This window comes from Aeromonas sp. S12(2024) (assembly GCF_041402305.1).
Classification (GTDB): Bacteria; Pseudomonadota; Gammaproteobacteria; order Enterobacterales; family Aeromonadaceae; genus Aeromonas; species Aeromonas veronii.
In genome coordinates, this window is record NZ_JBGLRB010000024.1 from 1 (window position 1) to 56164 (window position 56164).

A 56164-nucleotide genomic window follows, 5' to 3' on the forward strand; every position below is an offset into this window, starting at 1 on the left:
CTGCTTCCTGCTTCCTGCTTCCTGCTTCCTGCTTCCTGCTTCCTGCTTCCTGCTTCCTGCTTCCTGCTTCCTGCTTCCTGCTTCCTGCTTCCTGCTTCCTGCTTCCTGCTTCCTGCTTATCTCTTTGACGGGGAGGGCACTGCTCTCCTCTACGCCATACAGCCATTGCTCGCAGCAGCTTGGCTTGACCGTGAGAATCTGGCAGCTCGGTGCTATTTGCGCGGATTGTGCGGATATTGAGGGGCATACTTGGTGGATGTGATGCGGCGCAGGGAGAGTGGATTGTGAGGCCAATCAGCGGTAGGTACTTGATGTGTCGCTGCTTGCGACTGAGTTAGCGTTGAAATCGGTAATAAACAAAAAAGGGAAGGTGCCTGAGTATCTTCCCTTTTTGGTGATATGAGCGGTGACTGCTTTTGCAGGATCAGCCGTGTTGGCGGCGGTCGTTGGCCTGGGCCAGTAGCATCCGGCTTTCACGCAGGAACTGGTCGGCGTGTTCGCCGAAGAAACCGGAGACTTGCGAGAAGGCCTCGATGAAACCGTCCCTGTCCCCCCGCTCCAGCAGCCCCAGCGCTTCGCCGAAGTTTTGGTAGTAGCGGCGGATCATCGCCAGATTCTGCGGTGACGACAAAATGATGTCGGCATAGAGGTGGGGATCCTGAGCGAACAGCCGCCCCACCATGGCGAGCTCCAGCCGGTAGATGGGGGAGCTTAGCGCCAGCAGGCGATCCAGATTGGCCTGCTCCCGGGAGAGGTGCCAGCCATAGGCAAAGGTGGCGAAGTGACGCAGTGCCTGAATGAGGGTCATCGCCTCATCGTGGGCCTTGGCTTCCACCTGTTGCAAGCGGGCGCCCCAGATGGTCATCTGCTCCAGCAGCCATTGGCTGGCGGCGGGGTCACGACCCTGGCAGCAGACGATCACCTGCTTGGCTAGACTCGCCACATCCGGCCCGAACATGGGGTGCAGTCCCAGTACCGGCCCTTGGTGCACCGCCAGCATATGTTCGAGCGGTGCCGCTTTCACGCTGGTGACATCCACCAGCAGGCAGTGGGCGGGCAGGTTGCCGAGGCGGTCGATGATCTGGCAGGTGATATCGATGGGCACCGCCACCATCACCAGACCGGCTCCGGCGAGGATCTCGTCAGCGCGCGGCCAGTCGGCTTGTTCCAGCGTCTCGACCCGATAGCCTGAGAGGCTGAACATATGACCGAACAGCCGACCAAGCTGGCCCTGACCACCGATGATGATCACTTTGCCAAGATCCGGCTTTATGCATTTGAAGCCTGTATCTTTCTCGCTGGCATAAGATTCACGCATCACCCGGCGCAGCACGTCTTCGATGAGATCGCCGGGAACCCCCAACTGCTCAGCCTCGGCGCGGCGGCGGGCCAGCATGCTCGCTTCCCGATCCGGTGCATAGATGGGCAGGCCGTGGCGGCTCTTTACCTCACCCACTTCTCCCACCAGGGCCAGACGGGCTGCCAGCAGATCGATCAGCTGCTTGTCCACCGCATCTATCTTGTCCCTGAGTACATTCAACTCTTCAGCCATATTCAGTCCCTGCTGGCGCCGCAGCGGCGGCGCCCTGAAAATCAAGATGCAACAAGGTATCACGGCATGAGCGGCCAGATGCCACCTGCGGTGATACCCAGATTGTTCAATAGGTTACGACAAGATACCACGGCTTACCGTGCTGTTCTGCCCTTGAGGGGGTCAGCCAGCTGGTTGTGGCAGCGGGCGAGCAGGGTAGCGGTGGTGTCCCAGTCGATGCAGGCATCTGTGATGGAGACCCCGTAGCGCATCTGCTCCTTGGGCTGCTCGCTGGACTGGTTACCCTCAAACAGGTTGGATTCGAGCATCACCCCGATGATGGAGCGGTTGCCCTCCTGGATCTGGTGGATGACGTTGTCGGCCACCTTGGGCTGCAAACGGTGATCCTTGCTGGAGTTGCCGTGGCTGCAATCCACCACAAGGCTCGGCAGCAGGCCCGCTTTCTCCAGCGCCTCTTCCGCCAGCGACACGTTGACCGAGTCATAGTTGGGATGTTTGCCGCCGCGCAGGATCACGTGGCCATCCGGGTTGCCCTGGGTCTGCAGCAGCGAAACCTGGCCCTGCTGGTTGATCCCCATAAAGGCGTGAGGGGAGGAGGCCGCCTGCAGAGCATTGATGGCAGTCCCCAGGTTGCCGTCGGTGCCGTTCTTGAAGCCGACCGGCATGGAGAGGCCGGACGCCATCTCCCTGTGGGTCTGGGATTCGGTGGTACGGGCGCCGATGGCTGACCAGGAGAAGAGCTCTGCCAGGTATTGCGGGCTGATGGGGTCGAGCGCTTCGGTGGCCAGCGGCAACTCCAGCTCCGCCAGCCAGCAGAGCAGCTCGCGGGCACGGTGCAGCCCCAGCTCCACATCGAAGGTGCCATCCAGATTGGGGTCGTTGATAAAGCCTTTCCAGCCGACCGTGGTGCGCGGTTTCTCAAAGTAGACCCGCATGACAATGTAGAGAGCGTCCTGATAGGCATCATGCAGCGCTTTGAGTCTGGTTGCGTACTCTTTGGCGGCGTCCATATCGTGGATGGAGCAGGGACCACAGATCACCAACAGGCGGTGATCGCGGCGGTGAATGATGTCGGCGATGGTATTGCGGGCCCCTTGCACGAATGCCAGCGCCTTGTCGGAGATGGGTAACTTCTCCTTGAGCTGGGCAGGCGTGATCATCACTTGTTCGGACTGGATATGGATGTTGTTCAGGGGGTCTCTTTGCATGATTTCATTCTCTCTACTGTATTAAGCCAAAAGCGGTTGTACCTATATATTTACACTGGTACCTACTTTGTTACGCAACCGTCATCACCTTACCAAGGAAAAACAAACAATCAAGTGAAACTAGTGGGTTTACCACTAAAAAGTCAGATAAAGGAGCTGCTATATAGCGCGAACAGGAATAATACAGAGGGTTTTTCGGAGGGTTAATGGTTTTTGTGTAATTTAATGTTTACAACTTGGGGCGTGAAGGCTGCGTTGCCCAGCTGTTTACCCACAGTAAATGGTATCTCTGGGAGGCTGCAACGCGATGGCAATGATGGTGTGAGGTGGCTATCTGGTCAGCCATAGAAAGAGGGAGCCATCATGGCTCCCTTTGCGGTAGGAAGGGGGATCCCGTCTGGCTGCGGATCAGCGCTTTTGTTTTCCCTGCAGCTCTTTGTTCAGGCGAGTGAGCATCCCCTGGGTGACCAGCACTATGCCCTGCTCGGAGCGGTGGAAGCGACGTGCATCTTCATCGGCGTTTTCACCGATCACCGTGCCTTCCGGCAGTTTGCACCCCTTGTCGATCACCACCCGGCGCAGTCGGCAACCGGCACCTATCTCCACACCCGGGAAGATAACGGCCTGATCCAGGGTGCAGAAGGAGTCGACCCGCACATTGGTAAAGAGCACCGAACTCAGGATGAAAGAGCCACTGACGATGGTGCCCCCGGCAAACATGGAGTTGATGGTCATGCCGTGCTGGCCGTTTCGGTCCTGCACGAACTTGGCGGGAGGAGTCATGTTCTGACTGGTCCAGATGGGCCAGTCCTGATCGTAGATATCGAGCTCAGGCGTGACGGAAGCGAGATCCATATTGGCCTCCCAGAAGGAGTCCACGGTGCCCACATCGCGCCAGTAGGGGCGGCGATCCGGACAGCAGCCGACACAGGACATGCCAAACGGGTGAGCGAATGCGGTGCCCTCTTTCACCACGCGGGGGATCACGTCCATGCCGAAATCGTGATGGGACTGCTCGTTGGCAATGTCCTCTTCCAGCAGCTGATAGAGATACTCCGCATCGAAGATATAGACGCCCATGGAGGCCAGTGCGGTGTCGGCCTTGCCCGGCATGGCGGGCGGGTTGGCAGGCTTTTCGACGAAGGCATTGATCTTGCGATCATCATCCACCGCCATTACCCCGAAGGCGCTTGCTTCACTGCGTGGCACCTCGATGCAGGCAACGGTCACCTTGGCACCCATATTGACGTGGTCGAGCAGCATGGCGGCGTAATCCATCTTGTAGATGTGATCGCCTGCCAGCACCACCACATATTTGGGGACGTGATCGCGGATGATATCCAGATTCTGGTAGACCGCATCTGCGGTACCCCGATACCAGTTCACCTCATCCACCCGCTGCTGGGCAGGGAGCAGATCGATAAACTCGTTCATCTGGTAGCGCAGGAAAGACCAGCCCGATTGGAGATGGCGCAACAGGCTGTGGGATTTGTACTGGGTCACGACACCGACCCGACGGATGCCGGAGTTGATGCAGTTGGAGAGCACGAAATCGATGATGCGGAATTTGCCGCCGAAATGAACGGCAGGTTTTGCACGGTTGTCGGTTAACTGTTTGAGGCGACTACCCCGCCCTCCTGCGAGTACCAAAGCCATGGTCTCGTTCAGCAACTGTCTGGATTTTGCTGTATTGGCAGGTTGTAACAACATCTCATATCCCTTTGTAGATAAATCACTACAATGTTGCCTCCTTTGAGCCCTCAAGAAAGTGCTTTCAGTCACATTTTATGGTTTCCGACGTAATAAAATGACCTTTTTGTTATTAAAAATGACGGGTTGATCCGTCATCGCTTTCAATATGGTCAGTTGTCAATTGAGGCGAGCCGAGCAACAAAAGGGGCGGTGAGAGACCGAGAGGAGGAATGGGAAAAAGCCCCTGCCAATGGTTGGCAGGAGCCCGGTTTGTTGAGGCCCGGTGAGCCGGGCCTGGTTAACAAGGTTCAGGCTGCGTTGGCCAGTGGCTCCTCGCTCTTCTTCTGGTAGGCCTGCGGGGTGAGGCCCAGCAGCTCCTGCACGGTCGAGGCGACGGTGATGGAGGAGACGGTGCCCACCAGGATCCCGGCAAACAGGGTGAAGGAGAAGCCGTAGAGGGCGTCACCGCCAAACAGCAACAGAGCGCCCACGGTAAACAGGGTGGTGCCCGAAGTGATCATGGTGCGACTGAAGGTCGCCTTGATGGCCACATCGGAGCATTCGTGGATGCCCATCTGGGTACGCGAGCTCAGCAGATCCCGCAACCTGTCCGAGATGACGATGCTGTCGTTGAGGGAGTAGCCGATCACCGCCATCAAGCCGGCGATGATGTTCAGATCGAATTCGATCTGAAAGAGTGACAGCAGCCCCAGCGCCACGATGGCGTCATGGACCACCGAGAGCAGGATGCCGATGGCCTGACGCCACTCGAAGCGAAACGCCAGATAGGCCGACATCGCCAGCGAAGCGACCAGCACGGCCAGCATACCCTGCTGGAACAGTTCGGCACCCACCTGAGGGCCGACGATGGTGGTGCGCAGCAACTCGACCGGCATCCCCAACTGCTGGGTCAGCATGGTGGCGAGATCCGCCGCGGGCCAGGGCAGTTCGTGGGGGGGCAGCTTGATCAGCCACTCGCCGGGAATACCGGCCGAGCTCAGCTCAACGGCTCCCGCCAGCGGGGAGACCAGCATGGCATTGAGCTCATGGGCCTCTTTCAGGGTCTGGATATGAAACTCCAGCAGGATCCCGCCGGTAAAATCGAGCCCCAGTATCAGGCCGTTCACCAGCAAGATGGCGGCGCTGGCCACGGTCAGCAGGATGGAAGCCCACAGGCCGATATAGCGCCAACGGGTCAGCCCCATGGCAACGATCATTCTCAACATAATTCTCTCCTTGGCCCGCCAGCCTCAGGCTGTTGGCCCATCACGACGTGTCGCGACACGCCGGGAAATAGTGTTCTGCTTTGGCCACTCCGGCCATATCCATGGCCGATGGCGCAGCCAAAGCCGCTCATCAGAGGGACTGCTGTCCCGTTACACCTTCAGCGTGCGCTCGCTGCTGCGTCCCCATAGGGGGTTGATGATGGCGCGTGTCCCCCAGATCCCGGTGATCATGCTGGAGAGCAGACCCAGAATGAGGGTGATGGAGAAGCCCTGCAGCGGCCCGGAGCCGATGGAGTAGAGCACCACGGCGCAGATGAGCGTAGTGATGTTGGCATCGAAAATGGTGTGGAAGGCGGAGCGATAGCCAAAGTCGATGGCGTTGGCCAGTGAGCCCCCTTCTCGCAGCCGGTCCCTGATCCGCTCGAAGATCAGCACATGGGTATCCACCGCCATGCCCACCGTCAGTACCAGACCGGCGATCCCCGGCAGGGTCAGCACGGCGCCCGGCAGCACTGCCAGCATGCCGACCTGCATCAACAGGTTGGCGACCAGCGCCGTGATGGCAACCCAGCCGAACTTGCGATACCAGGCCATCATAAACAGCATCATGCCCGCCATACCGAAGGCCAGCGCGGTGAAGCCCGCCTCGATATTCTGCATCCCCAGCGTCGGGCCAATACTGCGTTCTTCCAGGATCTTGAGAGGGGCGGTGAGGGCGCCGGCACGCAGCAGCATGGCCAGCTCCTGAGCTTCCGGCAGACTGCCAATGCCGGTGATGCGGAACTGGTTGCCAAGGGCAGTCTGGATGGTGGCGACGTTGATCACCTCGCTCTGGGCGCGCAGTTTGCCCTGGGCGTTGGTTTTGTACTCGGTGAAGACGGTCGCCATCGGCTTGCCCACATGCTGGCGGCTGAACTGGTTCATCTTGCTGCCGCCCAGGGTGTCGAGCACGATATTGACCTGGGGTTGACCCATCTCGCCCATGTTGGCGCGGGCATCGACGATGTGCTCGCCGGTGAGTACCGGCTTGCGCGCCATGCCGACGGCCTGGCCGTTGCGATCGGCGATATAGAAGTGGCTGTCGGCTTTGGCCTCGTAGAAGGCCAGCGAGGCGGTGGCGCCGATCACCTCTTTCGCCTGCTTGGGGTTATGTACCCCGGGCAGTTCGATACGGATGCCATCTTGGCCCTGACGCACCACCGATGCCTCGACGATGCCGAGCTCGTTGATCCGTTTTTTCAGGATCGACAGGTTCTGGGTCACGGTGTTGTTGACCAGCAGGGTACGCTCAGCATCGCTCAGCACCAGTTTCAGATCATTACCGGAGCGGGTCAGCTTCCACTGATCCTGACGGGTACCGGCACTCTCCTTGATGATGGCGAGCCAGCTCTCCTGTTCGGCGACCTCCGGCAGGGTGACGGCTACGGCGCCCTGTGCGCTGCGTGTGACGCTGGCGCCGCGCAGATTGGCTTCACGGAAGCGGGTGCGCAGGGTATCCACCAGATTCTTGGTCTGATTGTCGATGACAAAGTCCACGTCCACCCCGATCAGCAGCTGGGAGCCGCCACGCAGGTCGAGCCCCAGCTTGATGGGGTCGGCGCCGAGGCGGGTGATCCAGGCCGGCGCGTTGGAGTGAAACTCCAGGGTCAGGGCGGCACTGTCGACCCCTTGCAGCTCCAGCAACTGCTTGGCGCGCTGCTGATCGCCCTGACTGGCAAAGACCAGCTCGACCCGCTCAGGTTGCTCAATGACCTTGATCGGGGTCAGGTGTTTGTCGCTCAGCAACATCTGCTGCTGAGCCGTCAGGCGCTGCTGTCCGTGCAGGCCGAGGGAGGGCTGCTCACCGAAAAAGGTGGGCAGGGAGTAAAAGGTAAAGGTCAACAGCATCAACAGCAGCAGTGCGTACTGCCACTTGCTCATGCGGTTGAGAACGGTGCGATTGCTCTTTCTCATGGCAAACAAGCCTCTGTCAGGAGAATGGTGCCCGGGCCGATAGCAACAAGGCTCGGCAAGGCGCAAAAAATGGGATGCATCAAATGCGGATCAGGCAGCCGCCGGATCCGTCAGGAAGAGGAGATGAGCAAACAGTTGATGTGCCAGCCCCTCCGGGGTCAGGCGCTCAGATAGCTCTGGGTGAAGCGATATTGCAGATGTTGGCGCTGTAGATGGCGCCGGTGGATCGCGCCAAAGCGCTCGCGAAAACTCTGTTTGTGATAGAGCTCGGGTGCCAGCATCAGCCAGCCGAGCAGCAACAGCAGGATGGCCTGGGCCGACCAGCTCTGGATCAGCTCGTAGACCACACTCTTGGGCTGGTTGTCACTGCGCAGGGATTGTTCGAGACGCAGCAGGTGATTCTGATGGCTGCCGACAAACTTGATGATGCCATCATCGCTGTCGCTAAGCTGATTGAACACCTGAGTCTGCTGCTGTTCACTCTGGGGAGATGCGGGTAGCAGCGGGCCTTCCATTCGGGCGATGGAACAAAGCAGGGTGAGGGCGATAACCAGAGTTACCAGCACCAGTTTTACTTTGTCGATAAGGCGCAAAAGTTAATTCCCGATAAATAGAAAGGGCAAACTACCACACGCGCCCGGTTTGAACAAGGTTGCCCCGGGCACATGGCACCATTCGGTGCCGCTCGTCAGCTGCCGCTCATCTGCTTGAAGTCGCGGGCATACCCCTTGAGCAGGGAGTAGAGATGGGCCCGCTGGGAGATATCCAGCGACTGGCTCATGGCGCTCAGCCAGTTGACGGTACGCTGGCGTGACTGCTCGGTATAGCCGGTAAAGCGGCCATCCATCAGCCCATCCCCCTCGGCCAGCAGGTCAGTCAGCTCGCGGGTAAAGTCGGGACTCTGGCGCTGCTTCATCAGCCTGTCCAGCTCCTGGGTCCAGGACTCCTGAAACTCGAGCCAGGGGGGCATCAGCTCGTATTGCCATTCGGCCCACTGGGCCACCAGTGGCGCCTGTGCCGGTTTCACCTCGCCAATCCAGAACTCGAGCCGCTTGTTCATCTTGTCGCGAAACTCCGCCAGCATCTGCTCTTTGGGCTCAGTGGCAAAGTCCTTTTGTCGTTCCTGTTGCCGCTTGACCCGATCGGTCATAAAGCGGGCCACCTGCTCGTCGGTCAGGGTGCGCGCCAGCCTGACCGCGCGGGGGATAGTGTTTTCCAGCGTGCGGGTCAGGCTCTGCTGCACCGCATCGAGATTGGTCGAGATCTGCTCCGGCGTCATGGGGCTGGCCACCGCCTTGGCCAGTGCATCGAGATCCTTGGCGTAGCGCGGCAGCTCGTGCTGGCGGTGCCAGGCCATCAGCCCCTTCACTTCGCGGCTGAGCAGATCCTTCTGCGAATAGGAGAGGGCAAAGTAGTCATCCAGCTGCCAGATGATGGCGGTATCGAGCCAGTAGTAGATCACCCGGGTGGAGCAGCCGGTCAGCAGCAGGCCGATCAGCAGCAGACCCCAGGTTTTCGGCTTGTGCCAGCGCACCTTGTTTATCATCTGTTACTCCAGTCGTTGCCGGTTGATGGCGATCAGGGTGTCATAGTCGAGTGAGGGCTGTTGCTCTGCCATCAGCAGGGCCCAGAGCAGGCCGATATAGTCGACCCAGGGTAAAAATGCCTCGCTCTGAAAATCGGGCCACTGGTGGCGCGGCACGGCCTGCAGATAGTGTGCTTCCAGCTCGTCACGCCGCTCGGCGGGCCACTCATGGGTGCGCTGGATGCTGGCGAGCTCAAAGCCGGGGTGACCTGCCGCGCCATACTCCCAGTCGATGACCCAGGGTTTGCTTCCCAACAAGTTAGCCGGATTGAGATCATGGTGGCAAGGGCGCCAGCAATCATTTGGCTCACTGCTGGCGAGCAAGCCCCGCTCCAGGGCGGGCAGCCAGGAGGGAATGTGGGCCAGTCGGGCGCGATAGCCTGCGGCGTGGGCTCGCACCGCCATCACCACCGCAGGCAGCGGCAGGCGATGGAGCTTGCGCAGCACCTCAGCCAGCAGACGGGGCTGATCGGCTTCCGGTGGCGCCGCGTGTACCCAGTTTGGCTCATCGCACCATTCGAGCAGCATCAGACCGCTGGCGGGATCGCCATAGTGGCAGGGCAGTGCCAACCCTTCGCCCATCGCCCCCTGATAAAGTTGCCACTCGGTGGGACGGTCGATGCCAAGGCGCACCGGGTCGGGGTGGCCCTGACGCAAAAAGTAACTGCGCCCCGAGGGGAGGCGCAGTCGATAGTTGCAGTTGGTCAGGCCTAACCCGAGTGGTTCCAGCTGCCCCTCCCGCCAGGGGGCGGGCAGGCTGGCCAGTAGCGAATCACAGTTGCCTGTCACCAGGAGCCTGTTACCAGCCAAAGGTGGATTTCTTCGCCTGTTTGCGGATCTCTTTCTGATCGGCCCACAGCAGTTCGCCGTTTTGCAGATCCATCAGGTTCATGGTCATCTGGTAGTAGACATCCTTCACCTTGCCATTGTCTTTGACGATGCTGGCGAGGTTGCCATAGACCATGTAGCGGGCACCGGTCTGCTTGCCCAGACGTACCATGGAGGCAGGATCCACCATGCCGCTGCTCTGCTGGTATTCGAGCTGCTGCTTGACGGCGGCCACCTTGCTCATGTCGACGAAGCGGAACTTGCCGGCCCGCAGCAACTTGGTGCGGATGGTGTCGGTGATGGCTTCGGTATCGATGTGCTCGGAGGTCTTGTTGCGGATAGAGTCCATAAACATCACCGGACGACCGCCTGCGGTGATCTCGCTGGTGGCAGGGGAGGCGAGCATGGAGTCCGCCATCTTGTCGGCGATGGCCTGCAGGTCGCTTGAGCCGTAATCGACGGTGACGGTTTCAGTTTCAGTGGGATCGCCATAGCTGACGGTAGTGCTGGAGCAGCCGCCCAAGAGCAATGCAGAGGTCAATATCAGCAGGGCATGATTCATTTTCATCAGTAGGATTCCTCAATCACTTCGCGTACGTAAATCCGGTAACCCTGCGCCGCCGGGCTGGGCGCCAGGGCCGAGAGGGTGCGGGTCTGATAGCCATGCAGCTTGATGGGGGTCCAGCCGCGGCCATCGCTGGCGACCTCCTGACCGGCCTCATCATACCAATAGAAGATATATTGCAGCTTGTTATCGCCGCGCTGGGTGCTGGCGGCGGCCACATTGACCTGCAGCAGGCCATTTTGCTGGCGGCGGCTCAGCTCGGTCAGGGTGACGTTGACGTTTTGATGCTGCTCTAGCGTGGGAGCACCGCCCGCCGGGCCATAGAGCGCCACGCCTGAGGTGTTGGTGGCGCAGCCGGTCAGCAGCAGCGCGAGCCCGAGGGCCAACCCGTATGCTTTCATCTTGCTCTCCTTAATCGGGGTGAGTGGGGCCGCGTGTGAGCCTGCCCGGTTAATTGTCTTGCTCATCTCTCTTCGCCATCTGCTCAGAGCGGCATCACCCGGGTGGTCAGAACGGCGCCGAGGCGCTGTACCCAGACCAGGGTGGTGCGTCCCTTGTGGATGGTGAGCGGCAATTGCCGCTGCGCCGTCCCTGCGCCCAGGGTGAGATTGATGTCACCTGCCGGCACCATCCCCTGCCAGCTCGATGCCTGAGCTGGCAGCGTCAGCCAGCTGCGGGTATCAGCCCGCTCCGAGAGGGTGTTGAAGATCCCCACCAGAATATTGCCCACATCGCCCCCCTCTTTGGCGGCGGTGCGGCGCATCTGCTCCTTGGCCACCAGTCGCAGCGCCTGGCGGGTCAGCATGCCGGGCAGCCGCTCCTGCAGATCTTTGGCGGCCAGCGCTTCCAGCCTGACCAGCTCGCTGGTCTGCCAGGCCCGCTTGCCGACTTCCACCGTCAGCGGGCCGGTGTCGCTGGCCCGATTATCGTAATAGGGGATGGCGACGGTAAAGGTGCGAAAATCGCCGCGGGAGGTGGAGATGGGGAGCGGCAGAAAGAGTTCGCGCCGCGCCGGGATCAAACCATCTTCAAACAGCACCACCAGTTGGCCTTGATCTTTTGCAAGCGGCGGTGCTTTGCGGCCTATCTTTTTCTCGGTCTCGCGGATCTCGTCCGGTGAGCCACGCAGCCGCGCCAGACGCAGCAAGGCATCTTGCAGGCTGCGGTTGTCCGGCGCTATTTGGTAGCCGCGCTGATAGTCGACCCAGGCATCGTTGAGATCCCCGGCCGCCTCATAGAGCACGGCGGAAAAATAGAAGGTGTAGGCGTTCTGAAAACCGTTTTTGACCTTGCCGATCAACCGGTCGAGATCCGGTGCGCCGCGCGACATCAGCTGGCGCATCTCACCTTCAGCCTCGGCCTCTTCGCTCTCATCCTTCGCCTTGCGCACCTCATCGGCTCGCCGTTTAAGCGCCTGCTCCTGCACCTGATTGGCCCGGCGCACCTCTACTAGGGCGCCATCGGCATCACCCCGTTGCAGATAGTTGAGGGCCAGATAGTGATGCAGCATGGTGCGTTCGTAATCGGGAGTACGATAGGCCATCGACTGATCGTTGGTGAGCAGACTGCCCACCTGATCCAGACCGTGGCTCAGCCGGTATTCGGCCTGATTCTCTTCCCACTGAAGGCGGCTGTCGGCGGCGGTGAACGCCTGCTTGCTGCCCGCATCCTGACCGGCGAGCCAGGCAATGCGCCCCTGTTCGAGCCGATCCAGCACAAAGGTGTCATCCCCCAGGGTGGAGTCGCGCACCTCGGGCAGCGCCTCGGCGGCATGGCCCAGCAGCAGCTGGTTGCGCAGTGGCACCATCTGATCGGAGTAGGAGACGAACATATCCTGCCAGCGGGAGGCGCAGCCTCCCAGCAACAGCAGGGCGCCGCAGAGCAACAGGGCGCTGCGGCAGGTTGAGGCGTTGCGATTCATTACAGGCTGAGCAGCGGCCCCAGCGGCTGGCCACCGACCAGATGCATGTGGATGTGGTAGACCTCCTGCCCGCCGTGGCGGTTGCAGTTCATGATGAGGCGGTAGCCATCTTCGGCGATGCCAGCCTCGGCGGCCAGTTTGCGGGCCACGGTGAACATCCGGCCAAGGGCCAGTTCATGTTCGGCTTCCACGTCATTGACGGTGGGGATCAGCACATTGGGGATGATCAGAATATGGGTTTTGGCCTTGGGCTGGATATCCCGGAATGCGGTGACCAGATCGTCTTGATAAAGGATGTCGGCGGGGATCTCTTTACGGATGATTTTGCTGAAAATGGTTTCTTGCGCCATGGCTAACTCCCTTATATGAAACAGAAAATTGAACTAGAACCCCAAGCGGCTCCCGAAAGGGGGGCGAGCAGCACGCCAAGTGTGACACAAGCCGACATTTGACACAGCTGATGTCCCATTCCCTTCAGTTATTGTTAAAAATACCGATAGCCAGAGGGACGTCATCTGCAGCGCCTGTTCAGGGTGGTCTGCAGGGTATCAAAAGGACGGGGTACTCAGGCAAGGGACTTTTGCATATACAGCGGGACAATAATGAAACAAACAATGTCGGATCTCTCCATCTTGCAGCGAGTCTACCTTGGCTTCGCGATCCTGGTGGCCGTGATGGTGGCCAGTTCACTGCTCACATTTCGTAGTCAGGAGACCCTGGGGAACGCACTGGAGCAGGTTACCCAGCAGTCTATGCCGCTGGTGATTGCCAGCAGCCAGACCCAGATCACCCTGCTCAGCGCCAACAAGTGGCTGGGGGATGTGCTCACCGAGCAGGACCCCAAACAGCTGCCAGCCGAAGTGGCCGAACTGAAACAGGCGAAAGCCGCGGTGGGCAAGAGCCTTGACGTCTTGCGCCAGCAGGTGGCCCACCACCCCGAACTGCAAGGGGAGATGAGCAGCCTCAGCCAGCAGGTCGACAGCTACCTGCAACTGACCGATACCCTGCCCGGCGAACACGAGGCGCTGCTCACCCGACTGCACAAGGTCAATCTGGCCAAGGGGCAGTTTCAGGTCAGTCTGCCCCAGTTCAAGAAGAGTCTGGGTGACATGATGGTCACCATCGACGACAGCTTTATCAAGATGCTCTCCGAGACCCTGACCACCAAGCTCTCCGCTATCGAACTCTCCACCATGGACGCCCTCAATCAGACCATTCCGGCCCCCATCGAAGGGGCGCTCAAGCGCAACAAGATGCAGATTGAGGGGTTCAACAGCACCATCAAGGATCTGCAGGGGGAGCTGAAGAACTTCGAGAACGACATGGGCCACTATGTTCACGGCTTCGTGCGCGACACCACCGCAAGCGAAGGCGTGCTCTCCCAGTATCTGGCGCTGATGAAGCAGCAGGAACAGATGCGGGAGAAGAGCAAGCAGGCGAGCGCCCTCATCGTCGAGATCCAGAACCGGCTTGAGCGGATCACCGGCCAGAGTCAGCAGCTGATGAGTCAAAGCATTCAGCACGCCAAAGCCACACAGAGCCAGAGCACCCTGACACAGGGAACCAGCATCGTCGTCGCCATCCTGATCGCCATGCTGGTGGCTTATACCCTGGGCAAGGCCATTCGCCGTCCGCTCAGGGAGTTGCTGCGGGTGCTGACCGAAGTGACCCAGGGCGACATGACCCAGCGCATCGGTTTTCAGAGCAAGAATGAATTTGGTCAGCTGGGCAGCCAGATCAACCTGCTGATTGCCCAGATGGGGGAGGTGCTGGCACAGCTTTCACAAGCGTCTGCCCAGCTTAACGATGCCGCCCACGGCAATCGCCACACCACCGAATCGGTGCGGGCGGATCTGGAGAAACAGCGGCAGGAGACCGCCTCGGTCGCCGCCGCCATGACCCAGATGGAGGCCTCGGTGCGTGAGGTGGCGCAGGCCGCCAACCAGACCCTGGAGCGGGTGCAGGATGTGGAGAAGGCCTCCGAGATGGGACGCAAGGTGATGGCAGGCAATATCACCACCACTCATCAACTGGCGGGCAAGCTGCAACAGACCGGCAAGGTGATTGGTGATGTGAGTGCCATGAGCAGCCAGATTGGCAACATCCTCGATGTCATTCGCGGCATCGCCGAGCAGACCAACCTGCTGGCCCTCAACGCCGCCATCGAAGCGGCGCGGGCCGGCGAGCAGGGGCGCGGATTTGCGGTGGTGGCGGATGAGGTGCGCAGTTTGGCGGGCCGCACCGCCCAGTCCACCAGCGAAATCCAGACCATGATCGAGAACCTGCAGCAGGGGGTAGCCAAGGCGGTGACCGTGATGCAGGAGTGCTCTCGCGAGATGGACAGCTGCGTGGATCAGAGCTCTCACGCCAACAACGCCATGGAGGAGGTGCAGGGGATTGTGGTGCTGATCAGCGACATGTCGAGCCAGATCGCCTCTGCCGCCGAGCAGCAGCAGGCCACCAGTGCCGACATTGCCACCAACCTCAACCGCATCTCCGATATCTCGGATCTCAACTATCAGGGGATTGAGCGGGTAGCCGAGACCAGCCAGCAGCTGGACTCCCTTGCCGAGCAGCAGGAGAGCCTGGTCAAGCGCTTCCGCCTCAGCGCCTGATGGTCGAGAGTTGAAATAACAAGGCCCCGCAGATGCGGGGCCTTGTTATTGCGGTAGTCAACGTAGGAATTACGCGTAGGCGATGGCGCCCTTGCCGACCCCTTCATAAGCGACAATCTTGACGAACTTGTCGCCCACCATCTTCTTCACTTCGCGGGCGATATAGCAGGCCAGCAGCTCAACCGTGGTGTCAGTGTCGATCATCTCCACCTCGGCGGTGGGGATGGCCAGCTGGAACAGCCCTTGCGGCGCCACATATTTGAAGCCGATGTGATGCTCGCCAAGCTGGGCATTGGCGCGAGGGCTCAAAGCGAGCTCGGTCAGCGCCACCTTGTCCTCCTCGGTGCCGAGGTAGATATCGCCCCAGCGCTCGGCCCAGTTGAGCTCAAGCTCCTGGTCGCGCTCGCCATCGACGTGGATCTCGATGGGAGAGCGGTGGCCGTGGGCGATGCGCTGGCAGTTGCCATCGTGCTTTTTCAGGCCGTGGCTGTAGTGGTAGAAGGCGCCGGTGATCGCCTCCTGACGCAGGGTCAGGGAGAGATCCTTGATATTGCCCGGCAGCCGTTTGGCCAGTACCGCCAGCAGGTAGCGGGTCACCGACTCTTTATCAACTTGCGGGGCCGGGATAAAGGCAAAGCCCTGGGATGGGCAGCGCAGATGGATGGAGCGACCCGGGCGCAGCAGATCCACTGTGCTTTCGTCACCATCCAGTGTCTCGACGTGGATCAGCGGGCACTCGGTCGGCACCAGCAGCTTGTGGTCCACCTCTTCATCGATGATCGACTTGATCAGCTTCTTTACCCGGCCAAAGTCCAGCAGCATGCTCATTTCGTTGAGCTCACCGCTCATTTCGATATCTACCAGCCAGCTCTCGCCCACCATGCCGCGGCGTTCGCAGAGGTAGCTGGAGTCGATCACGGTCAAATCTCTTACAAATAACTTCATCAGTCAGGCCTTGCTACAGAGAAAGGGCAGTTTTGCGCTATTATGACCCGCGATTATCGGCAAAGGAACTGGAACCCCCCATGAACAAACTGCTTATCAAAAATGCCACCCTGGTCAACGAAGGCCGCATCTATGCCTCCGATGTGTTGATCGAGGGGGAACGGATTGCCCGCATCGCCCCGGATATCGAGGCGCCCGATGCGCTGGTGATCGATGCCGCAGGTCGCCATCTCATCCCCGGAATGATCGATGATCAGGTCCACTTCCGGGAGCCGGGATTGACCCACAAGGGGACTATCGCCAGCGAATCCCGCGCCGCCGTCGCCGGTGGCACCACCAGTTTCATGGAAATGCCCAACGTCAATCCCCAGACCACCACCCTCGACGCCCTCGAAGCCAAATACCAGATCGCCGCCAACTCCTCCGTCGCCAACTACAGCTTCTATCTCGGTGCCACCAACGACAACCTTGCAGAGATCAAGCGTCTCGACCCCAAGCAGTCCTGCGGGGTCAAGGTGTTTATGGGCTCCTCGACCGGCAACATGCTGGTGGACAATCAGGAGACCCTGGCGGCCATCTTCCGCGAAAGTCCGGTGATGATCGTGACCCACTGCGAAGACACCCCGACCATCGCCAAGGCGGAAGAGGCGGCACGGGCCAAGTGGGGCGAGAATGTGCCGATGGGCGAGCACGGCCGCATTCGCAGTGACGAGGCGTGCTACAAATCCTCCAGCATGGCGGTGGCGCTGGCGAAAAAATACGGTGCCAAGCTGCACGTGCTGCATCTGACCTCGGCCAAGGAGCTGTCGCTGTTTACCGCCAGCCACGACCTGAGCGAATTGAAAGACAAGAACATCACCGCCGAGGTGTGTGTGCATCACCTCTTCTTCAATGATGCCGATTACGAGACCCAGGGCAGCCTGATCAAGTGCAACCCTGCGGTGAAGAGTGCCGCCGACCAGCAGGCACTGCTGGATGCGGTACGCAACGACGTGCTCGACATCATCGCCACCGACCACGCGCCCCACACCTGGGAAGAGAAGCAGAACAGCTACTTCAAGGCGCCGTCCGGTGTGCCGTTGGTGCAGCACTCTTTGCAGGCGCTGCTGGAGCTCTACCACAACGGCGTGTTTACCCTGGAGACTATCGTCAAGAAGACCTCCCATGCGGTAGCCGAGCGCTTCCAGGTGCAGGATCGCGGTTATATCCGCGAGGGCTACTTCGCCGATCTGGTGCTGCTGGATCTGGGCAAGCCCTATGTGGTCAACGATGACAACATCCTCTACCACTGTGGCTGGTCGCCCTTCAACGGCTACCGCTTCCACAGCACGGTGGAGATGACGCTGGTGAACGGCCAGATCGCCTGGCAAAACGGGCAGGTGACTGACCAGATCCTGGGCAAGCGGCTGACGTTTAACCGCTGATTGTTCGCAAAGCAGGCGAACGCACCGTGGCTTAGGAATTGGCGGCGTTTCCCTGTTGACAGGGCAGGGTCATCTCCATAAACTCTGCCCCCGTCAGCCGAGCTGACTCCGTCGGTGTGTAGCGCAGCCAGGTAGCGCATCTGCATGGGGTGTAGAGGGTCGGAGGTTCGAATCCTCTCACACCGACCAAATTCCCCGGTAAAGGCCTTGTCAAACGACAAGGCCTTTTCTTTTGCCTGCGATTTGCCGCACAGGCGCGAAGCCAGTGGTGATGCGTGCCGGTCGATGTTGACGTGAGTCGATTGTGCAGCCACCGCGCTTTATGGTGTAGTAACGACTCTGTTGCTCATTTGCCTGGCGAGGCCTCTCGTGTCTGCATCCGTATCTAAACCCTGTTGTCTGCTGATGCTCACCCTGCTTCTGGTGGGCTGCGCCACCCCTTATGAGAGTGAAAAGTCGTTCTGGAATGGCCAGACCGGTTTCTCCCAGACCCGGCTTGGCCCGGACAAGTGGCAGTTGGAGTTTGTCGGCAACGATCTGGTGGACAGGGAGACCGCCCGCAAATATGTGCTCAAGCGGGCAGGGGAGCTGGCACTGGCAGAGGGTTACTCCTGGCTCAAGGTCGATGAGCTGACCATTAACCGCGATGCCGTCAGGGTGACCACATCACGGCCGATCTTCGGCTTTGACGAGGATGAGCCGGATCTCTTTATGGCCCAGATGCAGGTGCAGCATACCATCTCGGCGCTGCTCACTTTTCGCATGTTGCCACGGGCACTCGATGAGCGAACTCTGGATGCGAAATATCTCGCCGAAATCAAAATAAACAGTGATTAATATTGGTGGTTTGCAAGATCCATATCACATACACCTAATGGCAGGATAAAATTCTGGATAAAGCCTCTAGATTTACCCCCTGCTTTTAGGCATTCTCCCAGCATACCAGCCGCCAGGAATCAACGGCTCGGATCACAAAAACGGACTGTAGTGGCTCCCACGCCACTGTTTACGGCTTGCACCAATCAAAACCGGGACTCCCCCATGAAAATGAATAAACTGACGGTCGCCATCCTCATCTCCATGATGTTTGGCATCCTCACCGGCCAGGGCTATCGGATGTTTGCCGCAGATCAGGCTGCGGATTTCGCCAATAACATCACGATCCTGACCGATATCTTCCTGCGCCTGATCAAGATGATCATCGCTCCCCTGGTCTTCACTACCCTGGTGGTCGGTATCGCCAAGATGGGCGACACCCGCACCGTGGGGCGTATCGGTGCCAAGACCCTCGGCTGGTTCATGCTGGCCTCTCTGATGTCCCTGAGCCTGGGTCTGGTGATGGTGACCCTGATGCAGCCGGGTGTGGGTCTTTCACTCTCCCTGCCTAATGACACCGCCAGCTCGGGCATTGCTGCAGGTGCCATTACCCTGAAAGATTTTGTGACCCACGCCATCCCCAAGAGCGTGGTCGAGGCGATGGCCACCAACGAGATCCTGCAGATCGTGGTCTTCTCCCTCTTCTTCGGTCTGGCTGCCGCCGCGCTCGGCGATCTGGCCAAGCCGGTAGTGGTGCTGATGGCCAGTGCTGCCGAGATCATGCTGAAAGTGACCGGTTATGTGATGAACTTTGCGCCGTTCGCGGTGTTTGGCGCCATCGCCGCCATGGTGGCCAAAGAGGGGCTGGGTATTCTGGTTACCTACGGCAGCTTTATGGCCCAGTTCTATATCGCGCTGGCCTGCCTCTGGCTGCTGCTGATCGCCATGGGCAGCGTCTTCCTGCGTGGCCGTGTCATCAAGCTGCTGGCGATGATCCGCGAACCCATCCTGCTCGCCTTCTCGACCGCCAGCTCCGAAGCGGCCTATCCGAAGACCCTGGATCGTCTGGAGAAGTTCGGTTGTGACAAGCGCATCGCCAGCTTCGTGCTGCCGATGGGGTACTCCTTCAACCTCGACGGCTCCATGATGTACTGCACCTTCGCGGTGATGTTCATCGCCCAGGCGTATGGCATCGAGCTCTCCATGGCCCAGCAGATCACCATGCTGCTGCTGTTGATGGTCACTTCCAAGGGGATGGCCGGGGTACCGCGTGCCTCTCTGGTTGTTATTGCCGCCACCCTGAACCAGTTCCATATTCCGGAAGCGGGCATCCTGCTGCTGCTGGGGATCGACCACTTCCTCGACATGGGCCGCTCTGCCACCAACGTGCTGGGCAACGCCATCGCCGCCAGCGTGGTTGCCAAGACCGAAGACAGTCTGGGTGAAACTGTCGCGCTGGGTGAGAGTGAGCCAGCCAAGGCCTGATCACAACGCTATGAAAAATAAACAACAACGGCCCGCCAATGCGGGCCGTTGTTGTTTATGGCTCGTCTACACTGCTAGATAGTTTTCATCTGGAGTGTACGGTTATGAACATTGCTCGTCGGCTTCAACTGATAGCGCTGCTGGTTATGCTGGCGCTTGTTTTCCTCAGCTGGTTCAGTATCAACCGCCTTGGGGCTGGCAATCGAGACTTGAGCTATGTGACGGACAATACGGTGCCCAGTATTGCGCTGATCAAGGAGGTGCAGGCTGCATTTTATGAGCTGCACTCCCGGGTTCAAAGCCATATTCTCAATACCGATGATGGCAAGATGCAGCAGATAGAAGCCGATATAGCCGAGCATCGCAAACAGATCAATTCGCAACTGGAGAAATATAAAGCAGAGATGCTCTCCAATGACGAAGACCGGCGCCTGACCGACGATGATCAGCGCATTATTGCGCAATATTATCAGGAGATAGACAAGGTTCTGCAGCTCTCCAGACAAAACAAGAACGATGAAGCGCGAGACATGTTGGCGGGAGAAGCCACCAGAGTGTTCCAGCAGTTTGCCAAGGCAATCGAGCTTCACGTCAACTTCAATATGGATTTGGGACTGGCGCTCAAGAAGCAGGGCCAGGAGAATTATGACAACAGCCTGCAAACCCTGTTGTTTATCGCCGGTGGTGCCACCGTACTGACGATGGGGCTGTTTGTCTGGTTGTTCAATCAGGTGGCCAATCCCCTTCGCACCGCCATGGATACCCTGACCCGGATCCAGCGTGACCTCAACTTTACCCTGAGAGCAGATGTGAAACAGCAGGATGAGATTGGCCTGACCCTCAATGCGGTCAACCGGCTGCTCGATACGCTGCAACAGACATTTACCGAATTTTCCGTCGGCAGCTTGCAGATCAAGAGCACTGCCGAATCCCTCTCTCAGGCAGCGCAACACCTGGCCAGCTCGGCTAATCAGGCCAATGATGCCACCAGTCTGATCGCCGCCGGTGTGGAAGAGATGACGGTCAGCATCACAGATATCTCCCAGCGCACTCAGGAGACGAGCCGCATCACCAACGAGTCGGGGCAACTGGCGACCGAGGGAGGCCGGACCATCGAGCGCACCGTTCATGCCATCAACGAGATCGCCGACTCGATCCGGCAGGCCTCGGCCGAGGTCATTGCGCTGGGTGAGGGCATTTCGCGCATTGGCGGTGTGGTCAACGTGATCCGTGATGTGGCGGGGCAGACCAACTTGCTGGCCTTGAACGCGGCCATTGAAGCGGCGAGGGCCGGGGAGTCCGGCCGTGGCTTTGCGGTGGTGGCGGATGAGGTGCGCAAACTGGCTGAGCGCACAGCCCAATCCACTCAGGAGATCTCCGCCACGGTAGAGGCGATCCAGCAGGAGTCGAACAATACGGTCTCCCGCATGCATCTGGTGGAGGAGAAGGTGAGCCAGGGGGTCACCATGGCGACAGAGAGTGGCACCATTATTGCCGAGATCCGCAGTGCGTCGCACCGGGTGATGGAGCAGGTGGGCGAGATCACCAATGCCATCCGCGAGCAAAGCTCGGCCGCCGAGTCGATCGCCCATCAGGTAGAGCAGATTGCTCAGGTCGTGCAGCAGACCAGCAGCACAGCGGAAGAGACCTCAGCCGCAGCCGAGGAGCTCAATGTCACCACCGAGAGCATCCACCAGCAGATATCCCGCTACCGCATTCAGTAACGCCGACGGTTGTTATCCATCTGCTATCCCCGCCAGCTGGCGGGGATTTTTTATATGACCTGCTTAGAAGCCTGAGCCCGGTTGCTGCAAAAATGCCGCCTCTTCCGGTGTGCTGGTGCGACCCAGAATGTCGTTGCGGTGGGGGAAGCGGCCAAAGCGTTCGATGATCACCTGATGGCGGCGGGCAAAGTCGGCAAAGCCCGCGAAGGTCGCCTGCGCCGGTGTGCCAGCCTGCTCGGCAGCCAGTGCCTCGAACAGGGCCACACTTCGGGCTTGTTGTTCGCGGGATTCGGCATGCTCCAGCGGCAGATAGAAGAAGACCCGCTCCAGTGGCGAGAGGGATTTGTCCGCCCCGATGGATAGCCCTTTCAGGCAGAGATCCCTTGCCAGCGGATCCTGGGCAAAGGCCGCAGGCGTGCCGCGATGGATATTGCGGGGCAGCTGGTCGAGCAGCAGGATCAGCGCCAGCCGACCGCTGGGAGTATCGGCCCAGTGGGCGAGGCTGCCCTCGGCTGCGGCCTCTGCCAGCTCGCCAAAGCGGCTGGCCAGCAGGGCATCCGTTTCGCTGCTTTTCCCCCACCAGAGGGGGGCTTGCCGCGTGGCCCGCAGGACATCATCGGCTTCGTCGCCAAACCAGAAATCGAGCAGAGGTTGCCAGGGTTGCATGGGAACTCCTTGAGGTGATTCAGAGGGAACCAGGAACAAATGGCTCAGGGGTGCTGCCGAAACGGCGGCTTCTCGTTACACTGTGCCATCTTTTGCCCTAAAGACGTAACCCCCGATGGTGAGCGCCGGATTCTTGGCGCGACCGATGATGGCCTGCGATCGCCATGAGGTGGTCCTGTTGACCCTAGTGGTTATAGGGACGTACACCTCTCTCCCGGGGTTGTTCTCACAGATATAAGGAATCTTTGATATGGCCGGAACGAGTTTGTTGGCCCTGCTCGATGATATCGCCAGCGTGCTTGATGACGTAGCGCTGATGACCAAGATGGCGGCGAAGAAGACTGCCGGGGTGTTGGGGGATGATCTCGCCCTCAACGCGGAGCAGGTTTCCGGGGTGCGTGCCGAGCGGGAGCTGCCGGTGGTGTGGGCGGTGGCCAAGGGTTCATTTCGCAACAAGCTGATTCTGGTGCCCGCCGCCATCGCCATCAGTGCCCTGGTGCCCTGGCTTATCACGCCGCTTTTGATGCTGGGGGGCGCCTATCTCTGCTTTGAGGGGGCCGAGAAGCTGGCCCACAAGTTCCTGCCCCATGAAGCGAGTGAGGGTGAGGCACACACAGCTCCTATTCCCGATGATCTGGTGGCCTTCGAGCAGCAGAAGGTAAAAGGGGCGATTCGCACCGATTTTATTCTCTCAGCCGAGATCATCGTCATCGCCCTTGGCACGGTACAGGGAGCAAGCCTCGCGCTGCAGCTCTCGGTGGTCGCTGGCATCGCCCTGCTGATGACCATCGGGGTCTACGGGTTGGTGGGGCTGATCGTCAAGCTCGATGACATCGGTCTGCATCTGCTGCAAAAGCCCGATGGCAGCGCCCTGCGCCGCGCGGTGGGGCAGGGACTGTTGGTGACGGCTCCTCGTCTGATGCGCCTGCTGGCACTGGTCGGCACCATCGCCATGTTTATGGTGGGCGGCGGCATTCTGGTGCATGGCTGGCCCTTTGCTCATCACCTGATTGAAGGCGCAGCCGCTGTTGTCGCCACCCTGCCCACAGTAGGGGCCGTACTGGCGGCGGTGACGCCGACGCTGCTCAACGCCGTGGCCGGTGTGGTAGCGGGTCTGCTGCTGGTTGCCGTGATGACGCTGGTGAGCCGTCTTGCCCCGGCCAAGGGATAAGCGAGCTTGCGGGCCATGTTCTCTTTTTTCCTCTCTTCATTTTTTGGCCCTCGGGTTGCCCGGTTTCGGACTTGCTGCCCGCAGGTCTGTTGCGCCTCCCGATAAAGGCCTTTGCGAGAAGTTATGTATCAACAACAGTGGAATAACGACCATATCTACCCGGGCCTCGACAGCCCTGAGCTGGAAGCGGACAAGCACGCCGCCCGCCACGCGCTGGAAGAGCTGGCCAGCTATATGGCAGGTCTGGACGGGGTGCGCGACGATGACGCTGCGCTGCTGGATTTCTTGCGGGAAGTGCGGCTGCGCGCCCGTGATATTCGCCATATCGGCTGGAACGTCGCCATTCTGGCCGCGTGCCGCGGCAGTCAGGATGCGCGGGATCCGCAGGCCAAACAGCTGGCGTCCCGTGCCCGCGCCCTTAATGCCGATCTGTTCAAGACGCTCGCGCCGGTGGAAGATCTGATGCTGGCGTTGCCGGAAGAGGAATTCGCCGCGCTGATGGCGGATCCGCTGCTCGGTGAAGAGGCGTACCGCCTGCGCCACGAGCGTCGTTTGCAGGATCAGCGCTTGCCGGTGGAGGCGGAGCAACTGGTGATCGGTCTGGGCACCGATGGCCTGCACGCCTGGGGCAACCTCTACAACGATCTGGTGGGCAAGATCCGCTTGATCATTGATGGCCGCGAGATGGGGCTGGCCGAGGCGAGCAATCTGCTCTCCAGTCCGGTGCGTGCCCTGCGCCTTGAGGCGTTCGATGCCATCAGCGCCGGTTGGGAAGGTGAGCAGGAGACGGTTGCCGCTATCCTCAATGCCCTCAACGGCTGGCGGCTGGAGCTGGCCCGTCAGCGCGGCAAAACCCGTGTGCTCGATGCGCTGGATCTCTCCTGCCACCAGAGCCATATCGAGCGTGCCACCCTCGATGCCCTGATGAGCGAAACCTGGCGAGCCCGTGGGTTAGGCCAGCGGGCGCTGGAGCTGATGGCCGAGCGCCTTGGTCTCGACGATCTGGGGCCGGAGGATCTCTTTGCGCCGCCGCCTGCTTCCAGCAGCCGCGACATTCCTTTTGATGAGGCGATCGAGTTGATTGCCGATGCCTTTAGCCGTTTCGATCCCGAGATGGGGGCATTTGCCCGCATGATGGCCGAGAAGGGGTGGATTGATGCTGCGCCCACGCCAAATCGCCGCACCGGCGCCTACTGCACCAAGTTTGCCGAACCGGTCGAACCGCGGGTCTTCGTTACCTATGCCGGCACCATGGACAATGTCATTACGCTGGCCCATGAGCTGGGTCACGCCTGGCACAACTGGGTGATCCGCGATCTGCCGATGAGTCAGCGCAGCTACCCCATGACGCTGGCGGAGACCGCCTCCATCTTCGCCGAAACTCTGGTGCGCAGCGCCCTGTTCGAGCAGGCGCAAAGCCCGGAAGAGCAGCTGGTCATCGCCTGGGCCGAGGCCGACGGCGCGGCCACCTTCCTGGTCAATATCCCGGCTCGCTTCGATTTCGAGCAGGCCTTGGTGGCCGAGCGGGCGCAGGGTTATGTGTCGGCAGAGCGGCTCAAGGCGTTGACCGACGAGGCGTGGGGGCGTTGGTATGAGGGGAGCCTGACCCGCTATCACCCCATGTTCTGGGCGGCAAAGGCGCACTTCTCCATCGCCGGGTTTGGCTTTTACAACTACCCCTATCTGTTCGGTTATCTGTTCAGCCTCGGGGTCTATCAGCAGTTGATGAGCCGCAAGGCGGCGGGGGAAGAGGGGGTCGCTGAGGCGTATCGCGCCTTGTTGCGCGATACCGGCCGGATGAGCGCCGAAGATCTGGTTGCCAAGCATCTGGGGCAGGATATCCGTGAGGCCGCCTTCTGGCAGGGGAGTCTGGCACAAGTAGCGCAGGCGATAGAACGCTTCGCGCAGTTGCCTGCCTGATTGGGTCAGCGGTGATATGAACAACAGGCCCCCGGACAGTCTCGCTGTCCGGGGGCCTGTTTGTTATGCCTGCTCTTGTTGCGGTTTGATGGGACCAACGAACAGAGGACGGGTCTGGTGAGTCAGGTCAGGCTGATAGCCGTTGAAGAAGAGGTTGAGCAGTACCGAACTGATGGTGGCCAACAGAATACCGCTATGAAAAAGCGGTTGTAGCTGCGCCGGAAGTTGTTGGAAAAAATTCCCGGAGACCGTCGGGATCATGCCAATTCCGAGACTGATGGCGACGATATAGAGGTTGTGACGGTTGCTGTTGTAATCGGTGCGCGCCAGGATGCGAATACCGGTGGCCAGCACCATACCGAACATGACGATACCGGCGCCCCCCAGCACGAAGGGCGGTATGGAGGCGACCAGCACCGACATCTTGGGGATGAGGCCAAAGGCGAGCAGGATCCCCCCCGACATCACACAGACCCAGCGACTCGATACTCCGGTCACGCTCACCAGACCGATATTCTGGGAGAAGGAGGTATGGGGGAAGCTGTTGAATATCCCACCAATAATGGTGCCGATGCCATCTACTCGCAGCCCGCGCACGATATCACCGCGCCTGGCCGGATGGCCGACGATGTCGCCAAGGGCCAGAAACATCCCCATCGACTCGATAAAGGTGATGAGCATGATCACCGTCAGGGTGGCGATGGAGATGGGATCGAAGGTGGGCCAGCCGAAGGCGAAGGGCACTATGGGGGCAAACCAGGCTGCCTCGCCGAGGCCATCGAGGCTTACTTCGCCCATGGCGATGGCCACCACGAAACCGAAGATGATCCCGAGCAGCACCGAGATATTGCTGAAAAAGCCCTTGGTGAAGCGGGTCACCAGCAGGATAAAGACGAGCACCAGAAAGCTGGTGCCGATATAGCGCAGGCTGCCATATTCCGGATTGCCCTTCCCCCCTGCCATCCAGTCGATCCCCACCTGCATGATGCTGATCCCGATGGAGGTGATAACCACCCCGGTCACTACGGTGGGGAAGAGCGGCATCAGCCGACCTATCAGCGGCACCAGCAGGGTCGAGATGATACCGGCGGCGATGGTGGCGCCGAAGATGCCTGTCAGCCCCAGATCCGGGTTGGCTCCGATGGCCAGCATGGGCATCACGGCGGCAAAGGTGACCGACATGATGACCGGGAGCCGGATCCCGGCAAAGCGGCCAATCCCGACACATTGCAGCAGGGTGACGATGCCGCAACAGAAGAGGTCCGAACTGATAAGGTAGGAGATTTGATCCTTGGGCAGCCCCAGACTGCCGCCAATCACCAATGGCACCGCCACGGCGCCGGCGTACATCACCAGCACATGTTGCAGGCCCAGGGTAAATAGTTGGCCCATGGGGAGCATGCGCTCCACTTCATCCACCGGGCGCTTGCGCGCACCCGGTCGGGGGGAGGGGGGATTGGTCTCGTTCATGAACAGATCACTCCTTGAAGCCCGCGCAACTGCTACAGGCAAGATAGTGAAAGCCGCAGCTTTCCCGGTCATTGATCTCGTGTATTGACAGAGGTGCCAGATCCCTCGGCAGTAGTGAGAGGGATCCGGTGCAGCACGGGTCAGTGCACAAAACATGCACAACGCCACTCACGAGAGAAAACGTTTGGCGATAACGCCTTGTTTTTGCGGGATGAGTCACATACCGGCCAGATAAGTGCCCGGCTGCTGGCAGGGGAAGGAGGTGAGGGCATCTCAGATTGGTAAGGGGTTTATCATTATTGGTCTGGCGATCTCACTTTGATAGCCAGGCACCAGAGCGTTGCTCGCAATGCGCCCCTCTGCATGTGACGGCGCTCGCGGGCCGCGGGGCGCAATCGGGGGCGGGGGCGTGATCCAAAGCAAGAAAGTTGGATGTTTTGGTGGCGCACGGGGCCGCCGCTGGGGTAGTTTCGATAAAACCGACACAGATCCTGAGGTCTTATCCATGATCATCTATCTGCATGGCTTTGATGCCACCAGCCCAGGCAATCACGAGAAAGTGCTGCAGTTGCAGTTTATTGATGATGATGTGCGTTTCGTGCACTACAGCACGGTTCACCCCCGTCATGATATGAGCCATCTGCTCAAGGAAGTGAAAAAACAGCTCGATATGAGTACCGATCCCAAACCGCTGATCTGCGGCGTGGGTCTTGGTGGCTACTGGAGCGAGCGGATCGGCTTTCTGTGCGGCATTCGCCAGGTGATCTTCAACCCCAACCTCCATCCGGAAGAGAACATGCAGGGCAAGATCGACCGGCCGGAAGAATATGACGATATCGGTACCAAGTGTGTAACTGAATTTCGTAAGAAAAATTCAGGAAACTGCCTGTGTATCCTTTCCGTTCAGGATGAAGTGCGCGATAATCGGGACACTGAACGTGAATTGAAGAACTATTACGACATCGTGTGGGATGAGCGCGAGACTCATAAGTTCAAAAATATCTCGCATCATCTGCAGCGGATGAAGGCCTTCAAAGAAGCCTGATCCATCACGTCGACCGATTTCGTTTTAGGGAGCCAATGGCTCCCTTTCGTTTTGAGGAACCGAGGAAAATCATCATGATGAATATTGTCGTTGTAGGCGGCGGCGCCGGTGGCCTGGAGCTGGCCACCAGTCTGGGTCGTAAGCTTGGCAAGAAGAACAAGGCCAAGATCACTCTGGTCGATCGCAACCGCACCCACCTGTGGAAACCCCTGCTGCACGAAGTGGCCACCGGCTCCATGGACGCGGGCATCGATGCTCTGAGCTACCAATCTCACGCCAAGAACCACGGTTTCGACTTCCAGCTCGGCACCCTGACCGACATCAAGCGTGACGATAAACGCATCGTGCTGGCCCCGATCCACGACGACAATGGCGACATCGTGGTCAACGAGCGCGAGCTGCCCTACGACTATCTGGTGATGGCCATCGGTTCTGTCTCCAACGACTTCAACACCAAAGGCATCAAGGATAACTGTATTTTCCTCGATAGCCCCTCCCAGGCGCACCGTTTCCATAACAGCATGATGAACCGCTTCCTGCAGTTCGCCACCGAATATAAGCCGGGCGACAAGGTGAAGATTGCCATCGTCGGCGGCGGCGCAACCGGCGTCGAGCTCTCTGCCGAGCTCTACAACGCGGTCGAGCAGCTCTACGCCTACGGCTTCAAGAACCTCACCACCGACAGCCTGAAGGTGACCTTGGTGGAAGCGGGCCCGCGTATTCTGCCGGCCCTGCCGGAGCGCATCAGCGGCGCCGCTCATCAGGAGCTGGTCAAGCTGGGTGTGGATGTGCGTACCGCCACCATGATCACCGAAGCGACCAGCGATGGTCTGCACACCAAGGATGGCGAGCTGATTGAAGCTGACCTGATGGTGTGGGCTGCCGGTATCAAGGCACCTGACTTTATGAAGGATATCGCTGGTCTTGAGACCAACCGCATCAACCAGCTGGTGGTGAAAGAGACCCTGCAGACTACCCGTGATGAGAACATCTTCGTTATCGGTGACTGCGCCGCCTGCCCGCAGCCGGATGGCAAGTTCGTGCCGCCGCGCGCCCAGTCTGCCCACCAGATGGCCAGCCAGGCGTTCAAGAACATCCTGGCCAAGATGAACGGCGGCGAGATGAAGCCCTACCTCTACCACGACCACGGTTCGCTGGTCTCCCTCAGCCGCTTCTCCACCGTGGGCAGCCTGATGGGCAACCTGATGCGCGGCTCCATGATGGTGGAAGGTTACATCGCCCGTCTGGTTTACATCTCTCTCTACCGGATGCATCAGATCGCCCTGCACGGCTACGTCAAGACCGGCCTCATCATGCTGGTGGGTCGCATCAACCGGGTACTGCGCCCGACCCTGAAGCTGCACTAAGCTGGGATTTGGCACCATGTTGAATACCAAAAGGAGAGGCGATGGCCTCTCCTTTTTTATGGGCGCAGATCAGGAAAGAGGGAGCTACTTGCCCAGATAGGTGCGGTCGAAGAAGGTATTGACCCAGTGAGGGCGGTAGATGGCCAGCACCGTCATCGCCATGCCGTTGAGCATGGCTTCGGGGAACAGCAGCAGTGGCCAGATGGAGAGGTAATCTGCCGTGATGGTGTGCCAGGGGTAGCTGTCACTTAGCCCCATCAGCAACGCGCTGGCGGCCACCTTGACCGAGATGGTGATGGCGCCGCCGAGAAAGGCGGCAACGAAGATATAGACAAAGAGATGGCGCGGCAGCCAGGCCCAGCTGGCCAGAAACAGCAGCCAGCTGGTGGCCACCGGCAGGGCGATGCCAACCAGCGCTTGCCAGCCAAAATCGGCCAGATTGGTGACGCCGAAGTAACCGAGCACCAGCAGGGTCAGGCAAGGGGCGAGCAGTGCCAGCCGCCAGCCAAGCAGCAGGGTGAGGGAGGTGAGCCCGAGAAAATGGACCTCCAGCCCCTCATGCAGACCGGCCCTTAGATACCAGAGCGGCACCAGCGCGATGGCACTACCCAGCAACAGGTGCTGATAGAGGGGGTTGTCATGGAGGGTTTGCCACAGAGAGCGGCGCAGGCTGAAGGCCAGCAGTACCAGCCAGATCAGGAGGGCGGCGAGTTGTCCTTCACTCATCTTGTCGTCCATTCATGCAGTAGAGTCCGGGCGGCCTTCCCGACCGCCCCATAGCAGAGCAGGCTGACGAATCAGCCTGCTTTTACCATCAATATTTGACGTTGTTGTGGTACTTGCCGAGGATGCCCTTGACCCGTTCCATGGTCTCCTTGCTGGGGGGTTTGATCCCGCTCAGCTCGTACGGGTCGCCCAGTACGTCCCACTTGTGTTTGCCGAGCTCATGGTAGGGGAGCAGCTCCACCTTCTCCACGCTATCGCCCAGTTCGGCGATAAACTGGCCCAGCCCTTCGGCGCTCTCGTCGTCGTCGCTCCAGGTCGGTACCACCACGTAGCGGATCCACATGGTCTTGCCTTTGGCTGCCAGATAGCGGGCAAACTCCAGGGTGTATCTGTTGCTGACGTGGGTCAGCGGAATGTGTTTCTCGTCATTGATCTGTTTGATGTCGAGCAGCACCAGATCGGTCTGGTCGAGCAGCTTGTCCACCTGTTCGTCGAGATGACGGACGAAGCCGTTGGTGTCGAGACAGGTGTGGATCCCTTTCTCTTTGCAGGCGGTAAAGAGTTCGGTAATGAAAGCCGGTTGCAGCATGGCTTCACCGCCGGACGCTGTCACGCCACCGCCGGAGGCATTCATGAAGTGGCGATAGCTGGTGATGTCACTCATCAACTCCGGTACGGTCACTTCGCGGCCACCTTCGGTATCCCAGGTATCGCGGTTGTGGCAGTACTTGCAGCGCATCAGGCAGCCTTGCATGAATACGATAAAGCGTATTCCCGGGCCATCGACAGTGCCGCAGGTTTCGACGGAATGGATCCGGCCAACGGTGCCGTGAGCTCCGGCTGGCTGGCTGATTTCAACGGCAGGGATCCGATTAATGACAGACATAAACAACTCCAACGATTCGAGCAGGCCGTTATTTTATTACATAAACCCCTATTGATCCTACACCTTTAGTCCGGCGCCCGGCTGCCAAGCAGCTGCTCCAGCCCCTTGACGGTGAGCGGCCGACTGGTGAGAAACCCTTGATAATGCTGGCATCCCAGTGCTTTGAGGATGGCCAGCTGCGCCTCCTCTTCCACCCCTTCGGCGGTGACGGTAAAACGAAAGACCTGGGCCAGATCGAGTATCGCCTTGACGATGGCTCTGTCCTGTTCGCTGTGTACCAGGGTCTGAATGAAGCTTCTGTCCAGCTTCACCTCATCGGCGGGCAGATCCCGCAGATAGGCCAGCGACGAGTAGCCGGTACCGAAGTCATCGATGGAGATGAGGATGCCGAGCTCCTTGAGCTGGCGCATTCTGGCAATACTCTCCTGCCGATTCTCCAATACTACCGATTCGGTCACCTCCAGCAGCAGGCGGGAGGGGGGCACACCGGTGTCGCGCAAGATGTACTCCACCTGTTGTACGAAGCCCTGGGTGTGGAACTGGCGGGCACTGACGTTGACCGACAGATGGGGGATCTGCAGGCCACGGTTGAGCCAGAAGCTGTATTGGGCGCAGGCGGTCTTCATCACCCAGTAGCCGATCTCGAGGATCAGGCTGGTCTCTTCGGCGATGGGGATAAACTCCCCGGGTGGCACCATGGTGCCGTCGCTGCGCTGCCAGCGCAGCAGCGCCTCGATACCCGACAGCGAGCCATTGTCGACCCGGTATTGCGGTTGGTAGTGGAGTTGCAGCTCGTGATGACGCAGGGCATCGCGCAGTTCATTGGTAAGGGTCAGCCGGTTCTTCTCATGCTGGGCCATCGCCTCGGTAAAGAAGACGTAGTGGCCCTGACCGGCGCGCTTGGCCATGTGGGTTGCGGTGTCGGCCTGTTGCATCAGGACCAGATGATCCGTCTCGTTGCCGGAGAAGAGGCTGATCCCCACCGAGGCGCTGCAGTGCAGTTTGTGATCGCCGATGTCGAACGGGGTGCGAAACAGCCCCATCAGCTCACGGGCGAAGTGCTCTGCCAGAATTTTGGCGGTGACTTCCCCTTGTCCCAGCTGGGTAAAGAGCAGGGCAAACTCATCCCCCGAGATGCGCGCCTGCACCAGATTGTCCTGGGGCAGCTCCCTGAAACGCTGTACCACGGCCTGCAGCAGCAGATCGCCGCAGGCGTGACCGAGAGAGTCGTTGATCGACTTGAAGTTGTCGAGATCCACCAGCAGCAGGGCGCCCCACTGGCCGTTGGTGGCGCTCAGGGTCTGCTGCAAAATATGGTTGAGGCTGCGGCGGTTGTGCAGACCGCAGAGATCGTCGTAGTAGGCGAGCTGCTCGATATGTCTGGCCGCCTCTTTTTCCTGGGTGATGTCGTAGAAGCTGCAGATAAAGTGGCTGAGCTCCCCCTGCTCATCCTTGACGCCGTTCACCATCAAGCGCACCGGAAAGAGGTGCCCATCCTTGTGCAGACAGCGCTCTTCACCGAGCCAGAACTCCTGCTCGTTGACGGTGCGGCTGACATCTTCCTTGAGATGATCCCCGTAGTAGGTGGGACGCAGCTTGCGAATGGAGTGACCGATCACCTCTACCTCGCCAAATCCGGTGATCCGGCTGAAGGAGTGGTTGACCTTGAGGATGATGCCGTTGTGATCCATCACGATCAGCCCATCGTGGGTATTGAAGGCCACTTCCGCCAGCCGTAGGGCATCGTCGGTGGCGAGGCGCTTGAGCTCGATGGCGGCCCGCTCGTGCTGGCTGCTCAATAGATCCAGAAGCTGTTCGGGCTCCTCAAGGGGGGTATCGAGCAGCAGGGTGATCTGGCCAATGGGGGCGCCGCTTTGACCATGGAGCGGAATGCCGATGTAGGCGCTGGCATTGAGGGCGAGCAGCCGGGTCGCCTTGGGATAGCGCACGGGCAGATCTTCCACATAGATGGCCTGACCATGCTGGAACAGCTCCTGAGCGGGGCCGGGGTCGAGCTGGATGGGCTTGAGGGTGGAGCAGATCTCCTCGTTGATGACGCAGCGGGGGATGATCCAGAGATCCTGACCGCGGGGCTGGAACTCGCCGATCCAGCCCACCCGGGCACCGCTGGCGCTCATGGCCCAGTTTACCAGCGTCTTGCAGTAGTCGATGCCGGTCTGCTGGTGCAGCTCGGGCGGGAGGGCCAGCTCGGCGCGGTGCTCTTCCGGTTGCGGCTGCCAGTGGCCGAGCAGCTGGGCACTGCTGCGCACCAGTTGCAACATCTCCTCGCTAAGCGGGGTGGGATCGAGATACTCCAGACTCAGCACCCCGAACAGCTTGTCCTGCTCCAGCAGGGCACCATCGAGGCGTGAGCGCACACCGGCACTGGTCAGATAGAGGTGATTGCTCAGCATCGGCTGGTGGGCGGCCTCCGAGAAGCTCAACGCTTTGCGGGTACGCAGGGCGCGGATATAGCGGCTGTCACCACGAATGGGGTAGATCGCCTCGACCCCCAGGGTGAACACCGGGGTGAGTTGCTCGCTGCCGAGATCGCCGTTGGCCTGATAGTGCCAGAGGATGAGCCGATCGGCCCCCAAGCTCTCTTTAAGGGCCTCGAGCAGGGGCGCATACTGTTGCTGGCTCGCCATCTGGCTGAGGCGCGGCAGTTGCAATGCCAGATCGGCGATGGGCTCCTGGCGAAGGTTCTGCAGACAGATGAGCCAAAAGCCATCCTGCTCGTGAGCGAGGGCGATATGCCACAACTGGCTGGCAAAGCGCACGGTGATCTTGCCGCCATGGCCGTTGGCCAGCAGTTGTTCGATGGGCAGGCGCAGGGCATCGGGCAGCTGGGCAGGCCAGGGGGCACGCGGTTCGTCGAGCCAGTAGAGCGGGGTTTGCATCACGTCGGTCAGGGCGACCAGCCGTTGACTGCGCAGATCCAGACGGAAAAAGAGCGGCGTCTGGAGGGCAGGAGGAAGATGACTGAGTGCGGTAGACGACATGAACAAACAACATCCTGTTAAGCAACCGTCGGGGTTGCAAGAATACTGCAAAATGGTGTGAAACAAAATTTCATTGAATTCTAAATTAGAAAAGTCTAATTTATTGCCCATTATCATGTATGAGGAGTCTTGCAGATGAAACGGATCCTGATTATCGGTGGTGTCGCGGGGGGCGCATCGGCGGCGGCTCGTGCTCGTCGTTTGAGTGAAGAGGCAGAGATCGTGATGTTCGAGCGGGGCGAGTTTGTCAGCTTCGCCAACTGCGGTCTGCCCTATCACATCGGGGGCGATATCCCCGACCGGGATGCCTTGCTGCTGCAGACTCCCCAGAGTTTCAAGCGCCGTTTCAGCGTCGATGTGCGGGTCTTCCACGATGTGATTGAGATCGACAAGGCGGGCAAGACCTTGCTGGTGCGCAACCTGCAAACCGGTGAAGAGCAGCGCGAGCATTACGATGTGCTGCTGCTGAGCCCGGGGGCTGCGCCGATCCGTCCTCCCTTCCCCGGTATCGACAGCCCCCATGTCTATACCCTGCGCAACATCCCGGACATGGATCGCATTCTGGCGGCCCTGCATCACGATCAGCCGCGCCACGTTACCGTGGTGGGCGGCGGCTTTATCGGGCTGGAGATGATGGAGGCGCTGCATCAGCGCAAGCTGGATGTCACCCTGCTGGAGTTGGCCGATCAGGTGATGGCGCCGGTGGACAAGGAGATGGCCAACATGCTCCATGCCCGCATCCGGGAAGAGGGGATCGACCTGCGCCTGCGCACCGGCCTCACCGCCATCGAGAGTCTGGATCTGCCTGCCGAGAAGACCTCCGCCGTACCGACCGCCAAAAGCGGTGGCCTGCGCCTGACCCTCAATGACGGTTCCCATCTTGATACCGGCCTGCTGATCCTCGCCATCGGCGTCAAGCCGGAAACACTGCTCGCCGCCAAGGCGGGGCTGGCGCTGGGCCCACGGGGCGGCATCAAGGTCGATGCCGGGATGCGTACCTCGGATCCCTTCATCTACGCGGTGGGGGATGCGGTGGAAGAGATAGACTTCGTCACCGGCGAATCTGTGCTGATCCCGCTGGCGGGCCCGGCCAACCGGCAGGGGCGCATCGCCGCCGACAATATGCTGGGCCGAAGCGAAACCTACAAGAAGACGCAAGGGACAGCCATCTGCAAACTGTTCGATCTGGCGGTGGCCAGCACTGGCCTCAACGAGAAGCGACTGGTGCAACTGGGATTGCCGTTCGAGAAGGTCTATGTCCATCCGGGCAGCCACGCCGGTTACTACCCGGGTGCCCATCCGGTCAGCCTCAAGCTGCTGTTTGCCCCGGATGGCAAGATTTACGGTGCCCAGGCCATCGGCAAGGATGGCATCGACAAGCGCATCGACGTGCTGGCGGTGGCCCAGCGCGCCGGTCTCACCGTGTTTGACCTGCAGGATCTGGAGCTTACCTATGCGCCGCCCTTTGGCTCGGCCAAAGATGTGATCAACATGGCGGGCTTTGTGGCAAGCAACCATCTGAAAGGGGACACCCTGCTCTGCCACGTGGCCGAGGTGCAGGCTCGTAACCCCCATCAGCTGGTGGTGGATGTGCGCAATGGCCCGGAGCTCGACAAGCTGGGCCGCATTCCGGGGGCGCTGCATATCCCCCTTGACGAGTTGCGTGGTCGCCTCCATGAGTTGCCCAAAGAGAAAGAGCTGCTTATCAGCTGTCAGGTCGGGCTGCGCGGCCATGTCGCCTGCCGCTTGCTGAGTCAGCACGGCTTTAAAGTGAAGAATCTCTCCGGCGGCTTCAAAACCTGGCAGATGGCCACCGCCGAGTAACCGTTTTATTTCTGTGCCTGTTTGCCCCTCTCCCTTGTGCGTGCAAGATGAGGGGTTTTTTGTTTCTGCTTTTCGCCCTTCTTGCATTCCCCTCGTTGCAGCAATATTTCGACACACTTTATTTCCTGTGCCGGACAAAATTAACGTTTTGTTCAGGGGATGGGTGCTATAACCCCTGCCTCGTTCATGATGAACCGTGTAGTAGGGAGAGTGACATGCTGGATATGCTGATGGCCATTTGGCATCAGGATTTTGACGCCCTGGTTCAGATGCAGGCGGTACCCCTGCTGATCAGTTGCCTGATGCTGGTACTGCTGCTGGAGTCCGCATTCGTCTTCCTGCCCCTGCCGGGGGACAGCCTGGTACTGCTGGCCGGTGGGTTGGTGGGCATGGGGGTATTTGGCCCCGAAGTGACTCTTGTCTATCTGCCGTTGGCTGCTGGCATAGGTTCCGTGCTCGCCTACTGGCAGGGACGGGCCCTGCAGCGCACCCGCTTTATGGATCATATCGAACGGATGTTGCCTCCCGACAGCCTGCCCAAGGCGACCCAGCTGCTTAAAAAGTACGGTTTTCTGGCGATGTTCTCCTCCCGTTTTATCCCGTTCGTGCGGGTGCTGACTCCCATGCTGATGGGGATTGGCCGCCTGAGCGTGCTGCGGATGTGCGTGGCCAGCTTTGCCAGTGCCTTTATGTGGGCGCTCTGCCTCAGTTTGGTGGGCAAGCTGGCGATGAATACCCCCTTCTTCCTCCACCACAGCGAACTGTTGACCCGGGCCCTGCTGATTACCTCGCTGGTGCTGTTTCTGGCGGCCGTCATGGCCATCCTGTTTCGCTGGTTCAAAGGCGGAGCAAAAAACGAGACCAGCCACGACTAGATGACAACCCTTGCCGCACTGGATCAGTGGGCAAGGGGGTTCTCGTGCTGCAGGGGCGCGGAATTGTGCCCATTCGGGTAATGAGCTTTGTGTCGGGTGAGCAGGATGCCTTATCCTGTTTCCAGCCACGCTGCGTTTGCAGCGCTCCAACTCGGGATGGAACCTATGCGCCTCTTCGACTCTCCCTCTGCTTCTCACCGCTCTACCGCTGGAACCGGCGCTCTGCGCCGCCGCTGGTCAACCCTGCTGCTTTGCGGGGTGGTCGGTTTGCTGTCTGGCTGCGGCCCTGACAAGCCCGCAAGCCAAGTACCGACCACAGAATCCACTGCGCAGCAGGAGGCCGGGGCGCCAACTTCTGTAGTGCAGGCCAATGCCCGCCAATATCGCGATGGCCCGGCGCTGGCGCTGGTCTTCTCCGGCCCCCTGTCGCCCAAGGCCAATTGGCAGAGCTGGCTCGGGGTCAGTGAGGGGGGCAAGCAGGTGCAGGGGGAGTGGATCCTGGCCGACGATGGTCGCACCCTCTATTTCCCGAACGTTCAGCCCGACAAGAGCTATGAAGTGAGCCTCAAGGCGGGGCTGGGCCCATCCCCCCAGAGCTGGACCCTCAAGACCCGCCCGCTGGAGGCGGGAGCCTCCTTTACCGCCAGCGGCATGGTATTGCCGCTGCGTCAGGAACTTCGCCTGCCCATCAGCGCGGTCAACGTGGATGAGGTCAATATCGATTTCTTTCGGGTCGATGCGGAATATCTGCCCCGTTTTCTGGCGGAATATCGCCCCGGTGCCGGCATGGGGAACTGGGAGCTTGAGCAGATCACCAAGCGGGCCAAGCGGGTATTCAGCGGCCGCTATGCGCTGGAGCTTGATGCCAACCGGCGCGAGACCCGCCTCATCAATGTGAAGGAGCCGCAGTTGGCGGAGGCTGGCGTCTACTTTGCGGTGATGTCGCCCCTTGGCAACTACGACTGGCGCAAGGAGACCACTTATTTCGCGGTGAGCGACATGGGGCTCAGTGCCCGTCGTTACAGCGATCAGCTGGAGGTGTTCGTGAGCTCCCTGGCCAGCGCCGACCCGCTCAAGGATGTGCAGCTCTCCCTGCTCGATGAGAAGGGCAACCGGTTGCAGGTGCAAACCACCGATCCGCAGGGCCATCGCCGCTTTGATCAGGTGCAGGGGGCTCGCTTGCTGCTGGCCGAACAGGGCAACCATCTGGCGGTGCTGCGCCTCGATGGGGCTGCGCTCGATCTCTCCACCTTCGATCTCGGCACCCAGCCCTGGCAGGCCCAGCAGCTATATCTGTTCAGCGGGCGCGACCTCTATCGCCCCGGCGAGCGGCTCGACAGCGAGATCCTGCTCAAGGGGCAGGATGGCCAGCTGCTGCCGGGGATGGCGGTGGAACTGGAGGTGAAACAGCCGGATGGTCAGCTGCTCGAACAGAAGCGGCTGCTGCCGGACAATTTGGGCGCGGCCCATTACGGCTTGCGTCTGCCGGACGATGCGCCGCTCGGGCGCTGGACCATCAACCTCAAGACCGCCGCCGGCAGCCGCTTCGAGTGGCCTTTCCTGGTGGAGGAGTTTTTGCCGGAACGGCTGAAACTGCAGCTTGGCAAGGGGCCAGATGGGGAAGTCACGAGTCTGGACGCTGCCCTGACGCTGCCACTGCAAGGGGACTATCTCTACGGCGCGCCGGCGAGCGCCACCAAGGCGAAGGCGGAGGTAAAGATCAGCCGCGCCACCATGCCCTTTACCCAGTGGCAGGAGTTCACTCTGGGTGACGTGCTGCTTGCCGAGCAGGCCAAGGATCTCGAGGCGCGCAGTCTCACCCTCGATGCGCAGGGGCAGGGGACTTTTTCGTTAGCTGATGAGCTCGATGGGGTGCGCGGTCTCGGGCCGTTGGAGGTGGCCTATCGGGTGTCGCTCTCCGAGCCCGGTGGCCGCGCCGTCAATCGCAGCCGCACCCAGTATGGCTGGCCCGCGGGCAGCCAGTGGCCGGCACTCAAGGCCGATTTCGTGGCGGATCGGGTGGAAGGGGGCAAGCAGCTCCCCTTCCAGATCCTCAACCTCGATGAGCAAGGTCAACCGGTGGCGGGGGCGGTGAAGGTGCGCCTTATCAACGAGTACCGCGACTACTACTGGCACTACGCCGATGGCGAGGGGTGGAAGTACGAGTTCAACAGCCAGCCTTATCTGGAGCAGGAGCAGACCCTGCAGCTGGATGGCAAGGGGCCGACTCCGTTCACGCTGCAACTGGCGGCGGGCTGGTATCGGTTGGAAGTGGAGAATAGTCAGGGCCATCAATCGAGCCTGCGGGTTGAGATCGGCAGTTACGCCTGGGGCGGCGGTGGCGAGCAGGCGCGGCCTGACAAGATTGCCATCACCCTCGACAAGCGCGCCTATCAGGCGGGCGACAAGGCTAAAGTGACGCTGGTGGCGCCGCGCCCCGGCAAGGGGTTGCTTATGGTGGAAGATGGCGACGGCCTGCGCTGGTGGCAGCGTATCGAGCTCAAGGGAGCCGGTGGCGATGCCAAGGATGCCCGCGGCGAGTTCGAGATCCCGGTCAGTCCCGAGTGGCAGCGCCATGACTTGCATATCTCGGCCCAGATCGCCGCGCCAGACAGCGCCTCCAAGCCGGTCAGTAGCCAGCAAGGGCAGAGCCTGCGCTCGGTCGGACTGGTGCCGCTCACGCTGGATCGGGAAGCGCGCCGTCTGCCGCTCACCCTGAGCGCGCCTGATAAAGCGGTGCCGCTCACCCGGCTGGAGGTGACCGCTACCTCCACCCCCAACAGTCAGGGGCGCGTGGTATTGGCCGCGGTGGATCGGGGCGTGCTCAATATCAGCGACTACCAGCCGCTCGACCCGTTCGAGATCTTCTTTGGTCGCAAGCGCTTCGCACAAGATTTGTTCGACAACTACGGTCAGGTGATCCCGCCGCAAGATGGCAAGCTGGCCCGCCTCAACTATGGGGGCGATCGGGCGCCACTGAAAAAGGGCGGTGCGCTGGAGAGCAGGGTCGAAGTAGCCGCGCTCTGGAGCGGCGAGGTGAGTTTTGACCAGCAGGGTAAAGCGGTGATCCCGCTCGATTTACCCAACTTCAACGGCGAGCTGGCGCTGATGGCGCTGGCCTGGAACGAACAACAGGTCGGTGAGGCCGAGCGCGCCATCAAGGTAGTGGCGCCCTTGGTGGCGGAAATTGGCTGGCCGCGCTTTGGCGCCAGAGGCGATGAGACCCAGGCGCTGGTGCAGCTGCGCAACATGAGCGGCGAGGATCAGACCCTCTCCCTTGCCTGGACCCTCAATGGCGGGCTCAAGGCAAACGGCGAGCTGCCCGGCACCCTTTCCCTTAAAAACGGCGAGGAGCAGTGGCTGACCCTGCCGCTCACCGTGACCGGGGCGAGCGGCGTGGCGAGCCTGCAGTTGGCGGCCAGCGGCAAGGATTTTGCCATCAGCCGCGACTGGACTTTGCCGCTGCGCTCCCCTTGGCCGGCCGAGACTCGCCAGCGTTACCAGATGCTGGCTCCCGGCCAGCAGATGAGCTTTGCGTCAGCTGAGCTGGTCGGGCTGGATCGCGCCAACCTCCAGGGGCTGCTCAGCCTCTCCGGCACTCCCCCCTGGGATCCGGCAGCCCAGTGGCAGGCGCTGGCTGACTACCCCTACGCCTGTCTGGAGCAGACCTTGTCGCGGGCCTGGCCTTACTTGCTGACCACGGCCGATGAGCGGGCCGCCTGGAGCAAACCCGCAGAGGGCAAGAAAGCGGCGAGTGAGGCGGATGTGCAGCGCGCCCTGCTGCAACGGCTGCAGCGGTTGCAACTGCCAAGCGGTGGCTTTGGCCTGTGGGATGGTCGCTCCGACGAGGAGCAGTGGCTCACCGCTTATGCCGCCGACTACCTGCTGGCGCGCAAGGAGGCGGGCGACGCAGTGCCGGAGGCAATGCTCAATCAGGCGCTGAACCGGCTGCAAAGCTATCTCACCGACAGCCAGTATGGCGAGCGCTGGAGCAGTGCACCCGAGCACAGCCGACTTGCCTATCAGGCTTACAGTGCCTATGTGTTGGCCCGGGTGGGCAAGGCGCCGCTCGCTACCCTGCGCCTTATCTGGGAGCAGCAGGCTGATCACGCTCGCTCCGGTTTGCCGCTCTTGCACCTCTCGCTGGCGCTCTCGACCATGGGGGATGAGCAGAATGCCGCCAAGGCCCTCAGCCGGGCATTGGTGACCGAGCGTGGTGACGACTATCTCGGGGATTACGGTTCGCAGTTACGCGATGGAGCCCTCGAGCTCTCCTTGCTACGCCAGCACAAGCTGGCTGCGGAGCGCTGGCCTGATCTCAGCGCCAAGGTGGCCGACACCCTGGCTCACCGTCAGTGGCTCAGCACTCAGGAGCGGCTCGCCCTGTTGCGACTCGCCCGCGTCGATCCGGCCGTCGACTGGCAGGCCAAGGTAACTTCCTCTCTTGGCAGTGGATCCCTGATCGGTTCGGCTCCGCTACAGCAGGGCACCCCCGAGGCGCTGGCGGCGAGCGCCGTCACTAACGAGGGCAAGGGCTCGCTCTATGTGCAGCGCACCTTGATCGGTTACCCCGAGCAGGCTCCTACCCGGTTGAGTCAGGGGATAAGCGTGACCCGCAGCTGGTTCAACAGCGATGGTCAACCGTTCGATCCCGCCAAGGTGAAGGTGGGCGATCTGGTGGTGGTGCGGCTCAATGTCAGCAGTGAATCGGCGGTGCCCGATGCCCTGCTGGTGGAGATGGTGCCCGCCGGCTTCGAGCTGGAGAACCCGGCCCTTGGCAACAGCATCAAGCTGGAAGAGCTCTCCATCGAGGGGAAACCGGCGTGGCAGAGCGAGTGGAACGATTATCTCAAGCATCAGGAGTTTCGCGATGACCGCTACACGGCAGCGCTGGATCTGAGCGAGGGGAGCAACCAGCAACTGGTCTACCTGATGCGGGCGGTGACGCCGGGTCGCTATCAGGTGCCGCCGACCCAGGTGGAGGATATGTACCGCCCCGAACTGCGTGCCGTGGGTGAGGATATCCATGAGGTGATCATCTCTGAGTAACATTCCCTCCCTTGAGCGGGTTCGCCCGCTCACTTTCTGGCAGCGTGGCTGGCTGAAATTAGTTCGCACTGGCCACGCTTGCTGGCGCTGGCTTGGTCGCCTGCCACGCTGGCTGCTCTTCTCGGTGCTGGGAGTTGTAGCACTGCTCCTGTCATTGCTGGCGCTGGATAGACTCTTCCCGCCGCCACCGCTCGACCCTGCCTACGCACGGGTGGTGCTCGACATGAAGGGACGACCGCTGCGTGCCTTTGCCGATACCAGCGGCGTGTGGCGTTACCCCGTGACCCTGGAGCAGATCTCCCCCCGCTATATCGAGGCGCTGCTGGGCTACGAGGATCGCTACTTCTGGCGTCATCCCGGGGTCAATCCGGTGGCCATGGTGCGCGGGGTCTGGCAGTGGCTGCACTATGGGCGGGCTGTATCGGGCGGCTCGACCCTTACCATGCAGGTGGCGCGTCTTATCGAGCCCTACCACCGGAGCGTGCCCGGCAAGCTGCGCCAGATGGCCCGCGCGCTGCAACTGGAGTGGCACTACGACAAGCGCACCCTGCTCACCGTCTACCTCAACCGGGCGCCGTTTGGCGGCAACCTGGAGGGGGTGCAGGCGGCAAGTTTTGCCTATCTCGGTAAGAGTGCGGCCAAGCTGACCTATGCCGAGGCGGCGCTGTTGGCGGTGCTGCCACAGGCTCCCAGCCGCAACCGGCCGGACCGGCATCCCGAGCGGGCCCGCGCCGCCCGTGACAAGGTAATGCAGCGGCTGGTGGCGCAGGGCGTCTGGCCCGAGCCGGTGTGGTTGGAGGGACGTATCGAGCCGGTGCTGGCCCGCGGTCACTTCACGCCGATGGAGGCGCCGCTCTTTGCCCGCCTCGCCGCTGGCAATCAGACCGGGGCGCTGGTGCACACCACTATCGACGGGGATCTGCAGCGTTGGCTGGAGGGACGGGTGGCCAGTTATATCCGCCGCTTCCCCGAGCAGACCTCAGCGGCGTTGCTCTTGGTAGACAACAAAACCATGGCGGTACGCGCCTATGTGGGCAGCGCCGAGTATGGCAATTTGCGTCGCCACGGTTACCTCGACATGGTGCAGGCGATCCGCTCCCCCGGCTCTACCCTCAAGCCCTTCATCTACGGTCTGGCCATGGACGAGGGGTTGGTGCACTCGGCCTCCCTGCTCTCCGATGCGCCGAGACTGGGGTCTGATTATCGCCCCGCCAACTTTTCCGGTGCCTTTCAGGGGCCGGTGACCCTTGCGCAGGCGCTGCAGCAATCCCTCAACGTGCCGGCGGTGCAGGTGCTGGAGGCGCTTGGGCCGGACAAGCTGGTCAGTCGCCTCGACAACGCCGGGGTGAGACTGGCGCTCTCCGACAAGCCCAACCCGGCCATCGCGCTGGGGGCGGCGGGCATTCGGCTCGAACAGCTGGTGGCGCTCTACAGTGCGCTGACCCGGGAGGGGCAGGTGGCAATGCCGGTCTGGCTGGCGGGGCAGCAGGCGGTGTCACGTCCATTGCTGAGCCCGGGCGCGGCCTGGATCATCTGGCAGATCCTGAGCGCGCAGGGGCGGGCGGATCAGCCTTTTGCCAGCGAGGCGACCGGCCGGGTCAATCGGCTGGCTTGGAAGACCGGCACCAGCTATGGCTATCGCGACAGCTGGGCGATGGGGGTCTCCGGTCGCTGGACTATCGGCGTCTGGCTTGGGCGCCCCGACGGCACCCCCATGCCCGGTTTTTACGGGCAGAGCGCGGCGGTGCCGCTGCTGCTTTCGGTCTACTCGCGGCTGGCTGACAACAGCCCCCTGCCGGCACAACCCAACACGGTGAGCGAGGCCGAGATCTGCTGGCCGCTGGGGCGCAAGACGAGCGCCACCCTGCCAGAGGCCTGTTTGCAGCGTCAGAGCGCCTGGCTGCTGGAAGGGCGCGATCCCCCCACCTTGCCGGATCCCATGGACTGGCCCTCGCCGCTGCGTCAAGTTGCATTGACCGCCGCGGGCATGCCGACGCTGACCCGTTGCCCCGATGCGGCGCAATCCGGTTTTCGGGCCCTCTGGCCATTGTCGCTGGAGCCGTGGCGGTCCCCCGGCGAGCGACGGCAGGCGCTGCTGGCCAGCGGCTGCGCAGGGGAGGGGCAGAGTGCCGAGCTGCAGGCTCCCATTCGCATCGTGGCGCTGGGGGAGGGCAACCTTATTCGCAGCCAGCGTTACCGGTTGCAACCCAAAGTGCTGGGCGGTGTCGGCAAGCCGGCCTGGTTTCTCAACGGCCAGCGGCTGCGCTGGGATGGGGATCAGGTGCTGAGTGTGGCGGGGCGCTATCAGCTGGTGGTGGTGGATGAAGCGGGCAACAGCGATCGTATCGAGTTTCGCGTGGTGCATCCTGACGGTGATGCCAGCACCATCACCCGTTGAGCGTTTTGCCGACAACCATTGAGGTGAATGTGATTAACTATTTGAAATGCATCAATATTTGATTGGATGAATTAATTTGTGAATAATTACGAATTCATTCAAATCCAATCAGGAGTTCTCTTTTGTTGCGTGTTCTGTGTCCCTTGCTGGTGCTGATGAGTTCGGGTTGTGCCACAACCAATCATGGTGATCACCATGTTTCTCCTGAACGTACCGGGTTCTATTCACCTTTCGAACCTGCTTCCGAGAGTTTTGCGCGTTGCTATCAGAAACAGTTTGCCTGTACCCCTTCCAATATCCGCCGTGACAGGGCGATGGAGGCGCGCAGGCAGGCGCAAGAGCGGGCCAATCACCGGGGTGATGATTGGTAGGCCGCAGAAAACGAGAGGGGTTGGCAGATGCCAACCCCTTTTTCATTCCGCCAATTCAGCCCGGTTGGCGCAGATGACCGAGCCGGGTGAAGAAGTGCTGGCTCTTGCGTTGGTGAAAGTGGCTCTTTTTGATGGGATGGAAGATGAGGTTGCTTTCGGGATGGCTTGCTTTTAACTGGTGGAGCATGGCTACGGCGGGCAGGCTGGTGCTGACCAGGGTGGTGAGTGGCATGCTGAGGGTCTCGGGCCCGAGCAGTTGATTGAGCCCTTGCTGAGCCTGCTCAAAGCGGGTCAGGGCCGCCGGGTCGGCATAGCCGCTACCCAGCATGGTGAGCAGGTTGTCGAGGGCCAGATGAAATTCGGTCAACTGCTGGCGAAAGCCGCTGCGCCCGCGCAGGGCAATCAGCTCTGCAAACGGAATGTCGGCCAGGTGAGTGGGCACTTGCAACGGGATCTCGAGGAGGAAGCAATCCTGACCGCCGCGATTGTGGTAGCGGGATTCGAGCAGATGGAGCAGGCGGTCGAGATAGTCGTGATCGGTAATAAGCGCCCCGTCATTGGCGAGTGCCCACTCACGGGCAAGGCGCATGGAGATCAGGTTGGCAAAGCGCCGCGCCATTCTGATCCCCCCTTCATCCCGGGTCGCAAAGCCATGAGTAAGGCAAAAGCCGTGCAGCCGCTCCAGCCCCACCTGATCCGGGCAGAAGCAGTCGTGGTTGGCCTCCTGACGCCAGCGACCAATCAGCTCCTTGTTGCCAAACACCTTGTGGCGGACGAAATCGGGGGCAACCAGGCCGCTTATCTGGCTCTCCAATTGCGGGGTAATGGCGGCAAAAAAGGCTGTATCGGGCCGCTCGGCCAGCAGATCGCTCTGCTGTTGAAGGGTATCGAGCAGGGCGGTGAGACCGCTCTTTTCGCTGACGGTGAAGACAAAGGCAAGCCGCTCCAGATAGAGCAAGGCAAATTTGAGCCAGAGCTCGTCGCGTACCTCCATGCCGGGGTAGTAGATATAGGTCTTCATCGGATCAGTCTGTTGTCAAAAATCTGGCGAGGCGCAGGGTCGGGAATATACGCAAGATTGCGGTCGCGCGGCAAACACTGCGTGGGGTAATGTGAGCAAACGCTCATCCAGTAGGCGCTGGCCACAAAGTTCTGATATAATTCGCGCCCTTAAATCAAGGTCACCCGAGTCATTACCATGAAGTTCATTATCAAGCTGTTCCCGGAAATCACCATCAAGAGCAAGTCGGTTCGCCAGCGCTTTATCAAGATCCTGCAGGGCAATATCCGCAATGTCCTGCGCCGCTTCGACGACGATGCCCGCGTACGGATGGATTGGGACAAGCTGATTGTGAGCTCCCGCAATGACCAGTTCCGCGAGCAGGCTATCGAAGCTTTGGCCTGTATTCCGGGCATTCAGGCCTTCCTCGAGGTACAAGCCAGCAAGTTTACCGATCTGCACGACATCTTCGAGCAGGTGAAAGCCGTATGGGGCGACCAGCTCAAGGGCAAAACCTTCTGCGTGCGCGCCAAGCGCCACGGCAAGCATGAGTTCTCCTCCCTCGAGGTTGAGCGTTACGTGGGCGGTGGATTGAATCAGCACTGCGAAAGCAATGGTGTGCGCCTCAAGAACCCGGATGTGAAGATCAACCTCGAGATCGACGGTGAGGAGCTCTTTATCGTCAGCGCCATCCATCAGGGCCTGAGCGGCATGCCCATCGCGACCCAGGAAGATGTGCTGAGTCTGCTCTCCGGCGGTTTTGACTCCGGTGTGGCGTCGTTCCAGTTCATCAAGCGCGGCTGCCGGGTGCACTACTGCTTCTTCAATTTGGGCGGTGCGGCCCACGAGATCGGCGTCAAGCAGGTGGCCTATCACCTGTGGAACCGCTTCGGTTCATCCCACCGGGTACGTTTCACTGCGGTGGACTTTGAGCCGGTGGTTGCCGAGATCCTCGAGAAGATCGACAACGGTCAGATGGGCGTGGTGCTCAAGCGGATGATGATGCGTGCTGCCGCCAAGGTGGCCGACGAGTTCCAGATCCCGGCGCTGGTGACCGGTGAGTGTGTGGGTCAGGTCTCCAGCCAGACTCTCACCAACCTGAACGTGATCGACCGGGTGACCGACAAGGTGATCCTGCGCCCGCTCATTACTTGGGACAAGCCGGATATCATCAGTGAAGCCCGCCGCATCGGCACTTTGGAGTTTGCCGAGACCATGCCGGAGTATTGTGGGGTCATCTCCAAAAAGCCGACCGTGAAGGCCGAGCTCTCCCGCATTGAAGAGGAAGAGGCCAATTTTGACTTCTCCATTCTGGACAAGGTGGTCTCTGAGGCCCGTTACCTCGATATCCGTCGTATCGGTGAAGAGACTGCCGCTGAAGTACAAGAGGTGGAAACGACTCAGGTGCTGGGCGCTGACGAGGTGATCCTGGATATCCGCTCTGCCGACGAACACGACGAGAAGCCGCTGGTGGTGGAAGATCGTGAAGTGCTGCATATCCCCTTCTTCAAGTTGGCTACCGCCTTTGGCGATCTGCCCAAGGAGAAGACCTACCTGCTCTACTGCGATCGCGGTGTGATGAGCAAGCTGCAGGCGCTCTATCTGAAAGAGAAGGGCTTTGACAACGTCAAGGTGTACCGCCCGTAAGCGTGTTTTTTACCTTCAATAAAAAAATCCGGCCAATGTGCCGGATTTTTTTATTTCACAGAGTGAGCAATGACTATCAGGGACAGGGAACCGGAGTGAAGGAGTCTTGCCCCTGACAACGCCAGCCCATTTCCGCCTCCCGCATCTGCCACAGGTTGTTGCTGCGATAGAGGGTCAGGATGTAGATCATGTCGCTCTTGCTGCCGTCGAGGGCGACCGAGAGCACCAGATCATTGTCCAGTTGCTGGGCATGGATGCGACTGGGTGTGTCACCATGACCGACGAATCGCAGAGCTACCTCACGGTAGTCATTAACCCAGTTTTGCTGTTGATGGCTTGCCTGGCGTATCTGCTGGTTGAACTGCTGCACCGGCGCCGAGGCCAGTCGTCCAAATACCACTTGTGCTTCGGCGTGGGCTGCCGTCACGTTCGCCAGGAGAAGGGTGGTAAGCATACCGATTTTGCGCATGAGAAGTTCCGGCTAACAACGACTGCTTCTATGACAACAGAAAAGCCTATTTGGTTCAACGCGTGGCCCACAGCGACATGATGACGCTGTAGGCCTGCTCTCAATTGCGTTGCAACGAGAAGGTGGGCAGCGACAGATGCCAGTAGATAGCAGCTACCCGCAGGCCAAACACGGCCGTCATGCAGATGAGCATGGCCGTTACCCTGTCCATGTTCGCCTCCAGCGCCAGGGTATAGAGAATGCCGCCGAGGATACAGGCGGTGGCATAGATCTCTTTTTGCAGCACCATGGGAACCTCCCGCGCCAGTACATCGCGGATCATGCCACCGGCAACCCCGGTCATGGTGCCCATGATCACGGCAATCAGCCCTGGGGTGCCGAAATTGAGGGCCTTCTGGGCGCCGATAACGGTAAAGAGGGCTAGCCCGAAGGCATCCGCCACCGGCAGCACATACCAGGGCATCCTGCGGGGCAGCTTGACCATCCACATACCGATCAGCGCCGTCGCAATGACGACCCAGATATAGATGGGATCGCGCACCCAGAACACGGGGGTGGCTCCCAGGATCATGTCACGGATGGTGCCGCCGCCGATGGCAGTGACCGCCGCCAAAACCATGACGCCAAACCCGTCCATCCTGAGTCGGCCAGCCACCAATACCCCTGAAAACGCGAATACCGCAGTACCAAACATGTCGCTGATGTAAACAATCTGCTCAACCAGTGTCTGCATGGAGAACAACTCACGCCAAATTGTTGATGGGGCCGCGATTTTAGGGGCTGGTGAGCCCAATCGCCAACAGTGCTCGACAAAATTGAGAGTCGGGACGGATTTTTTCTCGCGGCATGAACCGGGCGAGGCTCGTGCGTGCCCTTAGCTCTGCGCCGTTGGCGGGCTTCAGAAGGTTGAGCCCATCACAGGTTAAGGTCCGATTTTTTCCTTAAGTATCCCCCCGACCCGCCGATATATAAGGTAAGCGGCGTTAATGCGATGAAGCGTTGAAAAAAATGCTAAAGACATCCAAAAACGAGCCGTTAAATAAGACGCATCGGGCACAGAAAATAATAAAGCTCGAGCAAATAGAAGAGTAAATTTAATAGCTTAGGAGAATAGTCATGGGCCTTTTTATCAACACTAACGTTTCATCACTCAACGCTCAGCGTAACCTGATGAATACGACAAAATCACTGGATACTTCCTACACTCGACTGGCATCCGGCTTGCGTATCAACAGCGCCAAAGATGATGCTGCAGGTCTGCAAATTTCCAACCGTTTGACTTCTCAAATCAACGGGTTGGATCAGGGTAACCGCAACGCCAACGACGGTATCTCTGTAGCTCAAACTGCGGAAGGTGCGATGGATGAAGTCACCTCCATGCTGCAGCGTATGCGTACACTGGCTCAGCAATCAGCCAACGGTTCCAACAACACTGATGACCGTACCGCGTTGCAGCAAGAGTACACTCAACTGATGACAGAAATTGACCGCGTTGCTAAAGATACCACGTTCGGTGGGCAAACCTTGCTCAATGGTGGTTACGTAGGTTCTTTTCAGGTGGGGGCAGATGCAGGACAAACAATTACGTTTAAAATGACATCGGCTTTTACTATCAAAGGGATGGCTTCGGCTACGAAGGGGAATGCTACAGTCGCGACAACTACAACAGGTGAGCCTTACACTGTGACTAAAAGCAACACAGGTAATGTCACAACTACAAGCATCAGCACTATTACCACAGCCAAAGATGCTCAAACGGCTATGGCAAACTTGGATTACATGATTAAAGTTGTGGATAGTAAACGTGCCGAGCTAGGTGCTGTTCAGAACCGTTTTGATTCTACCATTCGTAACCAAGCTAACGTATCTGAAAATGTCAGTGCTGCCCGCTCACGTATCCGTGATGCTGACTTTGCAACTGAAACAGCCAACCTGACCAAGCAGAACATTCTGCAGCAAGCAGCATCGACCATTCTGTCTCAGGCAAATCAGCGTCCGCAGTCTGCGCTGTCACTGCTGCAAGGCTAACAAAAGAAAACAGGGCGGTTGTTCAGGCCGCCCTGATCAAGAGATGGAACAAAGGGGTGTTCGGGTCGCACTCTGTTCTATCGGGAGAGATATAAATCTCTACTAGTAATGCCAAGTGTTGTCCAGTTGTTCAGTTCTGTCACGCTTGGTCATATTCTCCTGAGCATATGCTCATGTTTAGGCCGGTTTACCGGCCTCTTTTTATTGTGCCGCCAAATTGACGTCACTCTACCAGTACAAGCATGAACCATGCCAACATCTTTCTTCCTGTAAACTGGGTCATCATCAGCTGAGAGTTGTATGGTGATGCAGCTCAATTCATGTCCTGTTGCCGCTTCCCGGAGAAAACTTGCCGCTTTAGGCAACAATTTTCCTAAAGCTTGCCTCTGTGCTGCCGTTAAATAAAGTGAAGCAATCGAGGGGTGTTCGGTATCCAACGTTTGCACTACTGCGGGTGACCTGTTCGTTCAAACAGACACCCGCCTGAAGAGACAGGAATGTTCAACCTGCTCTTCAAACGGTGGGCCGTCGTTTTGTTTGGACGACGCAACCTGCAGTTGCATGTTCTTCGGGAGAATATTTTATGGCTATGTACATTAACACCAACGTTTCATCACTGAACGCCCAGCGTAACTTGATGAATACCAACAAATCGCTGGATACCTCCTATACCAGGTTGGCATCCGGTCTTCGTATCAACACAGCCAAGGATGATGCTGCTGGTTTACAGATTTCCAACCGTTTGACTTCACAGGTTAACGGTTTGGATCAAGGTAATCGTAACGCTAACGATGGTATTTCTGTGGCACAAACTGCTGAAGGTGCGATGGATGAAGTGACCACTATGTTGCAACGGATGCGCACTCTGGCTCAGCAATCAGCGAACGGTTCCAACAACACGGATGATCGTGTCGCTTTGCAGCAGGAATATGACCAACTGACGACAGAGATAAATCGTATTTCTGGCGATACCACTTTTGGTGGTCAAAAGCTGCTTGATGGTACTTATAAAGGCTCCTTCCAGGTCGGTGCAGATGCAGGGCAAACAATTACCTTCAAGATGACATCTGCTTTCACGATCAAGGGTATTGCATCTGCGACAAAAGGGAGTGCAACAGTAACTACCAGTACCACAGGTGAGCCCTATACTGTTGCTAAAGCAACTACAGCGGTTACTACAACTAGTGTTAGCAGTATTAAAACCGCTAAAGATGCTCAGACAGCCATGGCCAACCTTGATTTCATGATAAAGGCCGTGGATAGCAAACGGGCTGAGTTGGGTGCGGTGCAGAACCGGTTTGACTCGACCATTCGCAACCAGTCCAATGTGTCCGAGAACCTGAGTGCTGCACGTTCGCGTATCCGTGATGCAGACTTTGCGACAGAAACAGCCAACCTGACCAAGCAGAATATCCTGCAGCAGGCTGCATCAAGTATCTTGGCGCAAGCCAATCAAAGACCGCAATCAGCTCTGTCCCTGTTGGGTTAATGAGTAGTGATGAGATAGAAAAGGAGCGACGATATGGCCAATGACATTGGAATCCCCTCATCGGTCACTCCTTCTTCTCTTCAGTCAAGTAGCAAGAGCGGCCAATCGGCCGCTCAAGTGCTATCTGGCATGGCGGAAGAGCAGCGGGTGATGACACAGGATGTGGAAAAGCAACAAGAGGAGCGAGCCAAAGAAAAGGTTCGCAAGTCTGATGTCTCTGATAAGGACATTGAAAAAGAGGTACAAAACTTGCAGGAGTTCAGCAAGTTACAAGGATGGACCGTCAACTTCAGCGTCGAAAAGGATCTCGAGCAAGTTGTTATCAAGGTGATGGATGCCAATACCAAGTCAATGATTCGTCAGATACCAAGTGAAGAGTTGCTGGCTATCAGCAAGCGTCTCAAGGATCTCCGTGAAGGTGATGTTATAGGTGGTGGCTCAAGAGTCGGATTATTGCTTGATAAAGAGATTTAATACGCAAGTTTACGAGGAGAGTGAGAATGGCCACTATTACGTCTGCTGGTGCGGGATCAGGACTGGATTTGGAGTCTGTCATTGCTGCAAGCGTCAATGCCAAGAAGGCACAGCTGTTGCAGCCCATCACCACCAAGAAGACCAATGCTCAGATCACTCTCTCAGGGGTTGGGCAGTTGAAATCGGCCATCGCCTCTTTTGTGACGACACTCCAAGCCATGTCCAAGGATGATGCGTTCAACAAACGCTCGATTAATATTATCCAGGATAAAGATAATCCGGTGCTCAAGGTGGAGAGCAAAACGGGTTCCTCTAACGGGCAATACGATATAACTGTCGAAAAGTTGGCGAAAACTAGCAAATTTGAAGGCAGTTTTGACTCTTCGACAACTCCAATGATCACTCAAGATGGAACCTTGACGTTTAAGGCCGGTGATAAAACCTTTGATGTTGATGTGAAGGCGGGGGATTCGCTACAGTCCATTCGTAAACGCATCAATAATGATGGTGATAATTTTGGTCTTAATGTCAACATCATGAACACATCTGATGGTAAATCTAAACTTGTTATCGACTCTGGGGTGAGTGGGAGTGGTAAGGATCTGGTTATCACCGGAAGTACCACTGAGTTGGCAGATAACTTCACTTCTAAATTGTCAAAAACTCAATCCGCGCAAGATGCTCAAATCAGGGTAGATGGAAATACGCTGACCAGTGCTACCAACACATTTGATGGCACTATAGTTGGCCTCAAACTGACAGTTTTGAGGGAATCTGATAGTACGAGTACGACTGCAAGCGATGGTTCGGTGACCAAGACTTACAAGTCCAACCGAGTTGACGTGACCACCGACAAAGCTGGCATCAAGGACATGGTAAAAAGCTTTGTTGACGGTTACAACGCACTGGTTAAGAAGAGTAATGATCTTGGCAAGCGCAACTCGATAGTGGCAGGGAAGAGCCAGAATGATGGCGGTGCTCTGGCGGGGGATGCAACGACGCGTGCCGTGATCAATATGATGAATGGCATTATCACCGAACCTTCACAAAAGTCCTCTACTTACTCAACGATTTTCCAGATGGGTATAAAGATGGATAACAAGGGGGTATTGTCTATCGACGATACCAAGTTCAACGAAGCTATCGACAAGAATTTCGATCAGGTAGTGGCGGTTTTTGGCGGCAAGGATGGGGTTGCAGGTCAGCTGGCCAGCCAGCTGGAAACTTACTCCAAGACCGGGGGGTTACTTGCTAAGCGAGAAGACTCGCTGAATTCCGATCTGCGCGAAGTAAGCCGTAAAGAGTCCGATGTTGCTACTCAACTGACCAAGTATCAAGAGACCTTGCGAGCCCGTTACGGAAGCCTGGATGCCATGTTGGCAAAGATGAACAAGTCGGCTTCATATTTGAACCTGCTGAATACCCAAAATAGTTAATTTGAAGTGATGAGTGGTGTCTCATATGTATCGTAAAAATATAAAAGCCTATACCACCCAGAATCTGCAATCCGAATTGGCAGTAGCCGATCCTTACCGCGTGATTCAACTTTTGATGCAAGGCTGCCTAGAGCGTCTAGCTCAGGCTCGCGGTGCCATCGAACGTCGAGATTTTGAGCAAAAATCCCAATCTATCTCCAAAGCCATGGCTATCATCAACGGGCTTCAAGATTCACTTGATCTCTCTTATGGTAAGGTTCCCGAAGATCTTTTTGCGCTTTATGACTATATGAAAACTCGGATGATGGATGCTAGCCGTGATATGGATATTACAGCTGTCGATGAGGTTATGAATCTGATGCTGACCGTGAAAAGCGGTTGGGATGCTATTCCTGTCGAGGAGCGTGACAAGGCATTGGCTCAACAAAAAGTGGGCGGAACCGAATGAGCAATAGCCGTTTGCCAGAATTAATCGCGACAGGTCAAAAATTACTTACCTTGTTCGAACAGGAGGATGTGCAAACGGCTGAACAGTTGATCGACTATTATCTCATTCTCCTTGATGCTGTTTTCCAGAATATCCCGCCACATGTGGTTCTTGACATGGATCACCAACAAGCATTAATGCAGTTTCAAACCATACATGAGCGGATAGAATATGCAAAGAATCAGACAGAAACAGCTTTGTGGAAATTTTCAAAAGCAGGTCGAGCATCTGATATGTACAAGCTGAATGCAGGTTAGGCATACATGGATATTAAACAAGAGATTACAAATATCGAGAGTGAACTTGTTCGCCTTGAGAAGCAAAAGCAACAGGAAATTGCTATGTTGGAGGTGTTGCCTGTTCGTTTTGCCATGAACATGGATGCCTTTAAAAAATTCATGCCAAGCATATATGATTTTTTTGAGTCATATCAACCAGTACGGCCATTCCGTTTTTTTTGCAATGAAAATGGCATCCCTAATATATTGTGGCTTGATGATCAAGTTTCGTTATATGGTGACGATCCATTCGCAGATGCTGAATCACAAATTGATGAAATAATTGAACAAAGTGTTTTGCAATGTATTGATTTTGCACCACAATGGTATTTTGATGATCAAATACATATAAAATATAACAACGAAATATCCAAGCTTAAACAACAATCAACACTCGAAGGGTTATCACTCAAGAGTGCACTATCAATGGATATCCCATTATCCTTGATGTATGGAATAGGTTTGGGTTATCAACTTGGCTATTTATACGAGCGATGCAAAGTAAAGAATCTGTTCGCTTTCGAACCAGATCTTGATATGTTTTATGCATCTTTATTTTGCTTTGACTGGTGCTCTTTGCTGGATTATATGGAGCAAGAGTCATTAAGCTTACATTTATTTATAGGGGTTGACGAAAAATTATTAGCAGCCGATATGATGGAAGCGCTTCATCGTAAAGGTGCATTCTGGTCTGCAGCATATTTCTCATTCTGCCATTATCATTCTCCAAAGTTGCATTCGCTTATTAACCAGGTTGAAAATGAGTTCTATCTGCTGCGTACGGGTTGGGGCTTTTTTGATGATAATGTCTTTGCTCTAGCTCATAGCCATACTCATCTGCAAGATGGCACACCATTTCTTCTGCGCCAACGTGATACATCTTTATCTGCGACCATACCTGTATTTGTTGTTGGAAACGGGCCATCGTTAGATCAGAGCATTGATTTTATTCGAGATCATCAACGTCAGGCGATTATCATTGCCTGTGGCACTGCAGTCAGCGCACTTTATAAAGCTGGGATCAAGCCAGACATTTATGTTGCTGTTGAGCGTACCAAAAGTTCAGCAGACTTTTTACATATTTTGGATGCTGGAGAGTTTCTCAAGGATAGTGTTTTTTTAAGCGTGGATGTTATTCATCCTGAGTGTAAGACATTTTTCCGTAAAACTGGGTTAGCATTCAAACCAAATGAGCCTATGTATAAACTGCTGGCCACTCACCTTGGTGAACAGTTTCAGTTTGATTCAATCGAGTATCCAAACCCATTTGTTGGGAATACCGGTCTTAATTACGCAGCATTGCTTGGTTTCAAAGATATTTATCTTTTTGGTATTGATAATGGATATAAGTCAGCCGATAAGCACCACTCCAGCTTGAGCCTTTACTATAATGAAAAGCAAGAAGCTAAATACCATCAAAATCTGAAAGAGACATTTCCTTTTCGTGGTAACTTTGGTGGAGAAGTTCGTATCAATCATTTGTTTGGCCTTTCTATTCACAATATGGCTCAGGTTTTGGAAAATAATCCTGAAGTACGTTGTATCAATTGTAGTGATGGTGCCTATGTTAGTGGTGCCGAACCTCGTCGGGTTGAGCAGATAAACCCCAATTGGCCAGTTTTTAATAAGCGAGCCTTCATTGATGATTTGCTGTTTCGTTGTTTCAAACCATTTGATGTTGCCAGTATTGATTTTCAATCTGCCATTAACGTACCATTTTTTTATGATATAGTTAATAAGATGCTTGATGATTGGAAAGCAGTTCCCCGTGATTGCAATGAAGTTCAATTGATAATGCAGCGCCATCATGATTATTTGCTTTATTTATTCATGAGTCGTGATAACCATCTTTATCGTGTGTTGATAGGGTCAATAAATTATTTCTATGCTAATATCATCAGTTTGATGATGGTTCATATTAATGATGCTGATGATGTGCTAACGGAAAAATTAAATTCTGCAATTGTTATATTGGAACAGTTTTTTACTGATGCCAAGCATATCTATGCTAGCGCATTGGAGCGACATGATTCGGCTTATTTTATAGGGCTTGATGTATTTAAATCGAGTTGAATGTAATGTCTACTGAATCGAGTGTCATTCAATAATCGTGATAGGGATAATGCTTTTATAAAAGCATGGTACTTTTATATGTCACTGACGTTATTTTATGTGGTGGTGTTGAGTTTAGTTTCTACGGGAATTGATAGTCGCGTATTCAACAGAGACACCATTTATGTCATGGCCATGATATAAATAATGCTTTTCGTTTGGCACCCTCTCGTGGGTGTTAACGATCTGAACTGTGCTATTCAAGGCGCCTCTATCAAGGGTCAAAGGAATGTGGCCAATACCGGGCAGTAGGATGACAGGCCAGGGGATGCCGAGGCGTCTTAACTCAGGTTCAAGTTGATCAGTTTGGAAGGCTTCGTCATTTGTAGTGGTCAACTAAATCCGGACACTTGGTTAGGCCGTTCTTCGGCTTTTGCTGGCGATATTCCGTCATTGTATTTATGTGGACGCCGCCAGTTGTAGTAATCCATCAGG

At 58.2% G+C, this 56164-nt stretch carries 42 protein-coding genes and 1 tRNA gene; 22 read left to right on the top strand and 21 right to left on the bottom strand.

Annotated features, from left to right (window positions below):
- Positions 1-424: 424 nt before the first annotated feature.
- From tyrA to hinT, 12 genes are all read right to left on the bottom strand, one after another.
- A complete protein-coding gene (gene tyrA / locus ACB035_RS18795; protein WP_371167902.1) occupies positions 425-1552 on the bottom strand; it encodes a bifunctional chorismate mutase/prephenate dehydrogenase in 1128 nt (375 codons plus the stop codon).
- Positions 1553-1686: 134 nt separating this feature from the next.
- Positions 1687-2760 (bottom strand): 3-deoxy-7-phosphoheptulonate synthase, encoded by a 1074-nt coding sequence (locus ACB035_RS18800; protein WP_371167903.1) that lies wholly within the window; start codon positions 2758-2760, stop codon positions 1687-1689.
- A gap of 408 nt (positions 2761-3168) precedes the next feature.
- Entirely contained in the window at positions 3169-4470 is a 1302-nt protein-coding gene (gene glgC / locus ACB035_RS18805; RefSeq protein WP_371167904.1) for a glucose-1-phosphate adenylyltransferase, read from the bottom strand.
- Positions 4471-4760: 290 nt separating this feature from the next.
- Entirely contained in the window at positions 4761-5678 is a 918-nt protein-coding gene (gene secF, locus ACB035_RS18810; RefSeq protein WP_371167905.1) for a protein translocase subunit SecF, read from the bottom strand.
- A gap of 150 nt (positions 5679-5828) precedes the next feature.
- Positions 5829-7631, bottom strand: a complete 1803-nt coding sequence (secD, locus tag ACB035_RS18815; protein WP_371167906.1) for a protein translocase subunit SecD — start codon at positions 7629-7631, stop codon at positions 5829-5831.
- A 158-nt stretch (positions 7632-7789) separates the two neighbouring features.
- Entirely contained in the window at positions 7790-8224 is a 435-nt protein-coding gene (locus tag ACB035_RS18820) for a hypothetical protein (protein ID WP_081253334.1), read from the bottom strand.
- Between the two features lie 95 nt (positions 8225-8319).
- Complete coding sequence (locus ACB035_RS18825) at positions 8320-9177, bottom strand: DUF6279 family lipoprotein (protein WP_005353080.1); 858 nt, start codon at positions 9175-9177, stop codon at positions 8320-8322.
- A 3-nt stretch (positions 9178-9180) separates the two neighbouring features.
- On the bottom strand, positions 9181-10005 hold the full coding sequence (locus ACB035_RS18830; RefSeq protein ID WP_371167907.1) for a phosphotransferase: 825 nt from the start codon (positions 10003-10005) through the stop codon (positions 9181-9183).
- A gap of 10 nt (positions 10006-10015) precedes the next feature.
- Positions 10016-10612, bottom strand: a complete 597-nt coding sequence (gene lpoB, locus ACB035_RS18835) for a penicillin-binding protein activator LpoB (protein ID WP_005334041.1) — start codon at positions 10610-10612, stop codon at positions 10016-10018.
- Entirely contained in the window at positions 10612-11010 is a 399-nt protein-coding gene (locus ACB035_RS18840; protein WP_005334038.1) for a YcfL family protein, read from the bottom strand. Before ACB035_RS18840 ends, lpoB begins: the two co-directional genes overlap by 1 nt.
- A gap of 83 nt (positions 11011-11093) precedes the next feature.
- Positions 11094-12530 (bottom strand): COG3014 family protein, encoded by a 1437-nt coding sequence (locus ACB035_RS18845; protein ID WP_371167908.1) that lies wholly within the window; start codon positions 12528-12530, stop codon positions 11094-11096.
- On the bottom strand, positions 12530-12880 hold the full coding sequence (hinT, locus tag ACB035_RS18850) for a purine nucleoside phosphoramidase (protein WP_005334033.1): 351 nt from the start codon (positions 12878-12880) through the stop codon (positions 12530-12532). The genes ACB035_RS18845 and hinT overlap by 1 nt, the downstream gene beginning before the upstream one ends.
- A 252-nt stretch (positions 12881-13132) precedes the next feature.
- Here hinT and ACB035_RS18855 point away from each other — a divergent pair, with 252 nt between their 5' ends.
- Entirely contained in the window at positions 13133-15145 is a 2013-nt protein-coding gene (locus ACB035_RS18855; protein WP_100646263.1) for a methyl-accepting chemotaxis protein, read from the top strand.
- Between the two features lie 69 nt (positions 15146-15214).
- On the opposite strand, the gene ACB035_RS18860 is transcribed toward ACB035_RS18855, so the two are convergent.
- Entirely contained in the window at positions 15215-16090 is an 876-nt protein-coding gene (locus ACB035_RS18860; protein WP_201995442.1) for a 6-carboxytetrahydropterin synthase, read from the bottom strand.
- An 80-nt stretch (positions 16091-16170) separates the two neighbouring features.
- Here ACB035_RS18860 and ACB035_RS18865 point away from each other — a divergent pair, with 80 nt between their 5' ends.
- The 5 genes from ACB035_RS18865 (at position 16171) to ACB035_RS18885 (ending at position 21539) form a co-directional block, all read left to right on the top strand.
- Positions 16171-17514, top strand: a complete 1344-nt coding sequence (locus tag ACB035_RS18865) for a dihydroorotase (protein ID WP_100653426.1) — start codon at positions 16171-16173, stop codon at positions 17512-17514.
- Between the two features lie 112 nt (positions 17515-17626).
- Positions 17627-17703, top strand: a tRNA-Pro gene (locus ACB035_RS18870).
- A 216-nt stretch (positions 17704-17919) separates the two neighbouring features.
- Positions 17920-18351, top strand: coding sequence for a hypothetical protein (locus ACB035_RS18875; RefSeq protein WP_042053201.1), 432 nt, complete (start codon positions 17920-17922; stop codon positions 18349-18351).
- Positions 18352-18555: 204 nt separating this feature from the next.
- Positions 18556-19815, top strand: a complete 1260-nt coding sequence (locus tag ACB035_RS18880; RefSeq protein ID WP_005334018.1) for a dicarboxylate/amino acid:cation symporter — start codon at positions 18556-18558, stop codon at positions 19813-19815.
- A gap of 104 nt (positions 19816-19919) precedes the next feature.
- Positions 19920-21539 (top strand): methyl-accepting chemotaxis protein, encoded by a 1620-nt coding sequence (locus ACB035_RS18885; RefSeq protein ID WP_371167909.1) that lies wholly within the window; start codon positions 19920-19922, stop codon positions 21537-21539.
- 63 nt (positions 21540-21602) lie between these two features.
- Here the strand turns inward: ACB035_RS18885 and ACB035_RS18890 are convergent, their stop codons facing one another.
- A complete protein-coding gene (locus ACB035_RS18890) occupies positions 21603-22205 on the bottom strand; it encodes a DUF924 family protein (protein ID WP_371167910.1) in 603 nt (200 codons plus the stop codon).
- 250 nt (positions 22206-22455) lie between these two features.
- Here ACB035_RS18890 and ACB035_RS18895 point away from each other — a divergent pair, with 250 nt between their 5' ends.
- Both ACB035_RS18895 and ACB035_RS18900 read left to right on the top strand, forming a co-directional pair.
- A complete protein-coding gene (locus ACB035_RS18895) occupies positions 22456-23376 on the top strand; it encodes a DUF808 domain-containing protein (protein WP_202004806.1) in 921 nt (306 codons plus the stop codon).
- Positions 23377-23499: 123 nt separating this feature from the next.
- Entirely contained in the window at positions 23500-25296 is a 1797-nt protein-coding gene (locus tag ACB035_RS18900; RefSeq protein WP_371167911.1) for a M3 family oligoendopeptidase, read from the top strand.
- Positions 25297-25359: 63 nt separating this feature from the next.
- On the opposite strand, the gene ACB035_RS18905 is transcribed toward ACB035_RS18900, so the two are convergent.
- On the bottom strand, positions 25360-26766 hold the full coding sequence (locus ACB035_RS18905) for a nucleobase:cation symporter-2 family protein (protein WP_005353050.1): 1407 nt from the start codon (positions 26764-26766) through the stop codon (positions 25360-25362).
- Between the two features lie 505 nt (positions 26767-27271).
- On the opposite strand from ACB035_RS18905, the gene ycfP reads away from it, so the two are divergent.
- Positions 27272-27811 (top strand): alpha/beta hydrolase YcfP, encoded by a 540-nt coding sequence (ycfP, locus tag ACB035_RS18910; RefSeq protein ID WP_005334000.1) that lies wholly within the window; start codon positions 27272-27274, stop codon positions 27809-27811.
- A 74-nt stretch (positions 27812-27885) separates the two neighbouring features.
- On the top strand, positions 27886-29178 hold the full coding sequence (locus tag ACB035_RS18915; protein WP_005333998.1) for an NAD(P)/FAD-dependent oxidoreductase: 1293 nt from the start codon (positions 27886-27888) through the stop codon (positions 29176-29178).
- An 84-nt stretch (positions 29179-29262) separates the two neighbouring features.
- Here ACB035_RS18915 and ACB035_RS18920 read toward each other — a convergent pair whose 3' ends face one another.
- From ACB035_RS18920 to ACB035_RS18930, 3 genes are all read right to left on the bottom strand, one after another.
- Positions 29263-29904 carry an energy-coupling factor ABC transporter permease gene (locus tag ACB035_RS18920; protein WP_371167912.1) on the bottom strand — a complete coding sequence of 214 codons (642 nt, stop codon included), beginning with the start codon at positions 29902-29904 and terminating at the stop codon, positions 29263-29265.
- A gap of 88 nt (positions 29905-29992) precedes the next feature.
- Positions 29993-30790, bottom strand: a complete 798-nt coding sequence (gene pflA, locus ACB035_RS18925; RefSeq protein WP_080768686.1) for a pyruvate formate lyase 1-activating protein — start codon at positions 30788-30790, stop codon at positions 29993-29995.
- Between the two features lie 65 nt (positions 30791-30855).
- Positions 30856-33792, bottom strand: coding sequence for an EAL domain-containing protein (locus tag ACB035_RS18930; RefSeq protein WP_371167913.1), 2937 nt, complete (start codon positions 33790-33792; stop codon positions 30856-30858).
- Between the two features lie 135 nt (positions 33793-33927).
- On the opposite strand from ACB035_RS18930, the gene ACB035_RS18935 reads away from it, so the two are divergent.
- The 4 genes from ACB035_RS18935 (at position 33928) to pbpC (ending at position 43938) form a co-directional block, all read left to right on the top strand.
- Positions 33928-35616 (top strand): FAD-dependent oxidoreductase, encoded by a 1689-nt coding sequence (locus ACB035_RS18935; protein WP_371167914.1) that lies wholly within the window; start codon positions 33928-33930, stop codon positions 35614-35616.
- Positions 35617-35831: 215 nt separating this feature from the next.
- Positions 35832-36491 (top strand): DedA family protein, encoded by a 660-nt coding sequence (locus ACB035_RS18940; RefSeq protein WP_236302421.1) that lies wholly within the window; start codon positions 35832-35834, stop codon positions 36489-36491.
- Between the two features lie 165 nt (positions 36492-36656).
- Positions 36657-41540, top strand: coding sequence for an alpha-2-macroglobulin (locus ACB035_RS18945; RefSeq protein ID WP_371167915.1), 4884 nt, complete (start codon positions 36657-36659; stop codon positions 41538-41540).
- Positions 41541-41592: 52 nt separating this feature from the next.
- Positions 41593-43938: a penicillin-binding protein 1C gene (gene pbpC / locus ACB035_RS18950; protein WP_371167923.1), complete on the top strand. Its 2346-nt coding sequence runs from the start codon at positions 41593-41595 to the stop codon at positions 43936-43938.
- A 426-nt stretch (positions 43939-44364) separates the two neighbouring features.
- Here pbpC and ACB035_RS18955 read toward each other — a convergent pair whose 3' ends face one another.
- Positions 44365-45330, bottom strand: coding sequence for a hypothetical protein (locus tag ACB035_RS18955; protein WP_371167916.1), 966 nt, complete (start codon positions 45328-45330; stop codon positions 44365-44367).
- A 177-nt stretch (positions 45331-45507) separates the two neighbouring features.
- Here ACB035_RS18955 and thiI point away from each other — a divergent pair, with 177 nt between their 5' ends.
- Entirely contained in the window at positions 45508-46956 is a 1449-nt protein-coding gene (gene thiI / locus ACB035_RS18960; protein ID WP_139463962.1) for a tRNA uracil 4-sulfurtransferase ThiI, read from the top strand.
- A gap of 76 nt (positions 46957-47032) precedes the next feature.
- Here the strand turns inward: thiI and ACB035_RS18965 are convergent, their stop codons facing one another.
- On the bottom strand, positions 47033-47425 hold the full coding sequence (locus ACB035_RS18965) for a hypothetical protein (protein WP_005333978.1): 393 nt from the start codon (positions 47423-47425) through the stop codon (positions 47033-47035).
- Between the two features lie 100 nt (positions 47426-47525).
- Positions 47526-48158, bottom strand: a complete 633-nt coding sequence (locus ACB035_RS18970) for a trimeric intracellular cation channel family protein (protein ID WP_040067176.1) — start codon at positions 48156-48158, stop codon at positions 47526-47528.
- 383 nt (positions 48159-48541) lie between these two features.
- On the opposite strand from ACB035_RS18970, the gene flaA reads away from it, so the two are divergent.
- From flaA to ACB035_RS19005, 7 genes are all read left to right on the top strand, one after another.
- On the top strand, positions 48542-49453 hold the full coding sequence (flaA, locus tag ACB035_RS18975) for a flagellin A (protein WP_371167917.1): 912 nt from the start codon (positions 48542-48544) through the stop codon (positions 49451-49453).
- 583 nt (positions 49454-50036) lie between these two features.
- Positions 50037-50942 carry a flagellin B gene (gene flaB / locus ACB035_RS18980; protein WP_371167918.1) on the top strand — a complete coding sequence of 302 codons (906 nt, stop codon included), beginning with the start codon at positions 50037-50039 and terminating at the stop codon, positions 50940-50942.
- Positions 50943-50975: 33 nt separating this feature from the next.
- Positions 50976-51416 carry a flagellar protein FlaG gene (locus ACB035_RS18985; protein WP_069556070.1) on the top strand — a complete coding sequence of 147 codons (441 nt, stop codon included), beginning with the start codon at positions 50976-50978 and terminating at the stop codon, positions 51414-51416.
- A 26-nt stretch (positions 51417-51442) separates the two neighbouring features.
- Entirely contained in the window at positions 51443-52852 is a 1410-nt protein-coding gene (gene fliD, locus ACB035_RS18990; protein WP_371167919.1) for a flagellar filament capping protein FliD, read from the top strand.
- 25 nt (positions 52853-52877) lie between these two features.
- A complete protein-coding gene (fliS, locus tag ACB035_RS18995) occupies positions 52878-53300 on the top strand; it encodes a flagellar export chaperone FliS (protein ID WP_371167920.1) in 423 nt (140 codons plus the stop codon).
- Positions 53297-53596, top strand: coding sequence for a hypothetical protein (locus ACB035_RS19000; RefSeq protein WP_371167921.1), 300 nt, complete (start codon positions 53297-53299; stop codon positions 53594-53596). Before fliS ends, ACB035_RS19000 begins: the two co-directional genes overlap by 4 nt.
- A gap of 6 nt (positions 53597-53602) precedes the next feature.
- Entirely contained in the window at positions 53603-55690 is a 2088-nt protein-coding gene (locus ACB035_RS19005; protein WP_371167922.1) for a 6-hydroxymethylpterin diphosphokinase MptE-like protein, read from the top strand.
- Positions 55691-56164 lie beyond the last annotated feature (474 nt).

Coding starts and splice junctions, on each gene's coding strand:
- tyrA (WP_371167902.1), bottom strand. CDS start 1,552: ATGGCTGAAGAGTTGAATGTACTCAGGGACAAGATAGATGCGGTGGAC.
- ACB035_RS18800 (WP_371167903.1), bottom strand. CDS start 2,760: ATGCAAAGAGACCCCCTGAACAACATCCATATCCAGTCCGAACAAGTG.
- glgC (WP_371167904.1), bottom strand. CDS start 4,470: ATGTTGTTACAACCTGCCAATACAGCAAAATCCAGACAGTTGCTGAAC.
- secF (WP_371167905.1), bottom strand. CDS start 5,678: ATGTTGAGAATGATCGTTGCCATGGGGCTGACCCGTTGGCGCTATATC.
- secD (WP_371167906.1), bottom strand. CDS start 7,631: ATGAGAAAGAGCAATCGCACCGTTCTCAACCGCATGAGCAAGTGGCAG.
- ACB035_RS18825 (WP_005353080.1), bottom strand. CDS start 9,177: ATGATAAACAAGGTGCGCTGGCACAAGCCGAAAACCTGGGGTCTGCTG.
- lpoB (WP_005334041.1), bottom strand. CDS start 10,612: ATGAAAATGAATCATGCCCTGCTGATATTGACCTCTGCATTGCTCTTG.
- ACB035_RS18840 (WP_005334038.1), bottom strand. CDS start 11,010: ATGAAAGCATACGGGTTGGCCCTCGGGCTCGCGCTGCTGCTGACCGGC.
- ACB035_RS18845 (WP_371167908.1), bottom strand. CDS start 12,530: ATGAATCGCAACGCCTCAACCTGCCGCAGCGCCCTGTTGCTCTGCGGC.
- hinT (WP_005334033.1), bottom strand. CDS start 12,880: ATGGCGCAAGAAACCATTTTCAGCAAAATCATCCGTAAAGAGATCCCC.
- ACB035_RS18855 (WP_100646263.1), top strand. CDS start 13,133: ATGAAACAAACAATGTCGGATCTCTCCATCTTGCAGCGAGTCTACCTT.
- ACB035_RS18860 (WP_201995442.1), bottom strand. CDS start 16,090: ATGAAGTTATTTGTAAGAGATTTGACCGTGATCGACTCCAGCTACCTC.
- ACB035_RS18865 (WP_100653426.1), top strand. CDS start 16,171: ATGAACAAACTGCTTATCAAAAATGCCACCCTGGTCAACGAAGGCCGC.
- ACB035_RS18875 (WP_042053201.1), top strand. CDS start 17,920: ATGCTCACCCTGCTTCTGGTGGGCTGCGCCACCCCTTATGAGAGTGAA.
- ACB035_RS18880 (WP_005334018.1), top strand. CDS start 18,556: ATGAAAATGAATAAACTGACGGTCGCCATCCTCATCTCCATGATGTTT.
- ACB035_RS18885 (WP_371167909.1), top strand. CDS start 19,920: ATGAACATTGCTCGTCGGCTTCAACTGATAGCGCTGCTGGTTATGCTG.
- ACB035_RS18890 (WP_371167910.1), bottom strand. CDS start 22,205: ATGCAACCCTGGCAACCTCTGCTCGATTTCTGGTTTGGCGACGAAGCC.
- ACB035_RS18895 (WP_202004806.1), top strand. CDS start 22,456: ATGGCCGGAACGAGTTTGTTGGCCCTGCTCGATGATATCGCCAGCGTG.
- ACB035_RS18900 (WP_371167911.1), top strand. CDS start 23,500: ATGTATCAACAACAGTGGAATAACGACCATATCTACCCGGGCCTCGAC.
- ACB035_RS18905 (WP_005353050.1), bottom strand. CDS start 26,766: ATGAACGAGACCAATCCCCCCTCCCCCCGACCGGGTGCGCGCAAGCGC.
- ycfP (WP_005334000.1), top strand. CDS start 27,272: ATGATCATCTATCTGCATGGCTTTGATGCCACCAGCCCAGGCAATCAC.
- ACB035_RS18915 (WP_005333998.1), top strand. CDS start 27,886: ATGATGAATATTGTCGTTGTAGGCGGCGGCGCCGGTGGCCTGGAGCTG.
- ACB035_RS18920 (WP_371167912.1), bottom strand. CDS start 29,904: ATGAGTGAAGGACAACTCGCCGCCCTCCTGATCTGGCTGGTACTGCTG.
- pflA (WP_080768686.1), bottom strand. CDS start 30,790: ATGTCTGTCATTAATCGGATCCCTGCCGTTGAAATCAGCCAGCCAGCC.
- ACB035_RS18930 (WP_371167913.1), bottom strand. CDS start 33,792: ATGTCGTCTACCGCACTCAGTCATCTTCCTCCTGCCCTCCAGACGCCG.
- ACB035_RS18935 (WP_371167914.1), top strand. CDS start 33,928: ATGAAACGGATCCTGATTATCGGTGGTGTCGCGGGGGGCGCATCGGCG.
- ACB035_RS18940 (WP_236302421.1), top strand. CDS start 35,832: ATGCTGGATATGCTGATGGCCATTTGGCATCAGGATTTTGACGCCCTG.
- ACB035_RS18945 (WP_371167915.1), top strand. CDS start 36,657: ATGCGCCTCTTCGACTCTCCCTCTGCTTCTCACCGCTCTACCGCTGGA.
- ACB035_RS18955 (WP_371167916.1), bottom strand. CDS start 45,330: ATGAAGACCTATATCTACTACCCCGGCATGGAGGTACGCGACGAGCTC.
- thiI (WP_139463962.1), top strand. CDS start 45,508: ATGAAGTTCATTATCAAGCTGTTCCCGGAAATCACCATCAAGAGCAAG.
- ACB035_RS18965 (WP_005333978.1), bottom strand. CDS start 47,425: ATGCGCAAAATCGGTATGCTTACCACCCTTCTCCTGGCGAACGTGACG.
- ACB035_RS18970 (WP_040067176.1), bottom strand. CDS start 48,158: ATGCAGACACTGGTTGAGCAGATTGTTTACATCAGCGACATGTTTGGT.
- flaA (WP_371167917.1), top strand. CDS start 48,542: ATGGGCCTTTTTATCAACACTAACGTTTCATCACTCAACGCTCAGCGT.
- flaB (WP_371167918.1), top strand. CDS start 50,037: ATGGCTATGTACATTAACACCAACGTTTCATCACTGAACGCCCAGCGT.
- ACB035_RS18985 (WP_069556070.1), top strand. CDS start 50,976: ATGGCCAATGACATTGGAATCCCCTCATCGGTCACTCCTTCTTCTCTT.
- fliD (WP_371167919.1), top strand. CDS start 51,443: ATGGCCACTATTACGTCTGCTGGTGCGGGATCAGGACTGGATTTGGAG.
- fliS (WP_371167920.1), top strand. CDS start 52,878: ATGTATCGTAAAAATATAAAAGCCTATACCACCCAGAATCTGCAATCC.
- ACB035_RS19000 (WP_371167921.1), top strand. CDS start 53,297: ATGAGCAATAGCCGTTTGCCAGAATTAATCGCGACAGGTCAAAAATTA.
- ACB035_RS19005 (WP_371167922.1), top strand. CDS start 53,603: ATGGATATTAAACAAGAGATTACAAATATCGAGAGTGAACTTGTTCGC.